The following is a 57,374-nucleotide window of genomic DNA, read 5'->3' as shown; positions in this document are numbered from 1 at the left end:
ACGCGGCCCGGATATGAAATTCGAGCTGTCCGGGTGCATTGCCCATCGCCATCAGCGCAGCAACGGTGAGCATCTCACGGGTGCAGAGATCAATACCGGGACGGGAGAGCACATCGGCAAAGGCAAATCCCAACACCAGTTCGGCAAAATCTGGCGACAGGGCATCCAGGTTCGCCGCAACCTGATCCGGCGCCTGCGGGTCGAGCCGGGCCAGCAGCGCGAAGGCCTGTTCACGCCGCTCGGACGATAAGCCGCTCATGCATTCACCCCCTTCATCCCCTCGGCGGTATAGCGCTCCCCCGCCACCGGCAGGGTCCGGATGGCCTGACCCAGGACCCCGAGCTCCGCAGGGGAGAGGCGCACCGAGAGGGCGCCGAGGTTATCCTCCAGGTGGGTCAGACGCCGGGTGCCGGGGATGGGCACTATCCCCTCCCACTGTGCCAGCAGCCAGGCTAGGGCTATCTGCGCCGCCGAGCATCCCTTCTGCTGCGCCAGGGCCATGACCGCCTGCACCAGGGTGCGGTTGGTGGCGAGGTTCTCCCCCTGAAACCGCGGCAGACTGGCCCGAAAATCCCCCTCCTCGAACACCACCTCCTGCTGATAGCGCCCGGTCAGAAACCCGCGCCCCAGGGGGGAGTAGGCCACCAGACCAATCCCCAGCTCCCGGCAGGCGGGCAGCACCGCCGCCTCCACCTCCCGGGTCCAGAGGGAGTATTCGGTCTGCACCGCCGCCACCGGGTGCACGGCATGGGCGCGCCTCAGGGTGGCCTCGCTCACCTCGCACAGACCGATGCGGGCTATCTTGCCCTCCTGCACCAGCTTCGCCAGGCCGGCCATGGTCTCCTCGACGGGATGGGTCGGATCGAGCCTATGCACATAGTAGAGATCGATCTGCTCGATACCGAGGCGGCGCAGGGAGCCCTCGCAGCTCTGGCGCGCATAGCGGGCGCTGTTGTCGAGGGTGCGCCTGTACTCCCCATGCTGACGCACTATGCCGAACTTGGTGGCCACCTTCACCTGCCCCCGCCGGGTCGCGAGAAAGCGCCCGATCAGCGCCTCGTTGTGGTGCGGCCCATACATGTCGGCGGTGTCGAGCAGATCGATGCCCCGCTCCACCGCCTCCGCCAGCACCCGCAGGGACAGCTCGTCGTCCCGCGGCCCGTAGAATTCGCTCATCCCCATGCAGCCCAGCCCCAGGGCAGAGACCTGCAGGTGGGTGCCCAGTGTTCGTCGTTGCATCGCATTTTCTCCCTGACAAGTTGCAGGGGAGTATGGTCTTCCAAAAATGAATGAGATATAGAGATAACTAGCAACCTATCTTCCGATGATGGAAATACTATGCATGACACCCTGCTCTGGGACGACGCCCGCGTCTTCCTGGCCATCGCCCGCAGCGGCACCCTGAGCGGCGCCGCCCACGCCCTTCGCCTGGGGGTGGCCACCGTCTCCCGGCGGCTGGACAGGCTGGAGGCGGCCCTCGGCCTGCCGCTGTTCAGCCGCCACCAGCAGGGCTATCGCCTGACCGACGACGGGGAGGCCCTGCTGGAGCGGGCCGAAGCGCTGGAACATGCGGGCCTGGCCTTTGGCGAGGCGGGGCAGCGCCAGGGGCTGGTGGCCGGCACCGTGCGCCTCGCCACCGCCGAGAACCTGGCCAACCCCCTTATCATCCCCTCCCTCCCCAGGCTGTTTGCACAGCACCCCGAATTGAGAGTGGAGCTGGTCACCGGGGTGCAGACGGTGAACCTGCACCGGCGCGATGCCGATCTGGCGGTGCGCATGGTCAAGCCCGATGCCGGCAACCTCACCATCAAGCGGCTGGGCACCCTGGGCTTCGGTCTGTATGGGGCCCGCGCCTATGTCGATACCCGCCAGCCGGGGACAGATGCCGCCAGCTTCGATCGGGATGACTTCATCGGCTGGAACGAAACCCAGAGCCAGCTGCCCGCCGCCAGATGGATGACCCGCATGCTGCGCGGCCGCCCCTGCCGGGTGGAGACCGGCACCCTGGCGGCCCAGCTCGCCGCCGCCCGGGCCGGTCTGGGGCTGGCGGTGCTGCCCCACTACCTGGCCAAAGAGACGGATCTGGTCTGCCTGCTGCCGGAGCTCGGAGTGGATCAGCCCATCTGGCTGGTGCTCCACAGCGATCTCGCCCACTCCCGGCGGGTGCGGGCCGTGGCGGATCACCTGATCCAGCTGTTTGAGGAGGCCGAGTCAGCCCTCTACCCTTTCCCTCTGGGCGTACTGTGAACCAGGCTGATTAGGAAGGGCGGCAAAGCATATGGCAACAGGCAGACAGCAAGAAGGGAGCCGAGGCTCCCTTCTTGCTGTCCATGCTTTGCTCAAGCCACCTCAGCTGCCCCGGCGCCAGTGGTAACGGCGCTCGGGGCGGCCACGCTGGCCGTAGTTGAGGTCCACATCGACCCTGTCTTCGGACTCCAGATACTCCAGATAACGGCGCGCCGTGGTACGGCTGAGCGACAGCCGCAGCGCCACCGTATCGGTGGAAAACGCCGTGTCCGGCTCGCCGGCCAGCAGCTCCAGCACCTGACGCAGGGTGATGGCGTCTATCCCCTTGGGGGTGTCACGCACCTCCCTCGGCTGGATGCGCCCCTTGCCCATCAGCTTGTCCAGATCGCTCTGCGCCAGGGAGCCCCTCTCGCAGATGCGTCTGTGCAGGGTGAGGATCTCCTCCAGGCTCTGCTGAACCCGAAACAGCCGCAGCGGCTTGATGATGTAATCCTGCACTCCCAGGTTCAGGGCCTGCTGTATGGTCTCAACATCGCAGGAGGCGGTCACCATGATGACGTAGGCCTCCCGGTTGTGGCTGCGTAGCCGGTTCACCCACTCCAGGCCCGAGCCGTCGGGCAGTGAGATGTCCACCAGCAGCAGCTGGGGCTCGACCGCACGCATCATGAGATCGGCCTGGGTCAGGCTCTCGGCCCGACCCAGCAGGGAAAATCCGGGGGTGGAGGAGACCAGCTCGGCCAGGATGGCACCGATCCGTTCGTCATCCTCGATCACCAGGGTGAAAATGGGCGCCATGACTCACACCAATTGGTTTTTATTCAAGTAGATACCGAACAGAGTGGTCTGTTCGGCGGTGCGGCGCCATTCTATCACACCCCCTCGTCTGGCCACCGTCTCCTTGACCAAGAAGAGGCCCACACCGTGATCGCCGGTCTGACGGCTCACCCCGTAGTCGAACAGGTGATCCGCCAGCGCCTCGTCCACCCCCTCGCCGCTGTCCTCCACCTCGATCACCAGGCGGCGGCCGAAGTCGTTGATAGAGATCAGCACCCGGGGCGGACAGCTTTTGCGCCGCGCCCAGGCGGCGCGGATGCCGTTGTCCAGCAGGTTGCCGATGAGGGTGATGAGATCCGCCGACACCGCCGCCGGATACTCCGCCAACGCAGAGTCGGGATCCAGCACCAGGGTCACCCCCAGCTCCCGCGCCCGGCTGAACTTGCCGAGGATGAGGCCAGCCACCGGTTTGTCCTCGATGGCCCGCAGCAGCCCCTGCAACATGGTCTGGCACGCCTCGCTCTCCTGCTGGATCAGCTCCACCGCCTGATCCACGTGGCCGAGCTGCAACAAGCCGGAGAGGCTGCTCAGCTTGTTGGCAAACTCGTGGGTCTGGATGCGCAGCATCTCGGCATACTGGCGCAGATGGGTCACCTGCATGCCGAGACTGCCGGTCAGCTCGGGGCGGCTGAAGATGATCAGGCGGCCGGGCACCTTGCCCTCCACCGCCTGCCAGCACCCAACGAACGCCTCCCCGTGCACGGTGAAGCCGAGCTCGGTCTCCACCTGGGTCAGGGCGGGCGCCAGGGGCGGTGAAACCTGTGCCAGGGGCTGACCCAGCAGGGCGTGGCGCCCCGTGCCCGGCAGGCGCAGCTGATAGAAGGCGGCGCTGTTGAGCATGCGGATGCGGCCCTGGCTGTCCAGGGCTATCACCCCTTCCGGGATGTGCTCCAGCACCAGATCCTGCAACATGAAGCGATGGACGATGGCCTCGGGTTCGAGATCCAGCAGGGTGCGACGCAGCAGATGCTGCACCCAGAGCGCCAGCAGCAAACCGCACCCCAGCACGGCAAGGATGGCGCAGGCCAGCAGGGCGACCCGCTCCAGGTAGATGCCCTCCACGGTGCGCATCAGGTAGCCCACCACCACGGCGCCCATGGCGCGGCCATCGGGGCCGAGCACGGGGGCGAAGCAGCGGATGGCGGGCCCCAGGGTCCCCGCATCCTTGGAGCAGTAGCTGATCCGCTGGTTGAGGGCGGGCCAGATGTCGTCGCCGCGAAATCGGCCGCCGACCCGCGCCGGGGAGGGGTGGCTCAGGCGCACCCCATGCTCGTCGGTCACCACCATGTAGGCGGCATCGGTGCGGCTGCGGATCCCCTCCACATAGTCCCGCAGGCCCGGATCCCGCCCCTGCTTGAGGGCCTGTACCACCCGGCTGTCCGCCGCCAGAACCCGGGCCAGATCGCCGCCGCTCTCCTGCAGGTTGCTCTCCAGCAGGTGGCGGATAAAGAGGGCGAGCAAGCTGCCCAGGATCAGGATCAGCAGCAGTGACAGCCCGAGGGAGAGGGTGACCACTTGGTGACGCAGTTTCATCGATTAGCCTTGCAACATCAGGACGCGGACCAATAGTGCGGACGCCACCAGGTCTGGTCAATGAGGGGCGCAGGATCACCGTCAAAATCCGCCAATCCCTCCTCGCGGGCGGTGAGGGCCACGGCGCGGGCGACCGCGCGGGCCACCTCCCCCACCTGCTCGATGGGAGGCAGCAGGCGCCCCTCTGCCAGCGGATAGGCCCCCACCGCCCGCACCGCCGCCTGCAACATGCCGTCACTGATGCGCCTCGCCTTGACCGCGCAGGCGCCGAGACCAATGCCGGGGAAGACATAGACGTTGTTGCACTGGGAGACCACACGCGCCTCCCCCGCCACGGTGACTGGGGCGAAGGGGCTGCCGGTGGCGAGCAGGGCGCGACCATCTGTAGCCTGCCACACCTGCTCCGGCGTCGCCTCGGCGCTGCGGGTCGGGTTGGAGAGCGGCAGTATCACCGGCCGCTCGCACGCCTCCCCCATGGCCCTGAGCACGGCCTCGGTAAAGAGCCCGCCCTGGCCGCTCACCCCGATCAGCACCCCTGGGCGCAGCCGGGCGATGAGCTCGGCCAAGTTATCGCAGGCCTCCGCCGCCGGGCGGGCGAAGGGCTGCTGGGTCTGGGTCAGGTTGGCCCTGCCTTGGCAGACCAGGCCATCCTGATCGAACAGCAGCACCCGCTCTGGACTGCCCGCCAGTTGCGCCAGCATGGCGGCGATGCCGCAACCGGCAGATCCCGCCCCGACGATGAGCACAGGGGTGTCGGCCAGAGTAGTGCCCGCCTGCTGCAAGCCCGCCAGCACGCAGGCCGACGCCACCGCCGCCGTGCCCTGAATGTCATCGTTGAACATGCACAGCTCATCCCGGTAGCGGGCCAGCAGATTGGCGGCATGCTTGCCGGCGAAGTCTTCAAACTGCAACACCACCTGGGGCCAGCGGGTGCGGATGGCCGCCACCACCTTGTCCATAAAGTGGTAGTAGCTCTCTCCGTCGATGCGCGGCGATTGCCAGCCGAGGTAGGAGTCATCCTCCAGCAGCTCGGGATTGTTGGTGCCCACGTCCACGCACAGGGGCAGGGTGCGGGCCGGGTTGATGCCGCCGGCGGCGCTGTAGAGCGCCAGCTTGCCGATGCAGATCCCCATGCCGCCGATGCCGAGATCCCCCAGACCCAGCACCCGCTCACCGTCGGAGATGACGATGACGTCCACCTCCTGCTCCACCGAGGCGAAGATGGCGTCCAGATCGTCTCTGTCGTGCCAGGAGAGGTAGAGACCGTGGCTGCGCAGATAGAGATCGCTGTGGCGCTGGCAGGCCTCCCCCACCACCGGGGTGTAGATGATGGGCAAGAGCTCCGGCAGGTGGTGGCGCACCAGATCGTAAAACAGCACAGGGTTGTCTTCTTGCAGCTGGCGCAGCAGCAGGTGCTGGTCGAACGGGCTCTGCATGGCGCTGACCAATCGGTAGATGCGGCGCCGCTGCTGGGCCAGGGACTCCTCCTTGTGGGGCATGCGCCCCATCAGCCCCTGACGCTTGCGTTCGGCGTAGGGCAGGCTGGTGCCCATCATGATGTCGTTCATTGTCGATTCCTTATGCCAGCAGCGAGATGAGCAGGGTGGCCAGGATCAACATGACGGCGCCCCCGAGACGGGAAGAGATCTGGGCGAACGGCATCAGCTTCATGCGCTGGGCCGCCGACAGCACGGCCACATCGCCCGTGCCCCCCATGTTGGCCATGCACAGACCGCCGGTGATGGCCGCCTCTATGGGATAGAAACCTATCATGCGCCCCACCAGGGCCGCGCCGAGGGCGCCGCCGACCACGGTCACCAGCACCAGCACGAAGTAACTGACGGAGAAGGCGCTGATGAGCTCCGGGATGCTGGTATAGGCGACCCCTATGCCCACCAGCAGGGAGGGGGTGAGATTGGTGACCACGAACTGGTACCAGTCGGCAGCCGCCTGCTCGTAGCGGCGCGGCAGCAGGCCGCTCACCTTGACGAAGGCCACCGCCAGTATCATGAGGGCGAAGGGGTGCATGGGGATGAAGTTGCCGAGCAAGGAGCCCAGCACGAACATGCTGGAACTGATGAAGAGCCCGAGGCCCAAACTCTCCAGCGTCGGCGCCTGGGCCTGCTCGTCGGCCACCCCGGCACAGCTCTCTTTTACCATCAGCTGGCCGTTGCCGGTCAGGGAGGGGTAGCGGCGCCCGAGCCGGGCCAGCAGGGAGCCCATCAAAATGGCCAGGGTGTTGGCGATCACCACGGCGGGGACCATGCGCGACAGCAAGTCTGCGCTGGACATCTGCAAGGGGCCGGAGAGGATCTCCACCAGGGGCACGGCGCCGGCGCCCATGCCGCCACCCATGATGGGCAGGCCGATGAGCAGCACCGCATTCTTGAAGCCATAACCCATCAGGGAGCCCACCAGACCGACGCTGAGCAGCGCCACGGCGACCCCACCCAGGATCACCGGCAGGTAACGCATGGCGGCGTTTTTCAGCAGGGCACTGCTCATCCCCAGCACAGATCCGGTCACCAGGCTGGCGATGAAGAAGTTCAGAAAGCCCCCCTCCTTCATGAAGCGGGTGATCACCTGACCGGCCTCGACCGGCAGCACCTGGTATTCGAACAGGGCGGCGCCGCCGAAGATGGCGAGTATGGTGCCGCCCCCCAGGTATTCACGGATGGGGTGGATGCGCTCGCCCAGCTCGCTTAGCAGGGTGCCGAGCACGAACATCAGCGCCAGGGCGCCGACCATGCCGAGCGGCAAAGAGCCGTTCCAGCCGGAGAAGAGGACGCAGGTGGCAAGCCCGAGGAAGATCATCATGGGCATGCCGGCGATTTGTTGACTGCCCCAGGGGGCGGCTTTCGGGGTAGAGAGGCTTTTCATTGTTATGCTCCAGGGTGTGAGGTGGCGCTACTCTAGTGCCCCGCCCCTCGCCTGTCGGTTAGCCCGGCTGCAAAGGCATATAAAAACATTAAAACCTTAAACGCCACCTCCCTGCCCGGCCGAGAGCGGACAGGTCTCCCGCCGTGGCCACGGGCCAGCTCGGTCAAACAAGATCTCGATCACACTATTTACTTAGCCTGCTAAATAAATATAATACTTAGCAGGCTAAGTAACAGGAGCGAGATGATGGTCAAGGATCTGGAGATGTTGCGCGAGTTGTCCCTGGCGGAACAGTTGGCCCGGCTCAGCCGGTTGTGGCGCACCGTGGCCGATCACGAACTGGCCCCCCTGGGGCTGACCCATCCCCGCTGGACCGCGCTGTGGAAGCTCTCCCGCCTCGGGGGCTCCCTCAGCCAGAAGACCCTGGCCGATGCCCTGGAAATCGAGCTGCCCTCCCTGATGCGCACCCTGGGTCAGCTGGAGGAGCAGGATCTGATCGCGCGCCACTGCTGCCATCAGGACAAGCGGGCCCGCATCGTGACCCTGACCCCGGCGGGCAAGGCCCTGCTCGACCAGATCGAGGACCGCATCATAGGGGTGCGCCGGGAGCTGCTCGGCGGCATCAGCAATCAGGATCTGATCCAGTTCGAGCAGATCATTGCCCGCATCTCGACCAATGCCATCGACAAGCTGGAACAACAGAGTGAAGAGAGAGAATAAGATGACGCCGGATCAACAATTTGCCCGCTGGATAAAGTTTGCCATGCTCGGCTTCGCGGCGGTGTTTGCCTACTTCCTGCTGGCCGACATCGAGATGCCCCTCACCCCCCAGGCCATGGCAACCCGGACCGTCACCCGCATCACCCCCCAGGTCAGCGGCAAGATAGTCGAGGTGGCGGTGAGCAACAACCAGGCCGTCAAACGGGGGGATCTGCTGTTCGCCCTGGATGGCGAACCCTTTCGCCTGGCGGTGGAGCAGGCCCGGCTCGCCCTGGATCAGGCCATGCAGGACAACCGTCAGCTCGATGCCAGCCTGGACGCCGCCAAGGCGGATCTCAGCGCCAGCCTGACCGATCTCGCACAAAAGGAGCGCGATGCCCGTCGCCTGGAGACGCTGTTCGCCAAGAAGCTGGTCTCCACCCAGCAGCGGGATCAGGCCAACAGCGCCTGGCAGACCGCCCGCGCCAACCTGATGGCAAGCCGGGCGCGCCTGGACCAGATCAGGGTCAACCGCGGTCTGGCAGGCGCCGACAACCTGCGCCTGCGCCAGGCCCGCAACAAGCTGGCCCAGGCCGAGCTCAACCTCGCCTACAGCCAGGTGACGGCGCCCCAGGACGGCATAGTGACCAATATGCAGCTCAAGCAGGGCAGCTTCGCCGCCGCCGGATCGCCCCTGCTGGCCTTGGTCTCGGACAAGGTGGATCTCATCGCCGATTTTCGCGAGAAGAGCCTGCGCAACGTCACGGCGGGGGCCAGGGCCCTGATCGCCTTCGACGGCAAGCCCGGCCAGATCTTCCAGGCCAGGGTCAGCAGCCTGGATGCCGGGGTCAGCGCCGGTCAGTTCGATGCCAACGGCCTGCTGGCCAGCCCGGTGGAGTCGGATCGCTGGGTGCGTGATGCCCAGCGCCTGCGCCTGCACCTGACCCTGGATAAGATGCCCAAGGGCCTGCCCACCGGAGCCCGCGCCACCGTCCAGCTGCTGCCAGACAACGCCCTGACCGCCCTGTTTGCCCGCGGCCAGATCCGGTTGCTGAGCCTGCTGCACTACATCTACTGATGCCGAGCGGATGCACATAATGGCAAGCACCCTGATCAACCCCACCCTCTGGCACAGGCCCCTGGCGGCCAACGAGCTGCGCCAATGCCTGCGCATCGCCTTCGGCAGCACCCTGGGCTTCCTGCTCTGCAAGCTGTTTGGCTGGAACTACGGGGTCTTCTTCACCGTGACCCCCATGCTGCTGCTCGGCATGGTGCCCGTGATGAGCGGCCACGCCGCCCGCCAGCTGATCGCAGCCGCCGTGATGTGCGGACTGGAGGTCGGCCTGCTCGGCGGTCTGTTTGGCGCTCATCCCGCCCTGATGACCCCCGTCGCCTTCCTGCTGTTCGTCTATCGCTTCGCCGCCATGTCCCGGGGCAGCCTGTTTCTGTTTGGCGCCAACGGCGTGCTCAGCCTCAGCATCATGCTGCACTTTGCCAGCTACCCGGACACGGACTTGAACGATCTCATCTTCAGCAACCTCTGGGCCAACGTGCTCTCCGTACTCATCGCCTACCTGATGACGGCCCTGCTGCCGGACGTGGAGCCCAGACCCCGCCCTGTGAGCCAGCCCAAGGCGCCGCACCGGATGCGCCACGAGGCGCTGCTGGGGGCCGGGGTCGCCACCCTCTCCTTCCTGGTATTCCAGATGTTCGACCTGCGCGACTCCATGTCTGCCCAGGCCACCACCCTGCTGGTGCTCTTCCCCATGCACTGGAACGGCGCCCTCGGCTATGCCAGGCGCCGGGCCATGGGGACCCTGCTCGGGGTCAGCTTCGGCATCCTGTGCCAGCTGGTGCTCTATGACTGGTCCGGACAGCTGATCCTGGTCGCTCCCCTGCTCTGGCTCGGCGCCATGCTGTTCAGCCACGCCCACGTCAAGGAGGCGAGCGGTTCGGGAGTCGGGTTTGGCGCCCTCACCACCCTCGGCATCCTGTTCGGCCAGTATCTGACCCCGGGCAACGATCTGGTGTTCAGCGCCCTCTATCGGGTCAGCAGCATACTGTTTGCCATCGTCGCCACCCTGCTGGCCTGCTACCTGCTGCACCACCTGCTTAACCGGTTCGAGGCGACCCGCTTCGGCCACTGACTACTGTGATGAGCCCATGGACGAGCTTGCTTTTTGCCCCGATCATCGGGGCTTTTTTTGGCCACAAGCCAGGCCCGGGGCGAGGGGAAAACGTCACGACTCGACCAGGGGTTTGCCCCTGCCCCTTGCCTGAGCCGCCCGCTCTGTTAGGCTTTACCCCAGGTTATGGGTTCAGTCGAACCTATATCGCACCAATGGAGTCTTCATCGTGATGTTTCTGCGCTTTTCTCTGCCGGGCGCCCTGCTGCTCGGCCTCGCGGGCTGTGCCCCGGCTCCCCACACCCTCACCGTCACAGGCGGCGCCCCAATCGCCTATCAGTGTGCCAACGACCAGAAGGTTCAGGTGAGCTACTACGCCCTCTCCGACGACAGCCTCAACTTCATCAAGCTCGCCCTGCCCGATGGCAAGGATTACACCCTGCCCCAGGTGGTCTCGGCCTCTGGCGCCCGCTATACCGATGAGCATGAGGCCGTCTGGTGGAACAAGGGGAGCGAAGGCTTCGTCGAGATGAGGGGCGAGAGCGGTGAATGGCAGAGCGCCTACACCGACTGCAAGCAGCAGTGAGCCCAAGAGGCCATACCGCCAGACAGCAAAAAGGCCAACCCCTGGGTTGGCCTCTTCTTTGCGTCTGCGCTGTCGTGGCTCAGGCGCGCTTGTCCGTCACCACCAGCCAGAGCGCATGGACCATGCCGGGCAGGCCGCCGAGCAGGGTCAGCACAATGTTGAGGAAAAAGTGCAGGCTCAAGCCCACCTGGATAAAGGCGCAGACCGGGGGCAAAAAGATGGCCAGCAAGATTTTGACTAGGTTATTCATCACATTCTCCCGTGAGTTTGATGCCCTACAGTAAGCCTCACGCACTCAGTTGGCAACTAAGGCGCGAATTGCCCCCTCGCCGACCCGCCCCCTCAGGCCAGGCGCCCCCAGACCGCCATCAGGGCCCGAGGTCACGCCAGCTGCAGACAGGAGATCCGACTCTTGTGTTCCCGCTCCCGCCAGCCGTTGAGGTCGTGAACGATCTGGTTGCTGCTGCCGCGCCAGAGCAGGCCGGGATCGGCCAGGGCCTTCTCGAACTTGCCATCCACCAGCACGTCCAGCAGGGCGACCAGCTCGCGCTGGGCCTCTGACAGTTCGCCGAGCAGATAACCGGTCCAGCACCAGATGTCCTTGCCGGGGCACTCGGCCCGCACCCGCTTCACCAGCGCCAGCACGCTGGCCAGGTTGGCGGGGTGGAGCGGATCGCCGCCGGAGAGCGACAGCCCCCGCCGCTTGATGCGCGTGTCGTTGAGATCGCCAATGATGCGATCGCTCATCCCCTGATCGAACGGCTTGCCCCCATCGAGGCGCCAGGTGCTCTGGTTGTAGCAGCCTGGGCACTGGTGCTCGCAGCCCGACACAAACAGGGTGGCCCGGGTGCCGGGGCCATTGATCACATCGACCGGGTAGTACTGGTGGTAGTGCATCGCTTGTTTCCTGCCTTCTTCAGGGGGCTGCGCCATGGCGGCCACCCACCCATGAAAATGGCCCCTTGAGTCAGGGGCCAGCGCGTCATCGCGTCTGCGCTTACATATGCTTGACCCGGCGTTTGACCTCTTCCTGCTTGCCCGCGTTGAAGGGGCGCGCATCCGGGCTGCCGAGGTAGCCGCACACCCGGCGGGTCACCGACACCTTGGCCGGGTCGTGGTTGCCGCAGCGCGGGCAGGTAAAGCCCTTGGAGGTGCACTCGAACTCGCCGGTGAAGCCGCAGTCGTAGCACTCGTCAATGGGGGTGTTGGTGCCGTAGTAGGGCACCTTGTCATAGCTGTAGTCCCAGACGTTTTCGAGCGCTTCCAGGTTGTGCTGGATATTGGGGTACTCGCCGTAGCAGATGAAGCCACCGCTGGCGATGGGGGGATAGGGCGCCTCGAAGTCCAGCTTGTCGTAGGGGTTCACCTGCTTTTCCACGTCCAGGTGGAAGCTGTTGGTGTAGTAGCCCTTGTCGGTCACCCCGGCCACCACGCCAAACTCCTTGGCGTCGATGCGGCAGAAGCGGGTGCAGAGGTTCTCGCTCGGAGTGGAGTAGAGGCTGAAGCCGTAGCCGGTCTCCTCCTTCCACTGGTCGGTGGCCGCCTTGAGCCGCGCTATGATGGCGATGGCCTTCTGGCGCAGGGTCTCGCTGTCAAACAGGTGTACCGAGTCGCCGAACAGGGCGTTGATGGTCTCGTGCACCCCTATATAGCCGAGGGAAATGGAGGCGCGGCCATGTTTGAAGATCTCGCTGACGTTATCGTCCGCTTTCAACCGCACACCGCAGGCCCCCTCCATATAGAGGATGGGGGCGACCCGGGCTTTCACACCGTCCAGGCGCTCGATGCGGTACATGAGCGCCGTCTTGGCCACCCGCAGGGCGGCATCCAGCTTGTCCCAGAAATCCGCTTCATCACGGGATTTCAGCGCAATGCGCGGCAGGTTGAGGCTCACCACGCCCAAGTTGTTGCGTCCCTCGTGGACCAGCTCACCATTCTCCTCATAGGCACCGAGGAAGGATCGGCAACCCATGGGAGTCTTGAAGGAGCCGGTCACCTTGACCACCTGGTCGTAGTTGAGGATGTCCGGATACATCCGCCTGGAGGCACACTCCAGCGCCAGTTGCTTGATGTCGTAGTTGGGATCCCCCTGTTTGTGGTTGAGGCCATCCTTGATGGCGAACACCAGTTTCGGGAACACGGCGGTCTTCTTGTTCTTGCCAAGGCCTGCGATACGGTTGCCGAGGATGGCGCGCTGGATCATCCGCGACTCCCAGCTATCCCCCAGGCCGAAGCCGAAGGTGACGAAGGGGGTCTGACCGTTGGCGGTGTGCAGGGTATTGACCTCATATTCCAGGGACTGGAAGGCGTCGTGGCACTCCTTCTCGGTGCGGGCCATGGCGTAGGCGTCCACGTCGCTGATGCCCCACTCCTCGGCCACCTCCCGGTGCTTGTGCCAGCTGATGGTCACATAGGGGGCCAGCACCTCGTCGATGCGGTTGATGGTGGTGCCGCCATAGATGTGGCTCGCCACCTGGGCGATGATCTGGGCGGTCACCGCAGTGGCGGTGCTGATGGATTTGGGGGTGTCTATCTCCGCGTTGCCCATCTTGAAGCCGTGGGTCAGCATCCCCTTCAGGTCGATCAGCATGCAGTTGAACATGGGGAAGAAGGGGGAGTAGTCGAGATCGTGGAAGTGCAGATCGCCACTCTCGTGGGCCTGCACCACGTCGCGGGGCAGCATGTGACTGATGGCGTAATGCTTGGCGACGATGCCCGCCAGCAGGTCGCGCTGGGTCGGGATCACCTTGGAGTCCTTGTTGGCGTTCTCGTTGAGCAGGGCCGCGTTGGTCTGCTCCACCAGGCCGCGGATCTCCTGGGCCAGGCGGCCACGGGCCTCCCGGGCCTGATCCCGGTCGTGACGGTATTCGATGTAGGCGCGGGCGATGGCCTTGTCGTCGGACGCCATCAGGTGGTTCTCGACCCGGTTCTGGATCTCGTGGATATCCACCTCGCCCCGCCCTTCCAGCTCCTGGCTGACGGCGCCGGCGATGCGCTCGGCCAGCGCCGGACTGGCCTGATTGACCGCTTCCGCCGCCCGGCTCACCGCCTCGGCAATCAGCTGGCCATTGAATGGCGCACGGCATCCATCACGTTTGATCACAACCGGTTTCATCTCTTATCCCCGCAAAAAATGGTCGTATCGGGTCGACCCGATGAGCGATGCCAGCCCGCCCGGCTCACCAGGGCGAGGCGGGGCCAGCCGGGCCTCTGACCCTGGCTGGCATCTGGCAGAGGCTGACGTTATACACAGCTTACAAACACAATATATAGGTGATTTAATTCTTTAATGCCCTATATGTGGTGGCTATTAGGCCCCAAAGCCGGCACCGCTTTCTTGATCCAGGACAGGTTTTCCGCCAGCTGCTCAGTTAGAAATCAGACCCAAAGGGATAGCATTTCCGTCCAGGCCAGACCCCGATTGGCCCGGGCGCGGATCCCCGGTTTTCACTTTCTTGCTCTTTTCCAGGCCTCCCCTGGTGCGCCGCGGCCGCGCCGTCCTCTCCCCTGTCGCCATCCCTGATCCTGCGGCCAGCAGAAACAACAGACCCGGCCTGGGCCGGGTCTGCTGTCATCGCGAAGAGGGGGGGCTCAGGGCTGAAGCGCCGCCTGCAACTCGGCTTCGGTCCAGATGGTGATGCCGAGCTCCTGGGCCTTGACCAGCTTGGAGCCGGCGGCATCCCCGGCCACCAGCACATCCGTCTTGGCCGACACCGAGCCCGCCACCTTGGCCCCCAGGGCCTGCAAGGCCGCCTTGGCGTCGTTGCGCGAGAGCTGGGTGAGGGTGCCGGTCAGCACGAAGGTCTTGCCGGCGAAGGGCTGGGCGCTTGCCTCTTTCTTCTCGATGGCCGGCCAGTGGATGCCGGCGGCCAGCAACGCATCCAGCACCTCTATGTTGTGGGGCTGGCGCAGGAAGAAGTAGACATGCTTGGCCACCACGTCCCCCACGTCCGGCACGGCGAGCAGCTGCTCCACGCTCGCCTCCCGCAGCGCCTCCAGGGTGAGGAAGTGGTTGGCGAGGTTCAGCGCCGTCGCCTCCCCCACCTCGCGAATGCCGAGGGCAAACAGGAAGCGGGGCAGGGTGGTGCTGCGGGCCTTGTCGATGGCGGCCACCAGGTTGAGGGCGGATTTTTGCCCCATCCGCTCGAGACCGGCCAGCTGGATGGCGTTGAGGCCAAACAGGTCCGCCGGGGTCTTGATCATCCCCTTGTCCACCAGCTGATCCACTATCTTGTCCCCCAGGCCATCCACGTCCATGGCGCGGCGGGCGGCGAAATGCTTGATGGCGGCGGCGCGCTGGGCCTCGCAGAACAGGCCGCCGGCGCAGCGGGCCACCGCCTCCCCTTCCAGCCGCTCCACCGCAGAGCCGCACACCGGGCACTGGGCGGGGAAGAGGATCTCGCGGGCATCCGCCGGGCGCTTCGCCTCCACCACGGCCACTATCTGCGGGATCACATCCCCCGCCCGGCGCACAATCACGGTATCGCCGATCATGACGCCGAGGCGCGCTATCTCGTCGGCATTGTGCAGGGTGGCGTTGGAGACGGTGACGCCGCCGACGAACACGGGCTTGAGCTTGGCCACCGGGGTGATGGCGCCGGTGCGGCCCACCTGGAACTCGACATTCTCCAGCTCCGTCATCTCCTCCTCGGCCGGGAACTTGTGGGCGGTGGCCCAGCGCGGCGCCCGGGCCACGAAGCCCAGCTCCAGCTGCAAGGGGATGGCATCCACCTTGTAGACTACGCCATCAATTTCATAGGCCAGCTCACCGCGACGGGCCAGGATGTCATCGTGGAAAGCCTGGCAGCCGGCCGCCCCTTCCTTGAGCTTCACCTCGGGGCTGAGCGGCAGTCCCCAGGCCTTGAGCTGATTGAGGCGAGCGAAATGGGAATCCCCCAGCTCGTCGCCGCCCACCCCCACGCCATAGGCGTAGAAGCTCAGGGGACGGCTGGCGGTGATGCGGGAATCGAGCTGGCGCAGGCTGCCGGCGGCGGCGTTGCGCGGGTTGACGAACACCTTCTCCCCGGCGGCCAGGGCTTTCTCGTTCATGGCCGCGAAGCCGGCCCTGGGCATGAAGACCTCCCCCCTCACCTCCAGCCGGGCGGGCCAGCCGCTGCCCCGCAGGGAGAGCGGAATGGCCTTGATGGTGCGCACGTTCTCGGTGATCTCCTCCCCCGTGGTGCCATCGCCCCGGGTGGCCGCCTGCACCAGTTGGCCCTCCACATAGAGCAGGCTGACCGCCAGGCCGTCCAGCTTGGGCTCGCAGCAGAAGGTGAAATTCACCTCCCGCTTGAGGCGATCCTTCATGCGCTGCTCGAACGCCTGCAGCTCCTCGCCGCTGAAGACGTTGTCCAGGCTCAGCATGGGGATCTCGTGGCGCACCTGTTTGAAGGCCGAGAGCGGCGCACCGCCGACCCGGGCACTGGGGGACGAGGGGGTCTTCAGCTCGGGATGCTCGGCCTCGAGCGCAATCAGCTCACGCATCAGGCGATCGTATTCGGCGTCCGGCACAGTGGGGTTGTCCAGCACGTAATACTGGTGGCCGTAGTCATTAAGCAGTTCACACAGCTGGCTGTGGCGGGAGAGGGACTCGCTCATGAAAAAGTCTCGAAGTGTGATGAAAAATCCAGGCCGGGGCAGAAACAAAAATGCGGCACCTGGGTACCGCACTCTTTATCTTGCAGACCCCGGGGAGTCTTAGTCGCGACCCGCCTCGAAGGCGGCAAGCTCGCGGCGATAACGGGCTATGGTCTCGTCGCTCAAGGGGCTGCGCTCCATGTCGGTCAGCATGGCATCCAGATCGCTGGCCAGCTGATCGGCGGCCTGCAACATGTGTTCGAACGCGAACGCCACGTTGCTGCGCAGGGGCAGCTGCATGAAGAGGGACACACCCGGGGTGCTGAACTGCTCCATGCGGTAGGGGTTGAAGGTGCCCGGCTTGACCATGTTGATCATGGAGAAGAGCACCTCGCCATGACCATCCAGCCCCTCGTGACGGTGGAAGATGTCCATCTCGCCAAACTTGAACGCCAGGGATTGCAGGGAGGCGAGCAGGGCGGCCCCTTGCAGCTCCTGACCGGGGCGGGCCATCAGGTTGATGACGTAGACATCCTGCCAGATCTTCTCGACCGGGGCGCGTACCGGCTCGGGCTCGTCATAGACGGGGGCCTGAACGGGAGCGGCGCGCTCGCTCCGGGTCTCGACCTGGGGGGCGCGTTCGGCGACGGGTTCGGCGGCCTGACGGGGTTGGGCCCGGGGCGCCTCGCCAAAGCTGAGGCCGCTGGTGTAATCGGGCTCGCTCTGGGGCTCATCATCGAACGGCTGCAAGGCCGGTTCGCGCTGGGGACGGGAGCGGTAGACCGGGGTGCGACGATTGACCTGGGCAGGCTTGCGCTGGGGCTCGGGCGCCACTGTCTCCAGCACCGGCTCCTCCATCTCCTCTTCCTCTTCATAGACGGGAGGGGGCGCGACCGGGCGAGCGACGGGTTTGCGCGGGGCGGGCGGCGGCAGCTCGTCCTCGTCCTCGTCATCGAGATATTGGCTGCGCGGGACGGCTTCGCTCTGCAGCTTGGGTTCGGCACGGCGGCCGGCACTGACCACGCGCACCTGGCCGATGCCGTCGCTGTCGAAGGCATCGCTGTCACGATCCCGTGTTTTGCTGTCCATCCGGTTCAAGGGTTTCTCCTTGATCGGGGACTGACGATTCTTCCTGTTGCTCCACAACCCGTGAATGAGCAATGCCGCAATGGCAATCCCGCCCAAGGCGACCAAGATGTAACGCAATTCCTGCATTAGCTGCTTCTCTTTCTAGTTTTGCTCAGCCAAAGCGACGGCTTCACCGATATCGACCGAGACGATGCGAGAAACCCCGGGCTCTTGCATCGTTACGCCGACCAGTTGTTCGGCCATCTCCATGGAGACCTTGTTATGACTGATATAAATGAACTGTACTGTGCTCGACATCTCTTTGACAAGAGAACAGAAGCGACCGACGTTCACTTCATCGAGCGGTGCATCCACCTCATCCAGCATGCAAAATGGCGCCGGATTGAGTCTGAAGATGGCAAAAACCAGCGCCAGCGCGGTCAAGGCCTTCTCCCCCCCGGAAAGCAGGGCAATGGTAGCATTCTTCTTGCCCGGAGGTCTTGCCATGATGCTCACCCCGGCCTCCAAAAGATCGTCGGAGGTGAGTTCCAGCCAGGCACTCCCGCCCCCAAACACCTTGGGGAACAGGGATTTTAAATCTTCATTGACCTTATCGAAAGTGTCACGGAAGCGTATTTGTGTCTCTTTATCAATTCTTTTAATGGCTTGGCTCAAGGTTTCCAGTGCCTGTTCGAGATCCTGGCACTGATCTTCCAGGTATCCGGCCCGGCTCTTCGCCTCTTCATACTCCCCAAGGGCGGCCAGATTGATGGCCCCCAGCGCCTCCACCTGCCCCTCCAGGGTCTGGATCTCCTGGCGCAGGGCGGTACGGTTGGCGGCGATGAGCGCCGCCTGATCGAGGTCAATCAGGCGAACCCCCAGCTCCTCGAGCTGCTCGTGCAGCCCCTGCCTGCGGGTGAGATTGCGCTCGCGCTCCAGACGCAGCTGGGCCAGCTGCTCTTGCAGGGTCACCATCTGCGCCCGATCCCGGCTGCGGGCCTGCTCCAGCTCGGCCAGCGCCTGATCGAGGCGAGCGATGCGCTGATGACAGGCAAGCTGGGCCTCTTCGAGGGCGCGCTGCTCGCCGAGCAGGGGCGACAGTTCCTGACTCTCCTGCGGCTGCGGCGCCTTGAGCTGCGCCAATTCCAGCCCGAGCCGGGCCAGTTCCTGCTCGCCCAGGGCGATGAGCTGACTCAGATTCTGTTTTTCCAGCAGCAGGCGCTGGCACTGCCCCTGCTGCTGCTCACGGCGACCCCGCGCCGCCTCCAGATCCTGCTCGGCCCGCTGCGCCTGCTCCTCGAGCAGACGCCGCTGTGCCTGCTCCGACTCCCCCTGGGCCAGGTGCTCCTGCCACTGGGCATCGGCCAGCTCGAGGGCCTGGGTGAGGGCCTCGCCGCGGCTGGCCTCGGCGGCCTGCTCGGCGTCGAGGCGGCTCAGCTCTTCGCCCAGCTGGCCCAGGCGCAGCAGACGCTCCTGACGCTGGCCCTGCTGCTGGCTCCAGGCTTCCCGCAGTTGCTGCCACTGCTGCTCCTGCTCGCGCAGGGCGCGCTGGCTCGCCTCAAGAGCGCCGTGCAGCTGGGCGCGTTCGCCATCGGCTCCACTCAACCGGGCATCCAGCCGGGCCAGCGCCTGCTCCCCTGCGGCCAGCTCGGTGTGCAACCGCTCACGTTCCCCCAGCAGCGCCAGGGTGCCAAGGGCGCCGCCCTGACCGAGATCGGCCCAGTTGGGGCCAAACCAGTCTCCCGCCGGGGTCAGTACCGACTCACCGGCCAGGAGCGATGGCTGGCGGGCCAGCGCCGCCGCCCTGTCATCGGCCAGCCAGATGACGTTGAGGAAGGCGGGGATGTGCTCCCCCTCCAGCCGGGCCGCCAGGGTGCCGGGTACCGCAGGCTGAGCCGGGCCTATCCAGAGCCCGTCTTGCGCCAGGTTGCACTCATCCCCCGGCTGGGCGGTGAGCCAGCGCCCGAGCACCTTGTCCAGGGCCTGGGCCCACTCGGGGGCGATCTGCAGCCGGTCCGCCAGGGTGGCCCCCGCCATCTGTTCCCCCAGCATCTGATCAAGAGTGGCGAGGCGGGCACCGAATTCGCGCAGCAGACCCCCCTGGCGATCCCGCTCTCCCTTGAGCGTCTCGTGGCGGGCCACGGCGGCCTGCCACTGCGCCTCCAGCTCGTCATGTCGGGCCCGGGAGAGCGCCAGCTCATCCGACAGGGCATCCAGTCGGGGTTGCAGATCCGGCTGCTGGCCGAGGGCGCCCCCCTGCGCCTCCTCGAGCTTGAGCCGGGCGAGCCGGGTCCTGGCCTGCAACTCCTGCAGGCCCTGTTGCTGGGTGCGGATCTGATTGAGCTGGGTTTGCAGCTGCCCCTGGCGCTGCTGCCACTGCTGTTGCCGTCCCCTGGCTCCTTCGAGGGCCTCGCTCACCGCCAGCCGTCGTGCCTGCTGCTCGGTGAGCAACTGCTCACACTGCTCGAGGCGGGCCTCTTCCTGCTCGGTGGCCAGGACAAGATTTGTCTGGGCCTCATGCTGCTCGGCCAGCTGGCCCTTGAGCCCCTCGACTCGCTCACTCAGGGCGCCGTGGCGAGCCTGCCAGTCGCGCCCCAGCTCGTCTCGGTGCAGTTGCTGCTGCTCTAGCCGGGCGATGGCCTGACCGCCAAGGAAGAGCTGCTGCTGGCGCGCCGTCTGCTCGGCCTGGGCCTCCTGGCGGGCCACCGACAGGCTGATGTGGCGGCTGTCATCCTGGCTGCGTCTGGCGTCGAGGGCGGCGATGGCGAGCTCCACCTTGCCCAGCTCCTCCTTGGCCTGAGCCAGTCGGGTCTCCAGCGCCCACAGCTCGGAGCCGATGAGCTCGGCCCGGGCGGCGCGCGAGCGGTGCTTGAGCTGGGTGTAGCGTTCGGCTGTCTCGGCCTGGGACTTGAGGTGTTCGAGGCGCGAGCCCAGCTCGCCGCGAATGTCGCCGAGCCGCTCTAGGTTCTCCTGGGTGTGGCGGATGCGCAGCTCGGTCTCCCGGCGCCGCTCCTTGTAGCGGGAGACCCCGGCGGCCTCCTCCATGAACAGCTTGAGATCGGCGGGGCGCGACTCCACCAGCCGGCTGACGGTGCCCTGCTCTATGATGGCGTAGCTGCGCGGCCCCAGGCCCGTGCCGAGGAAGAGGTCGGTGACATCCTTGCGGCGGCATTTCTGGCCGTTGATCTCGTAGTGGTTGGAGCCGTCGCGCAGCACCTCACGGCGCACCGAGATCTCGCCGAAGCGGCCAAATTCACCGGGCACCCGGTTGTGGGGATTGTCGAACACCAGTTCGACCGAGGCGCGGCCATGGGCGCTGCGGTTGAGGGAGCCGTTGAAGATGACGTCCGTCATGTTCTCGCCGCGCAGATGGCGGGCCGAACTCTCCCCCAGCACCCAGCGTACCGCGTCGATGACGTTGGATTTGCCGCAACCATTTGGCCCCACTACGGCGGTCATGTCGGCACTGAGCACTATCTTGGTCGGCTCGACGAACGACTTGAAACCGGCGAGCTTGATCAATTTCAGACGCATGGAGGCCTATATCCGGGCTAAATAGTGGGGAGGCGAGCTGGCGACTTTAGCAAATCCAGACCCGGCTTTGTTTGTAATATGCAGGCATTATCCCCATCCCTACCCGATTTTCAGTCGCCACGGCACGAAATAAGGAATGGTCGGCGACTTTACCAAATCAATGGCTTGTTTGTAATATGCAGGCTGTTTCCTGTCACGGATGGAGCTCATATGAGCCAATCACGCCCCCTAGTCAACGACTCTATCAGCGGTGCAGACTACTTCCTGCGCGGTTTCTCACTCATCCGCCAACCCGGGATCCGCACCTTCGTGCTGATCCCCCTGCTGGTCAACTTCGTGCTGTTTGCCGGTGCCTTCTACGCCCTCTTGCTGCAACTGGACGGCCTGTTCGCCTGGCTGCACCAGCAGATCCCGAGCTGGCTCTCCTGGCTCGACTACCTGCTCTGGCCCATCGCCCTCATCACCATACTGGTGGTCTTTTCCTTCCTGTTCAGCTCGGTGGCAAACTGGGTGGCCGCCCCCTTCAACGGCCTGCTGGCCGAGAAGGTGGAGCAGCAACTCACCGGGCAGGCGAGCGCCGAGACGGGCATGCTCGACATCGTCAAGGATGTGCCGCGCACCTTCGGCCGCGAATGGAAGAAGCTCAAATACTATCTGCCCAAGGCGATCGGCTGCCTGATCCTGTTCCTGATCCCCGTGGTCGGCCAGACCCTGGCCCCCCTGCTCTGGTTCCTGTTCAGCGCCTGGATGATGGCGATCCAGTATGTGGATTATCCGTTCGACAACCACAAGATCGACTTCATCACCATGCGCGATGCCTTGAAGCAGCGGCGCGGCAAGTGCCTGAGCTTCGGCGCCCTGGTGACTCTCTTCTCCGCCATTCCCGTGGTGAACCTGTTCGTGATGCCGGTGGCCATCTGCGGCGCCACCGCCATGTGGGTGGATCAGTACCGGGATGAACAGCTCGGACGCTGAAGCGATGACGGCATGAGAAAAAGAGGGGGCAATGACTAATGCCAGTCAGTTAAGCCTGACTGGCATTGTTTTTATTGGCTTTTTTCACACTGTACTTCTGTGGCCTTGGCTTCACGCAGCGGGGGTAACTTCGCTCTCTTCGTGCCGGCAGCACAAACTGCCCCGCCTGCTTCTCCAGCCCCGCCACCCGCCCCGGGATATTCCCCGGTGACACATACGGCATGCAACTCAGTTCATGGATGAGGTACACCGACGCCATGTGAAAACTCAGCTGGCTCGCCGTGTATCCCTTCAGGCTCGCCGCCATCTTCACCATCTGGCTACGCAGCAGGTTATAGGCCAGCAGCACACCCCACAGCTCTTGCCGTATCCCCGCCGCCTTCTTGCTGCGCAGGGTCAGTCGGTGCTGCTGCAGGCTGTGTTTCATCTCCCGATACCCCAGCTCGATTTCCCAGCGATGGCCATACAGCTCCACGATGTCAGCCCCCGGGAAGCGCATCGGGTCGACCATCGAGGTCAGCACCTGCCGCTCCTTGCCGTTGATAGTGCGCGTCAGCAAGCGGGCTTCTATTGCCTCTGGCAACTGCGGCCACTTCTTCCTCGCCTGCGGACTGGTCTTGAGCTGCACCAGCGCATCCTGGCGCCCCAGCTTGCGTACCACCTCGTATTGGGTGCCCTTCTTGAGCGGCAGCAGCCAGTGCCGCTCACTGCCGGTGGTGTGCCAGGCGTGGAGCAGGCCAAGGGAGTAGAAGCCTTTGTCGAACAGGGTCAGCGAGTGGTCCGGTGTGCGCTCGATGAGCTGCTCGGCCAGCGCCATCTCGTTGACGGCGCAACTCTCCATCACGGCCTGAACCAGCAGATGGCTGGTCAGCTCCATCTGACAGAGCATGCGCACCTGGGGATAGGCGGTCTCGCCATGCTGGGTGCCGGGCTTGGCAAAGGCGGCGGCATTGTCCGGGGTATCGGGGGTGCGCCACATCACGCCATCGACGGCGAGCAGTTGCAGTCCGGCCCAGCCGGGGTGGTTGGCCTGTTGATGCCAGCGGGTGGCAGTGTCGTGGAACAGACGCGCAATGCTCTTGTCCCCGAGCTTTTGGCGGGCTTGCAGGAAGGCGCTGGGGGCGACGAAGGGGCGGTCGCCGGGCAGCAGGATATCGAGCTGATTGACCAGTTGGGTCATGGGGACGTTGCGGAAGATGGCCATGCCGATGATGGCCCAGACCAGGCGCTCCATGGGCATGCGGCGACGGCGCAGAGTGGCGACGCCCTCTTCGCCAAGCAGGGAGGTGATGAGCGCGGGGGGAATGAGGTCAGAGAGTGACTCAAACTGGGCCATATTGCTGGCGTGGAGGAAGTCGAGAGCCTGTTCGATACGCATAAAGAATCCGAAACCAAATCAACAGGTTTCGGATTTTTACACATCAGGAGGATCGGTCAATGGATCCTTAACTGATCGGCATTAGGGCAATGACCCCCTTTTCATTACTTAATCTAATGTGAATGTAGTGTCGCTTGTAGGGACTGAGCAGGATTGTTAGGATGCGGGCCTTTCTTTAATCCCGGGTATTTCTCATGTTACATGCACTCTTCCTGCTCGGTCTGGTGGCCGAGGGAATGACGGGGGCCCTGGCGGCGGGTCGCAGGCGGATGGACCTGTTTGGCGTTGTCATCATCGCCTCGGCCACGGCCATCGGCGGGGGCACCATACGGGATGTGCTGCTCGGCCACTACCCCCTGCTCTGGGTCGAGCATCCCCACTATGTGCTGCTGGTGGCGGGGGCTGCCCTGCTCAGCGTCATCTGTGCGCCCCTGATGCGCTACCTCGGCAAGCTGTTCATGGCCCTCGACGCCCTGGGATTGGTGGTCTTCTCCATCTTCGGGGCGGCCCGCGCCCTGGAGATGGGGCACGGCGCCGGCATCGCCTGCATCATGGCGGTAGTGACCGGGGTGTTTGGCGGCGTGCTGCGAGACCTGCTCTGCCAGCGCATTCCCCTGGTGTTCAGACGCGAGCTCTATGCCGGCGTCTCCCTCATCACCGCCGGCCTCTATTGCCTGGCCCTCGAGCAGGGCCTGCCCAACGACTGGGCGGCGTTCGGTGCCATCGGCATCGGCTTCGTGCTGCGGCTGCTGGCGGTACGCTTCAAGTGGGGACTGCCTACCTTCAACTACCAGTACGCCTCCCACTGAGTAGCGTCTGCCCTCTGGATTGCGAGCAACAAAAAAGCGCCTGACGGCGCTTTTTTGTTGCTCGGGGTTACTTGATACCCTCCGAGCTGAAGAAGGTCGCCTTGTCGGCGATGAACCGGATCTTGATGTTGTGCTGGGCATCGCCCCAGACACAGCTGGTGGTACCGAGCACGTCGTCACAACTGTCCGCCTTGCCGAGGATGGTGCTCGCCTGGTTGTAGCTGATCCCCATCTTGAGCTTGTCATAGTTGTCACGATTGACCTTGCTGCAACCCGTCAATACCAGGGCCATCAAGGCGCCTATCAGGATCTGCTTCATCTCGTTCTCCTCTTCTGGTGAGCGCAAAGCCTAGCAGGCCCGCCCCCCCCTGTCAGCAAATAAGGCCGAATGAGTCTACCAACTGCGGGCCGGGCCGGTATCGAGGTGAACGAAATTGTCGCTGGGGTAGTAGCCCACCCCACCCACCTTGAGCTGCAGCGCCGCCTGGTGCAGGTGGGCGAGCTGCACCCCTTGCAGCCGCACATCGACCGCCTGGCCCAGGGTGTGGTAGCTGCGCTTGGCAACCCCCTTGCTGCGCCTGTGCTTGGCGGCATTGGTGGCGGGGGAACGGTAACCCGAGATGAGCTGGATCTCGCCCCTGTGGCCGAGGCGTTGCTGCAACAGGAAGAGCTGATCGAACAGCTTGCGATCCATGTTGAACACCTCGTCCCGGCGATAGTCCCGCAGCAGGTGATTGAGTTCGGCCAGACCATCGGGCAGGTAGCGCCCCTGCTCCCAGTAGCTTGCCTTGACCCGTTCGCCGGTATTGAGGTTGAAGAAGCTCAGCTCGCGGCTGTGGGTGCTGCGGCTCGCCAGGGCCGGAAAGGAGAGCAGGCTGGCGCCCATCGCACAACCGGCCCCCAGCAGCAGGCGGCGTCGGCTTATCTCTGTGTCGAGCATGTCGGCTCCGTCCGTAAGTGAATGAATTTGATACAACCGCTCGAACTTACCCGCCGTCTCACCCCCCTGTCAAACCCAAACCCGCCAACAGAAAGCCCGGCCGGGGCCGGGCTGTCGACTCTGTGTTCGGGATCACAGGTGCTGGGGCTGGAAGCTGACTCGATCAAATCCATAGATGTCGCTGCGCAGCTGCTGGCGCCCCTCCCCGTCGATCCAGCTGCTCCAGTAGACGGTAAACACCGGGGTCGGCGTGCTGAGGGGCAACCACTTGGTCTTCTCCTGCTTCAGCAGGCTGGCCACCTTGTCCGGCTGGTAGCGGGAGTCGGCCAGCAGCAGCTCGGCCAGATCATCGGCATGTTCGACCCGGATGCAGCCCGAGCTGAAGGCCCGCGCCCCCTGCTCGAACAGCCGCTTGCCCGGGGTCGAGTGGAGATAGATGGCGTCATTGTTGGGCAGATAGAACTTGTAACGGCCCAGGGCGTTGTGATCCCCCGGCTTTTGCCGCAACCGGTAGGGGAAGCCCTCGGCCAGGGCCTGGTGCCACTGCTCCTCGGTGAAGTAGAGGGGGTTGCCTGCGCTGTCCGTCACCTCGAACCGCTCCCGGGCGAGGTAACCCGGATCCCGGCTCAGCTTGGGCAGTATGTCCTTGCTCAGGATGGATCTGGGCACATGCCAGGCGGGATTGAGCACCACGGAGCGGATCTCGCTGGCGAGGATGGGGGTCTCCCGCTGCTCCTTGCCGACGATGACCCGGCTGGTGAACACCTCGCTTCCCCCCTGCACCACGCTCAGCCGATAGTCGGGAATATTGACCAGCACGTAGCGGTTGCCCACCAGATGATCCACCAGATCCCGGCGCCAGAGATTGCGCAGCAGCAGGCTGGCGCGCACCAGGGGACCCGTGTTGAGCCAGGCCAGGGTACGGCGACCTATGATGCCGTCGGCGGTCAGGCCGTGACGGCCCTGAAACAGCCTGATCGCCTGCTCGGTCTCGGGATCATAGATCTCGTCTTCGTGGGCGGGGGCGACATCGCCGAGCTCGTTGAGCATGGCGCGGATCTGCCCGAGTGCGGGGGAAGGCTCACCCAGTCGCAGGGTCGGCATGGCGAGGGTCGGCCAGTCGCTGGCCATGGGCAGGGTCAGCAGGCGCGCCACCTGGGCCCGCACCGCATCGTATTCCGCCACCTGGGGCCGCAGGCTCCTGATCTGGTCGAGCAGATCGCCCCCCTCGGGCGGCTGGACCGGGGGCAGGGAGAGATCCAGCTTGCGGGTCTTGAGCTGCTCGCGCGCGACCAGGTCCATGGCGCGCCACCCTTGCTGGAAGCGGGTCAGCTTGCCAAACGCCTCGTCATAAAGGGGACCACGCGCCTGCTCGGGCGTGGCCTTGAGCCGCTGCCACAGGGGCTTGAACTCGGGGTGCAGCTGGGCCAGCACCGCCTCCTGCAGCTGCTGCTCCAGCTCGTGCCTGGCCAGCTCGGCCCTGGCATCCTGGTACCACTCATGGGTTCCGCTCGCCGCACTCACCACCACGGCGGTCTCGGTGGCCTGTGCCAGTCCCAGCGGCCAGCATCCCAGCCACATCAGGTTTGCCAATGCCAGCCAATACTTCTTTGCCATGTGAACCTCAATTCATCCGAACATTGCTTGCAATCGAAACGCCCCGGCTGCCTGCCCATGATGCGACAATCGGCGCGGGCTGGCCAGCATACCGGCAGCGAGCGGCTAGCGCACCCGGGTGTAGCGCCGCCAGACTCGCTCATATTCACCCGTTGCCTTGAAGTCAGCCAGCGTCTGGTTGAACTGCGCCAGGAAGTGGGCAGAGACCGTCAACCGACTCAGCATGAAATAGCTCGGCGACTCGTACACCACCATGGGATGAGATGAGAACTGGCCACTCATCCCCGCCTGGCTGAGCCCGCTGGAGGTCGCCAGCATATCCCCGAGAAACCCGTCGATGCGTCCCCGGAGCAGCTTGTTGTAATTCTGTTTATCGCTCACCGCGCTCACTTGCCCGGGATAACGATCGAGCAAGGCCATCACCTCATCACCATAAAAGTAATCCTTGGTGATCCCCAACCTGTAGCCCTTGGCCAACCAGTTCGCCAGATCCTGCTCGTCATACTGCTTTCCCTGACGCACCCACAACAGGGTGCGCCCCGGATTGTAGGGATCGGAAAAATAGGCATAACGGGCACGCTCGTCGTTGATGTTGGCTTCCATCGCCACATCGATCTCGCCATGCTCCATCTCATGGAGCACCCGCTTCCACGGCAACTCCAGATAGGTGACCTTGCAGCCCATTCTAGCCAGCACGGCGGACAATACCTCGACGGCATATCCACGCATCTGCGAGGGCGAATCCGCTTCATAGTAATGATAGGGAGGCCAATTATCGAAACCGACCCGCAGCGGAGAGGGGCACAGGGCCGACGCCCACAACGCAGGGGACAGCAACAGGGCGAACAGAGGGAGGAGTAGGCGAGTCATGGGGCATCCTTGCGCAGAGTGACTCCATCATAAAGGGAGAAAGATGACATGGCGACTGCTCCCGCCGAAAAACAGATGTCAAGGCATGACGCACCCTTCTTCCCGACCCCGACCCGCCATCTGCCCCCGAGGCCCGTCATTCGCCGCCCTCGGGGATTGCTACCCATTCGACGCCAAACCATCCTGAATCCGCGAGGTGGTGAGGGGGCTGTAGCGGGCATAAGCTGGGGTTAATATCTGACCAAATATTTTTTTGTGATCCACTATGCTTTTTTTGCAATTGGATTAGCATATGCGCGGTTAGCCCCACCACAGGCCGTAGAGAGCAACATGACTTACAAAAAGTTCGGATTCATCACAGCCATCCTCGCCTTGAGCGGCTTTTATCTCTACACCCTCTATCTGGCCGCCCACCCCGATGTGAGCCTGGCCTACCGCCTCTATTACCTGGAAGGCAAGACCCGCTTCTGGGAACACAACTCCAGCATGACCTATCGGGTGGGCAATGAGCTCAACCTGACCAAGCCGAGCCGCTTCCTCTCCAGCGAAGGCTGGGCCAAGAAACCGAGCGAACAAGGCACCCAGCTGAGCGGCCAGGGCGGCCTCTATTTCCTGCTGCCCCAGCGCGGCGCGGCCAACACCCTGACGGTACGGGCCCGCATCAACAGCCCGGAGGCGGGCGCCCTGCTCAAGGTCGCCATGGGCAATGACTTCGTCACCACGGTCAAGCTGGCCAAGGCGGGGCTGAACGAGATCAACTTCCGCCTGCCCGGTGAGGCCCTGAACCAGGATCCCAAACAGCTCAACTTCCTGGCTCTGTCGACCGTCACCCCGCTCAATGTCGAATCCCTGCGCCTGACCGCAGAGCCGAGTCGCCCCCTTCTCCACTGAAGTCCCCGTTCTCCCATAAGGACAGCCCCATGTCGCAAGCCGATTTCCGACTCTCTCTGGTCGTGCCCGTTTATAACGAGGAAGAGAGCATAGATGCCTTCATTGCCGCGATAGACACAGAACTTGCCTCCATCAGGGAGCACCTGGAGATCGTCTTCGTCAACGACGGCAGCCGTGACAGCACCCGCGAGGCGATCGAGCGGGCCATCGCCCGGGATCCGCGCGTCACCCTGGTCAACCTGGCCCGCAACTTCGGCAAGGAGGCGGCCATGACCGCCGGCCTGAACCAGGCACGCGGCGATGCCATGGTGCCCATGGATGTGGACTTGCAAGATCCCCCCTCCCTCATCCTGGAGTTCGTCAAGCTGTGGCAGAGCGGTGACTACGACACCGTCTATGGCATCCGGGTCGATCGCAGCGCCGACACCTCGATGAAGCGGATCACCGCAGGCGGCTTCTATCGCTTCTTCAACATGCTCTCCAGCACCACCAAGCTGCCGGAGAATGCCGGTGATTTTCGCCTGATCGATCGCCGGGTGGTGGAGGCGCTCAAGCAGCTGCCCGAACGCAACCGCTTCATGAAGGGCCTGTTCGCCTGGGCCGGTTTTCGCGCGGTCGGCGTGCCTTACGAGCGCCCCGCCCGTCACGCCGGCGAGACCAAGTTCAACTACTGGAAGCTGTGGAACTTCGCCCTCGACGGCCTGATGAGCTTCTCCAGCTGGCCGCTGCGGGTGTGGAGCTATGTGGGGATCGGGGTCTCCTTCATCGCCTTCCTCTACATCCTCAAGATAGTGACCCAGGTGCTCTTCTTTGGCATCGACGTGCCCGGCTACGCCTCCCTGATGTCGGTGGTGCTCTTCCTCGGCGGCATCCAGCTGTTGTCGCTCGGCATCATAGGCGAGTACATAGGCCGCATGTTCGTGGAAGTGAAGCAGCGCCCCGTCTACCTCATCGAAGGGGTCTACGGCCAATATGCCGCCGATGAGGCGGGCAAGCCCGCTGCGCGCAAGGGCCGGGCCAAGGCGACCAAGCCGGTGCCAGCCGCGAAGGGAAGTGACGACCAGGAGCAGCAGACCCCATGATCTCCCGGGATGAATGCTGGCGTCTGGTGCGCTTCGGTTTCGTCGGGGGAGGCGCCACCCTGGTGGATCTGGGCACCTCCTTCGCCCTGTTTCATGGCTGGCCGGGCATCAATGAGCACCTGGTCACCACCCTCGCCTTCCTGATCGCCTTCTGGTTTTCCTTCTTCGGGCACAGGTACATCACCTTCCAGAAGCAGGGAGCTGCCGGCAAGTTCCTGCTGGTGGCCCTCTTCTCCCTGGCGGTGCGCAACCTGATCCTGAGCGGCCTGCTGTTTGCCGGGCTCTCCGGCCTGCTGCCCGTGGTCATCGCCACCCTGACGGTGACCGTGCTGACCTATGTTCTCTCCCGTATCTGGGTATTTGCCTGATGAGTGACCTGACCCTGTCCCAGGGGGCGAGCGCCCCCTATCGCCCCTCCCTGCGCCTCGATGGCCGGGACTGGCTGCTGATCCTCGCCGCCTTCTTCCTGAGCCGGCTCGCCCTGTATGGCATGGGCTACTTCGGTACCCAGCTCTACGGCCCCGACGTCGGCCCCTTCCAGGCCTATTGCCAGTTCGACTGCGTCTGGTTCCAGCGCATCATAGAGAACGGCTATGATCTCTACCCGCGCTGGCTCAGCAAGGGCAATGCGGCCAACTGGGCCTTCATGCCCCTCTACCCCATACTGGCCGGCAGCATCTCCAACCTGCTCGAGGTCGAGAGCCTGTTCGGGCTGATGCTGGTGGCCAACCTCGCCTTCTTCATCAGCCTGCCGCTGATGCTGCTGGTGTTGCGCCAGCTCAAGCTGGGGGAAGAGACCGCCCGCTTCGGGGTCTGGCTGCTCGCCTTCTCCCCCTTCTCGGCCTACTTCGTCTCGGGCTACACCGAGCCCATGTTCATGGCGCTCATGCTGGGCATGTTCCTGTTCGCCTATCGGGAGCAGTGGCTCATGGTCGCCTTGCTCGGCATCTTCATCTCCGGGACCCGCAATCTGGGGGTGATGATGGTGTTCCCCGTGCTGATCCTGGCGCTGCAGGCCTACGGCTGGCGGGAGTTCTTCCGCTTCAGCGAGCGCACCCTCAAGGTGGTGTTCACCCTCTGGCTGATCCCCTTTGGTCTGTTCGCCTACATGGTCTATCTGCACAACCTGGTGGGAGATGCCTTCGCCTTCAAGCACATCCAGGTCGCCTGGGGCCGCGAAATGGACAGCCCGCTGGACTGGTGGCTGAGCGGCTTCGAGCTGGGGGGACGCAAGGCCTATCTCTCCATCATGGTGATGTTTGGCTGGGCCCTGAACCTCTATCTGTTCAGCCAGAAACGCTGGGCCGAGGCGACCCTGATGTTCATCTGCTGCACCATTCCGCTGATGACGGGGCTCAACGCCATGCCCCGTTACATGTTCGGCCTCTACCCGACCCTGCTGGCCATCATACTGCTGACCCACCGCTGGCCCGCCCTGCGCCCGGCCGTGCTCTGCATCAGCGGCATGGTGGCCTCCTTCATCGCGGTCGCCTTCGTCAACCACCTCTTCTTCACCGTCTGATCCCGGGACGAGGCAGACAACCATGCCAGCATGCCGGTCGAGGGACCGGCATTTTTCTGGCGACTCGGCTCCCCCGCTTTGCCCCCGTCACACTTTCCCATCCTTGAAAACGTAACCAGGGTCACCGAGCTCACAGATCGGCATTTTGCCGATCCAAGGAGGCGAAGCCGCCTCCTAGAATGGGCGCTTATCCGAACTGCTCTGCTCAAGGAATGGCATATGCGCCCCTCTCCCCGCTTCTCCCCCCTGTGGCTCGCCCTGCTGGCCGGTCCGCTGCTCCCCCATCAGGCATTGGCCGCCCCCGAGGTCCGTCTCCATGTGGACGACAAGCCGGTCGGCGACGCCGTGGCGCTGGACAAGGGCATGGTCACCCTGACCCATCCATTGGCCAAGGGCAGCCACCAGATCCGCATCAGCGATGCGGGCAACAGCTGCGGCACCAGCTTCGGTCCGAGCCAGATCAAGCCGCTCCCCTTCGGTACCGCCCAGCCCATGGACAAGTGCGCCAAGGGGACAAGTTTCACCCTGCGAGTCGTCCTGGCCGGGGACTACGAGTTCAGCTTCAACCCAGATACCCCCAGCCTCAAGGTGCTGCGGGCGACCAAAAGGAGCGAGTTCAAGCGCCAGCCGCCGGCGGAGCCCTGCATCAGCTGGGATGGCGGCCCGGTCACGGTGTCGCTCAAGGGCGTCTGGCCCGACGGCACCCGGCTGCGGGATGCCTACTCGGGGCAGGAGGCCTTGGTCAAGGGGGGCAAGCTCACCCTGACGCCGAACAAGGAGAGCGGCGGCCTGCTGCTGCTCGAGCCGGTCAAGGCAGCCCAACCGGCGCCCTTCAGCTGGGATCAGGCGAGCGTCTATTTTCTGCTGACCGACCGCTTCCACAACGGCGATCCCAGCAACGATCACAGCTTCGGCCGCCAGAAGGATGGCGAGGACGAAGTGGCCACCTGGCACGGCGGCGACTTCAAGGGGCTGACCGAGAAGCTCGACTACATCAAGAGCCTCGGCATCAACGCCATCTGGATCACCCCCATGGTGGAGCAGGTTCACGGCTTCATCGGCGGCGGCGAGCAGGGCAACTTCCCCTTCTACGCCTATCACGGCTACTGGGCGTTGGACTTCACCAAAATCGACCCCAACTACGGCGACGAGGAGAGCCTGAAAACCCTGGTGGACGAGGCCCACCAGCGCGGCATGCGCATCATCCTCGACGTGGTGATGAACCACGCCGGCTACGCCACCCTGGCCGACTTGCAGGATCTGGGGCTCACCGAGCTGACCCAGCACAGCGGCAAACTGCCGAGCCGCTGGAACGAGTGGCGCCCGAGCGGCGGCCTCAACTGGCATGGCTACAACCAGTTCATCGACTATCAATCGAGCGATTGGAGCGGCAAATGGTGGGGCCCCGACTGGGTGCGGGCCGGCCTGCCCGGCTACCCGCAGCCCGGCACCGACGATGTCAGCGGCTCGGTGGCGGGGCTGCCGGACTTCCTGACCGAGTCCAGCAAACCGGTGGGCCTGCCGCCGCTGCTGGCGGCAAAAAAAGACACCCGGGCCAAGGCGCTGCCCAATGCAAGCGTCAGCGACTACCTCATCGCCTGGCACACCGACTGGGTACGGCGCTTTGGCATCGACGGTTTTCGGGCCGACACAGTCAAACACCTGGAGCCAGAAGTCTGGGCCAGGCTCAAGCAGGCGGGCACGGCGGCGCTCAAGGAGTGGAAGGCCGCCAACCCGGACAAGGCCCTCGACGATCTGCCCTTCTACCTGGTGGGCGAGGTGTGGGATCACGGGGTGAGCAAGGATTTCTGGTACCAGCACGGCTTCGATTCCCTGATCAACTTCGACTATCAGCGCGAGTTCGCCCTGCCCCAGGCCCAGTGCATGGCGGGAAGCGATGCCACCTATGCCGGCTACGCCAGCCGCATCAACCAGGATCCCGAGTTCAACGTGCTGAGCTACATCAGCTCCCACGACACCAAGCTGTTCTTCGGCGACTATCAGGATGTGGCGCTGCAACGGCGGGTGGCGAGCAGCTTCATGCTGCTGCCGGGGGGCATACAGATCTACTACGGCGACGAGTCAGGCCGGGGGCTGGCCAAGGATGGCGGCGTGTTCGATCAGAGCGTGCGATCCGACATGAACTGGCAGGAGCTGGCGAGCGGCGAGAAAGCCGAGCTGGTCAAACACTGGCAACGACTCGGCCAGTTCCGCGCCGCCCACCCGGCCATCGCCGCGGGCAGCCACAAGAAGATTGAAGATGCCCCCTACGCCTTCGTGCGGGAGAAGGGGGATGACAAGGTGGTGGTGGTCTTCGCCGGCCGCCAGCAGTAGCGGCCAAGCCAGCAAGAAAGAGGGGAGCCCATGGCTCCCCTCTCGCGTTTCCCCCTGATCAGGATCAGCCCTGGGGCTGGGCGGCCAACCCGGGCCACTGCTCGGTGGCGCGGGTCAGGGTCTCCTGCCACAGGGGCCAGGCCAGCAGGTGGCGCTGATAGGCGCCCGCCGCCCCCGGCAACCAGATGCCGTAATTGAACAGCCGCTGCGCCATGACGGCATAGAAAGCATCCACTATGCCGGGGGCGCCGAAGTAGAACCCCGCCCCCGCCTGGGACCAGAGCACCTGCAGCCTGGCGAGCTCCGGCAGCGCCGCCAGGGGCGGCTCCTGCACCCTGGGGGCACCGAGGAAGAAGGGCAGCAGGGCGCGCATCTGGCCAAACCCGGCATGCAGCTCGGCGCACAGGCTGCGGGCCAGGGCGCGCTCGGCCCGATCAGGCGGATACAAGTGGCGCTCGGGGCAGCGCTCATGCAGGTATTCGGCGATGGCCAGGGAGTCATGCACCCGCACGGCCCCATGGTCCAGCCAGGGCACCAGCCCGGCCGGGGCCTGTTGCTTGAGGCGGTGCATGTCGGCGGCGTCCGCCAGATCGAAGGCCCGCTCGCGCCACGCCACTCCGCTGAGCCCCAGCACCAGGGCGGCTCGCATCGCCCAGGTCGAGCCGGTGCCCACCGTCAATACCATCTCGTCCATCTGCTTCTCCTCTATCCCTGTGCCATCGGCGGCCGGCAGCGGCTATTGACAAGGTTGCAATCTATCCCGGCCAGCCATCACAATTGTCGCGCCACGGGTTTGACCCTCATGGGCGGCGGTGCTAGTTTGGTGTTCCAAAACAAATAGTTAACATCGAGCTATGGACAGCCAATTTACCATCGTCATCGCAGATGACCACCCCCTGTTTCGGGGCGCCCTCTATCAGGCCGTGCACATGGCCATTAGCGATGCCCAGCTGCTGGAAGCGGACTCCATCGACAGCCTGGCCCAACTGCTGGGGGCCCATGCCGAAGTCGATCTGCTGCTGCTCGATCTCAAGATGCCGGGCGCCAACGGCTTCGAGGGGCTGGTTCACCTGCGCGGCCAGTATCCTGACCTGCCCATCGTCGTGGTCTCGGCCTCGGAGGATCCCGCCATCATTGCCCAGGTGCTGCGGCTCGGCGCCCTCGGCTTCATCCCCAAGTCCTCCCCCCTCCAGCAGCTGGTGACGGCCCTCAACGCCGTCATCGCCGGGGATACCTGGCTGCCCGAGGGGATCTCGCTCCAGTCCGAGTACGAGGACGGCCCCGACTTGGCCAGCAAGCTCGCCAGCCTCACCCCCCAGCAGTACAAGGTGCTGGTGATGCTGCGGGACGGCAGCCTCAACAAGCAGATCGCCTGGGAGCTCAATGTCTCCGAGGCCACCATCAAGGCCCATATCACGGCTATCTTTCGCAAGCTCGGGGTCAAGAATCGTACCCAGGCGGTCATTGCGCTCCAGCAGATGGATATCAAGGACGACTGAGCCGTCACGCCAACCCGACGCAAAGCATCGCTCCCAGGCGGTCATTGCGCGCCAGAAGATAGATAGCAAGGACGCCTGAGCCGTCACGCCAACCCGACGCAAAGCATCGCTCCCAGGCGGTCATTGCGCGCCAGCAGATGGATAGCAAGGATGACGGCTCCCGGGAACCCGCACCAGCCAAAAGACATCAAGGACGACGAGACTCGTCGCCACCGCGCCGGGACCCCGCGCCAACTCGCCATCATTGATCCCGGCCGCGCCATGGGGTTTCTTGCTCGACAAATAGCACGATCGTCCTCTATGCTGGCCAGCCGGACCAGAGAGGGGATGTGATGAGCAAGGGCCAGTTGACCCGGGAGTACATTCTGAACCAGGGCTTCGAGCAGGCGAGCATCCAGGGGCTGGAGAGCCTGACCATAGGCTCCCTGGCCAGTGCCTGCGACATGTCCAAGAGCGGCCTGTTCGCCCACTTCCACTCCCGCGACAACCTGCAGATCGCCGTGCTCGAGCATGCCGCCGAGGTGTTCCGGGATCGGGTGATCCAGCCGGTGCGCCGGCAGCAGTATCCCAGCCAGGGCGAGAAGCTGACGGCCCTGCTGCAGGCCTGGCTCGCCTGGAACCAGAGTTTCGCCGGGCGCTGCATGTTCCTCGATGTCTGGACCTCGGCCCAGGAGGGGGCGGTGCAGCAGGCGGCCCGCCAGCTGGTACGCTTCTGGCTCGACTACCTGGCCCGCCAGGTGGTGCAGGGCCAGGAGCAGGGGGAGTGGCGCGGGGATCTGGATCCCTGGCGCGCCGTCTACCGCCTCTATGGCCTCTATCTGGGGGATCAGGTGTTCGGTGCCCTGGGGCTCTGCCAGGATCCCGGGCAGCATTTCTGGCCCGAGGTGGCGGCACTGCTGGCCAGCTGGCGCGCGCACTCGGCCTGAGGCCGAAAAAAGCGCCAGGAAGAGGGCGCCGCGACCCGATCTCCCAGGCAAGGCTGGCCGGGCCGCTTTTCACCGCCGACCAGGCTGTTTTTTTAAAACCAACAGAAAAGCACGACCGTTCGCAAGGTTGATGACCCGCGTCGCCCCGTGCCGCCACAGGATTGACCCATGAGCAGCAAGATCTACTTCAACACCCGCCGATTCAGCCCGAGCAAGTGGCTGCTGGGCATAGGCACCCGACTGCACCACGGCCTGGCCCCGCGCCATGCCAGGCGCACCGCCAGCCGGCTGCTGCTGACCCCCCAGCGCAATCAGCGGGATGAGGCCACGCCCGAGGGGCTCGTCCGCCAGGCCGTCCATACCGGCGAGGGTCAGCTGATGAGCTACCGGCTCGGCCAGGGCCCGGTCTGGCTGCTGATGCACGGCTGGTCCGGCAGCGCCAGCCAGCTGTTCCCGCTGATGGAGCAGGTCGCGGCCCGGGGCTTCACCGCCATCGCCTACGACCATCCCGCCCATGGCAACAGCGAGGGCAGCACGGGCCACCTGCCCCGCTTCGTGCGGGCACTGGATGAGCTGATCGAGCGGGTCGGCCCCATCCATGGGGTCATGGCCCACAGCATGGGGGGCGCCGTCGCCCTCTCCAGCCGTCATCCCAGCCTGGAGTCCTGCCCCCTGCTGCTGGTCGCCCCCGTCATCGATTATGTGCCCCAGCTCTACGCCATGGTGGCGCGCTCCGGTTACTCGATGCGGCTGTTCGATGCCGTGGTCAAGGAGATAGAGCAGGAGTACCAGCACCCCCTGAGCGAGGTGGATCCCCTGGCCGCCCTGGCCAGGCGCAGCGGACCGGCCCTCATCGTCCATGACGAGGCGGACAGGTTCGCCCCCTACCAAGACTCATTGCGTGCCAGCCAGAACGGCCGCACCCGCCTCATCTCCACCCAGGGGCTGGGACATGGCCGCATTCTGGCGAGCCCGGCCCTGTTTGCCGCCTTCGCGCAGCTGAGCCAGTCTGCCCCCTCGGCCTGAGTCGCCAACGGGCCGTGAAAAATGAGATCGCGGCCCATTTTTATCCGGGATACAAGCTCTTATAGTTAAGTGGCGCGGTGGCAACCGCCCTTGCACTCACCATAAGGCGCATCCCTATGGCCAGACCCAATACAGCACTGCTGTTAACCGGCGGCGGCGCACGCGCCGCCTACCAGGTTGGCGCCCTCAAGGCCATTGCCGAACTCTATCCCCGCAATCAGGGGATCCCCTTCCCCATACTGTGCGGCACCTCGGCCGGCGCCCTCAACGCCACCTCCCTCGCCTGCCACGCCTCCTGCTTTCAGCTCGGGGTGCGCAAGCTGGAGTGGGTCTGGCGCCGCTTCGAGACGCACCACATCTTCGATTTTCACCCGGGGCGCCTGCTCTGGCGCCTGCTCTACGAGGGCTCGGCCGGCCTGATCCACCCGGACCCGAACCGCGCCTTCAACCTGTTCGACAACGGCCCCCTGCGCAAGCTGCTCGAGCAGCTCATCGACTATCACCGCATCGATGACAACATCCTCTACGGCAGCCTGGAGGCCCTGGCCATCACGGCATCGGACTACGGGGACGGGCTCAGCACCACCTTCTTCCAGGGGCGCTCCCAGCACCAGCCCTGGCAGCGGGAGCGCAGGCGCGGCATCCGCACCCTGATCACCTCGGATCACCTGCTCGCCTCCAGCGCCCTCCCCTTCGTGTTTCCCGCCACCCGCATCGGCGACAAATTCTACGGGGATGGCTCCATCCACCAGCTCAGCCCCCTCAGCCCGGCCATCCACCTGGGGGCGGAGCGGATCCTCGCCATCGCCCTGGCCTCGCCCCCCGAGCCCGGCCAGGGCCAGTTCCGGGAGCGGCTGACCAGCTCCCACATCGCCAGCCACCTGCTGGAGACTGTGTTCACCGATACCCTCAACTCGGATCTGGAGCGGCTCGGGCGCATCAACCTCACCCTGTCGCTCATCCCGGAGCGGGACAGGGCCAGGCTCAAGCTCAAGGAGGTGGAGGCCTGCCTGCTGCAGCCGAGCCAGGATCTCGATCTGCTGGCGCTGCCCTTCCTGTCGCAGTTGCCGACCAAGATGCGGCGCCTGCTGCGGATCCTCGGGGTCAAGGGGGATGAGGCCAGCAGCCTGGCCAGCTTTCTGATGTTCGTGCCCGGTTACTGCCAGCAGCTGATCGCCCTCGGTTATCAGGACACCCTGGACGACAGGGAGAGGGTGGCCCGCTTCCTCGACATCCAGGGCCCGCTGACCCAGCCCCAGCCGCGCCAAGCCAGCCCCAGCCGCTAGCCTCCTAGAGGTCCCGGCAGCCGCCTGCCAGCAGGCGCTGCTCGGCCTGTTCGATGGCGGCATTGGTGCCAAAGAGCACCAGCGTATCCTCCGCCTCCAGCTGTAGATCCCCCCTGGCCTCCAGCACCTCCCCCGCCCGGTGCAGCTCCTTGATGTGCACCGATCCCAGGGCCAGTTCGTGGACCCGGCGCCCGATGGCCCAGGCCTGGTCGCTGAGTCGCACCGGATGCAGCCGCTCCAGGCCATGGTCCCGCTCCAGTCCCTGGGCGCTCTGCTCGCCCCAGTAGAAACCGTGCAGGAAGGGGTACTGGCTGGAGCGCTCCTGCTCCATTCGCCGGATCACCCGGCCTATGGGCACCTCGCAGTGGCGCAGCAGGTGGGAGACCAGCATCAGGGTCCCCTCCTGGGATTCGGGCACCACCTCATGGGCCCCCGCCTGCTTGTACTGCTCGAGCAGGCGGTCGTCCCGGGTACGCACCAGCACCTTGACCCCCTCGGCCAGCTGGGGGATGAGGGCGAGCATGGCATCGATCCGCTTGGCATCGTCGAAGGTGATGATCACCAGCCTGGCCCGGGTCAGACCGGCCGCCAGTAGAATGTCGCGCCGGCTGGCGTCGCCGAAGGCCACCTGCTCCCCCGCCAGCTTGGCCTCGCCCACCCGCTCGGGATCCAGATCCAGGGCCAGGAAGGGGATCCCCTCCAGCTTGAGGAAACGGGCGCAGGTCTGGCCGGCCCGGCCGAAGCCGGCGATGATGACGTGGCCACTCTTGCCAAGGCCGGATTGGGCCAGTTCCGATTCCCCGAGCAAGGGGGAGCGACTCAGCCAGCGCGCCAGCTCCCGGGATCGCCCCACCAGCCAGGGGGTGAGGGCGATGGAGATGACCCCGACCCCGATCAGCAGGGAGACGAGACGCTGGCCCAGCATGCCGTATTGGTGGGCCAGGGCCAGCAGCACGAAGCCAAACTCCCCGACCTGGCTGAGCATGATGCCCGCCGCCAGGGCGTCACGCTTGCGCTCCCCCATCAGGCGCCCCGCCAGCAGCACCAGCAGGGACTTGAGCAGCATCAGCAGCAGGACGAAGCCCATCAGCTGCCCCCCATGGCGCACCACCAGCAGCCAGTCCATGGCCATGCCGATGGTGACGAAGAAGAGCCCCATCAGCACGTCGCGAAACGGCTTGATGTCCACCTCCAGCTGGTGGCGGTAGTGGGACTCCCCCAGCATCATGCCCGCCAGGAAGGCCCCCAGGGCCATGGAGAGCCCCATCCACTGGGTCAGGGAGGCGGCGAGCAGGGCCACCAGCAGGGCGCTGAGGACGAACAACTCATCGGAGCGGGCCCGGGCCACCTCGTGAAACAGGGAGGGCAGCAGCCACTTGCCCACCGCCAGCAGGCCGAGCAGGGCCAGGATCCCCTTGAAGGAGGCCCAGGAGAGGGCCGCCAGCAGGGCTTCTCCCTGGGCCTCGGGTTCGGCCAGTATGGGGATCATCACCAGCAGGGGCACCACGGCGAGATCCTGAAACAGCAGGACGCTGACCCCCAGCTGGGCCCGCCGGGTATGGAGCTGCTTCTGCTCCCCCAGCTGCTTGATCACCACGGCGGTCGAGGAGAGGCTGAGGGTGCCGGCCACCACCAGGGCCTGGGGCAGGGTCAGCCCCCACAGCCAGCCCAGCCAGCAGAACAGCGCCGTGGTCAGCACCACCTGCAGGCCCCCCACCCCGACCACCAGGCTGCGCATGGCGATGAGCTTGGAGAGGGAGAACTCGAGGCCGAGGGAGAACATCAGGAAGACCACCCCCAGCTCCCCCAGGGTGTGCATCATGGCCTGCTCCTTCACCAGCACCAGGCCGTGGGGGCCCAGCAACACGCCGGCGATCAGGTAGGCGAGGATCACCGGCAGTCCCAGGCGCCGGAAAACCGCCACCAGCACGACGGCGGCACAGAGCAGGATCAAGAATTCCGTATACAATTTTTCCTCCATTTTTATCGACTTAAGTCTAGCCAGCCTGAGTTGGCCCCATAGAACATATTTTGGGCACAGCTTTTGCATTTCGACTGCGAAGGGTGGGCCAGAGGGCCGCTAGGTGAGGAAAGAGAGTGGATAATTCAACATCTTGGAGAGGGGCAAACGCCGCGGTCGGCTTCGATGCAACCCAGTGGATCCGCCAGCTGGATCACCAGGCGCCCGCCCTCAAGCAGCCGGGCAACGCCCTGCTCGAGCGCCTGCTCGGCCAGCAGACCCTGGGCGAGCTGCTGGCAATCTTTGCCCGCACGGCGGCAAGGGTTGTCCGCATTCACAGCCTCTGCCTCGAGGGGCCGGTTCACCACAGCCTGATCCAGTGCCTGCCCCAGGAACAGATCAGCCTCCACAGCCACCAGTTCCCCCTCAAGGACAGTCACGGTCTCTGCCTTGGCCAGCTCCACTACCAGCTGACCCAGGCCCCGAGCGAGGGGCAGATCGCCGAGTTGCAGAGCTGCCATCGCCAGCTGCAGTTGGCCCTGCCCCTCTACCTGCGCCTGGCCAATCTGGAACAGCAGGTGCGCCTCGATCACCTGACTGGCCTCGGCAACCGCGCCTACTTCGACGAGGCCCTCGGCCGCGCCGTGGAGCAGCACAGCCGGGACCCCCATGGCCTGGTGCTGGTGCTGCTGGATCTCGACAGATTCAAGCAGATCAACGACACCTGGGGTCACCCGGTGGGCGATCTGGTGCTCAGCCGCTTCGCCCAGCTGCTGGGACAGAGCATTCGCGCCACGGATCAAGCGTTTCGCCTCGGCGGCGACGAATTTGCCCTGCTGCTGCAACCCGCCGAACCCGAGGCCTGGCGCCCGGTCTGGCTGCGGCTGCAACAGATGCTGCGCAGCCATCAGGAGCTGGCGAGCTTCTCGGTCGGTTGCACCCTGGGGGCCGCCTGCTGGCAACCCGGCATGGATGTCTACACCCTGTACGAGACGGCCGACAGCCACCTCTACGCCCGCAAGAAGGCGGATGGCACGGCCTGACCCTCCCAGTCACTCGCATGGCGGCATGAACACAGCAAAACAGCGAGGCGGCCAATGGCCGCCTCGCTGTTTTCATGGCAAGGGGCCGTCCCCCTCCTCCGGGCTGGCGGGGCTGGCCTGCCGCAGCCAGGCCAGCCCCTGCGGGCCCGTGCGGGCGAATCCCTCGCAGATGAACAGACCCGGCACCGCGGCCGGCTGCTCCCCATAGAAGAGGATGGGCACGCGGCCCCGCTGCCAGGAGGGGATGCCGTACTCCTGCCACAGCTTCTTGAGGCGGCGGCTCCCGCCCCGCCCCAGGGGCCTCAAGGTCTGGCCCGGCGCCACGGCGAAGCGCAGGGAGAGGGGCTCATCGGCCCGGGGCAGCCGCAGGGGCCCCTCGTCGCTTAGGATCAGGCCCAGGGTGCCCAGATCCTCCGGCAGGGTCGCGCTCACCCCCGGGGTGAGGGGGATCTGAACGCTCAGGGGGGCGAGATCCTGGCGCACCAGATGGAGCAACCCCTGATGGCGGCGGCAGCTCACCCGCCCCCAGTTGAGCTGGGGGTTGGCATCGGGGCGGGCCAGCACCAGCTCGTCCCAGAGCCGGGCCAGCTGATCCCGGGCCGGCATCTCCCCCCCCTGGCGCCGGATCCAGTGGCGCAGCAGGTTGTTGCGCCTGGCCGGACTCAGCTCATGGAGCGGGGCGATGCGCAGCGCCTCCCCGGCCCCCGCCCGTTGCCAATCCCCCTCGGCCAGCTCGGCGAGGAGCGCCTCCTGCTCGGCGCACAGGGCCATGCTGCGGGCCGCCGTCTCGGCGATGGCGGGCCAGCGTGCCTTGAGCCCAGGGATCACTCGCTGGCGCAGGAAGTTGCGATCGTAACTCACATCCTGGTTGCTCTCATCCTCGACCCAGCTCACCCCGGCCTCCCCCACCGCCTCGGCCAGCACCTGACGGGGCTCGGCCAGCAGGGGGCGCAGCAGCAGCCCGTCGGCGAAGGGCTGGCTCGGCAGTATCCCGGCCAGCCCCCGGGGGCCGGCGCCACGCTTGAGGGCCAGCAACAGGGTCTCCAGCTGATCGTCCTGATGGTGGGCGGTGAGCAGCCAGCCGCCGGGGGGCAGGGCCGCCCCCAGCCTGGCGTAGCGCGCGCTGCGGGCCTGGGCCTCGAGACTCTCGCCATTGCCTCGCGCCAGCGCCACCCGCTCCACCTGCAACGCCACCCCCAGCTCCCGACAGAAGGCGGCGCAGCGCTCGGCCCACTCGTCGGCGTGAGGACTCAGACCATGGTGCACATGCAGGGCGCCCAGGGGCAGCCGATGCTCCCGGGCGTAACGCTCGGCCAGCAGCAGCAGCAGGGTGGAATCCAGGCCGCCGCTGTACGCCACCAGCAGGGCGCTGGAACTTGTTGGCGTCGGCAGGGTCTGACAGAAACGTGAATAGAGTCGAGAAATCATAGGCTTCCCCAGGATGGACGAACCATCTTAGCAGATGCGGGCTTATCAAGCTGTACCCCGGCTGTTAGAGTGAAATCGCCTGCTCGCCCCTTGAGCAAGGAAGCAAATGACCCGAATTGGAACCATAAGAATGCACAACAAGAAAAGCATACTGGCCGGGCTCATCACCCTGGCACTGCTGGCTGGTTGCAGCCAGGGAGACCACCAGCGCCAGCCCCGTTCAGGGCTGACGCTGGCCAACATGGATACCGGCGTCAAGCCGGGCGACGATTTCTTCCGTTATGCCAATGGCCGCTGGCTCGCCAGCGCCCGGATCCCCGATGACAGGCCCGCCGACGGCGCCTTCTACACCCTGCGCGACAAGTCCCTGGCGGACGTGCGCACCCTGATAGAAGCCCTGCCCAAGGGCGCGCCCCAGGGCTCGGAAGATCAGCAGATCCGCGATTTTTACGCCAGCTATCTGGATCAGGCTACCCGGGATGCCAGGGGCATGAGCCCGCTGCGTCCCCTGCTCGCCGAGCTGGATGGGGTGAGCGACAGCCAGAGCCTGGCCCGCGCCCTGGCCCGCGCCGGCAAGGTCGGCGGCAATGCCCCCTTCGGCTTCTGGATAGGGCCGGATGCCAAGGCGCCGAGCCAGTACATCGTCCATCTCGGCCAGTCCGGCCTCGGCCTGCCGGACAGGGACTACTACCTCAAGACAGATGCGGCCAGCGTGAACCTGCGCCGGCAGTACCAGCAGCACATCGTCACCATGCTGGGCCGGGCCGGCGAGGACGATGCCAAGGCCAAGGCCGCGCAGATTGTGGCGCTGGAGACCGCCATCGCCCGCATCCAGTGGGACAAGGTGGCGCTGCGGGACAGGGAGAAGAGCTACAACAAGCTGGCCATGGACGAGCTCGGCCGCCTCGCCCCCCATATCGACTGGCAGAGCTATCTCGCCGAGGCGGGGATCGCCCATCAGCGCCAGCTGATCCTGGGGCAGCCCGGCTACCTCCAGGCCCTGGACCAGCTGATGGCCCAGACCCCGGCCACCCAGTGGCGCAGCTACCTCAAGTGGCAGCTCATCAGCGACTATGCCCCCTACCTCGATGGCGAGACCGACAGGGCCAACTTCGCCTTCTTCGGCACCACCCTGAGCGGTACCCCCAAGCAGCGCGCCCCCTGGGAGCGGGCCCTGGCGGTGCTCGATGCCCACCTGGGGGAGGCGGTCGGCAAGCGCTACGTGGCGCAATACTTCCCCCCCGAGGCCAAGGCCCGCATGGAGCAGCTGGTGGAGAACCTGCGCACCGCCTATGGCCAGAGCATCGATCAGCTGGACTGGATGTCGCCGGACACCAAGCGTCAGGCCAGGGAGAAGCTCGCCAAGTTCAGGCCCAAGATAGGCTACCCGGACAGGTGGCGGGACTACGGCGGCATCCGGGTCGAGCCCGATGATCTGGTGGGCAACCTGATGCGGGCCCGCGCCTTCGAATACCAGGAGAGCCTGGCTCGCCTCGGCACCCCGGTCGACAAGGATCTCTGGTACATGTCGCCCCAGACGGTGAACGCCTACTACAACCCGAGCAACAACGAGATCGTCTTCCCGGCCGCCATACTGCAACCCCCCTTCTTCGACATGAGCGCGGACGACGCTGTGAACTACGGCGCCATCGGCGGGGTAATAGGCCACGAGATGGGCCACGGTTTCGACGATCAGGGGGCCAAATCCGACGGCGACGGCGTGCTGCGCGACTGGTGGACGCCCCAGGATCTCAAGGAGTTCCGCTTCCGTACCAGCCGGCTGGTGGCCCAGTACAACCGCTTCGAGCCCATCGACGGCCAGTTCGTCAACGGCCAGTTCACCCTGGGGGAGAACATAGGCGATCTCGGTGGCCTCACCATAGCCCACAAGGCTTATCTGCTGTCGCTGGATGGCAAGGAAGCCCCAGTGCTGGACGGCTTCACCGGGGAGCAGCGCTTCTTCCTCGGCTGGGCCCAAGTATGGAAGGGCATGTATCGCCCCGAGCTGATGCAGATGCTGCTCGTCTCGGATCCCCACTCCCCGCCCGAATACAGGGTCAATGGGGTGGTGCCGAACATCCCCGCCTTCTACGAGGCGTTCAACATCGATCCCCAGGACAAGCTCTATCTGGCCCCGGCCAAGCGGGTCAAGATCTGGTGATGACAACCCGGGCAGGGGGGGCCGACCAGCGGCCCCCTACCCGTCACAGACACACAAGCAGCAACAAGGGTCCTCTCCATGAAAGCCTTACTCATTGCACTCGGCCTGCTCGCCCTGCCCCTGACGACCCAGGCGGCGGACGGTTTCTTCCAGCAACTGACCCTGCCCACGGGCCAGGTGGTGACCGTCGGCGAGGGGCGCGGCGAGCCCGCCTCCACCGGCAGCTATGACGTGCGCCTCTACACGGGGGCCAACCCCGAGTTTCCCCTGGATCAGTTCATCGACGGCAAGGTGCTGCCGCGAGACGGCAGCATCAAGGCCCTCAAGCTGCAGGATCTCGATGGCGACAGGCAGCCCGAGCTCATCGTCATCGTCGAGAGCGCCGGCAGCGGCAGCTACCAGAGCGCCGACGCCTTCACCATCTTGCCCCAGAAGGGGCTGGAGAGCGTCAACCACGTGGAGGGGCTGGCCCCCGGCGAGGACGTGATAGAGGCACTGCGTACCCCGGCAGACTGACCGGAGCTGCCATGAAGAGACGCCCCCTTCAACCCGGCCTCGGCTGGGGGGAAGGGGGTGAGGCCCCCTACTTTGACACCTCGATCGCGGGACCCCGAGACGCCCCCCGTCGGCCACGGCGCCGCCACCAGACGAAGAGGCCATAGCCCAGGGTCAACAGCAGGGCATAGATCCCCTCGGCCGCCAGGGCCACCATGATCCCCAGACAGAGCAGGGTACTCACCCCCGCCAGCCACTTGCCACCCCCCGTCAGCAGGCGCCAGCCCGCCGCCATGCAGAGCAGATAGACCAGCACGAAGTTGCCGTTGGCGTAGCGGATCAGGGTATCCAGGGGCAGGGTCCAGTAGAGGATCAGGGTGATGGAGAGGACGCAGACGGCGATGACCCAGCCGAGGGCCCGCACCGGCGCCCCCCGGGCCGACAGAGTGGCCAGGGAGGCGGGCAGCTTGCCCTCGCGAGCCATGCTCCAGATGAGCCGCGCAAAGCCTTGCAGATAGATGTTGATGCTGGCGAAGCAGGAGAGGTAACCCAGGATGGCCACCAGCCACTTGGCGGTGGGGCCGAACAACAGGGAGAGCAGGGTCGGGATGGCGGTGGCATTGGTCGCCTCGTCCCCGTAGAGACCGTATTTCAGCACCACCAGGGAGTGAACCCAGTAGATGAGCCCGGCCAGCAAGACGCCGCCGAGCAGGGCCAGGGGGTAGTCCCGCTCCGGGTTTTTGAACTCCTCCCCCATGTGGGCGAAGGCCTCAAGGCCGACGAAGCACCAGAACATCACCGCCAGGGCCGTGGCCATGGCGGGCCACTCTCCCGGGGTGGGCAGGGGCATCGCCGCATCCTGCCAGCGGATCTCCCCCTTGATGGCGATGAGCAGGGTCAGCCCCACTATGGCCAGGGCGATCAGCAGTTGCAGGTTGCCCGAGGAGCGCGCCCCCCGCAGCCCCAGCAGGAAGACACCGAGCAGGGTCAGCAGCTGGATGGCCCACAGGGTCAGCTCGCCGAGCTCGAACAGGGCGTGCCAGAATCCCGCCGCTATGGTGAGGGCGGCGGGCAGTCCCACCGGCAGCACCGCCAGGAAGAGGAACGCCGAGTAGCGCTCGGCCCCTGCCCCGAACGCCTTGCCGATGAGATGAGGCGCCCCCCCCGCGTGAGGATAACGGCGCCCCAGCCTGGCGAAGGTGAAGGCGATGGGCAGCACCAGCACGATAAGCAGCCCCCAGGCCCAGAGGGAGGCGTCCCCTGCCAGGGAGGCGGCGGCGGCCGGCACCACGAATATTCCGGTGCCCAAGAGGGAGGTCGCCAGCAACCCCATCCCCTGCCACAGGCCCAAATCTTTCTTTAAACTCGACATAATCCCTTGTCCGATGTGAGAATCGCCCACCATGTTAGGCCAAATCGGCGCGGCTGATAAGCCATCAAGCCGCCCCTTGGCGACGGCGAAGTGACGGTTGTCGCCGCCATTTCGTCGGCAGCGGATAGGGCGCACCCAACAGAGGCAACAAAGAGGCAAGGTGGACAGATACGACGAGAAGATGGTGGCTCTGCTGCAGCAGGATGGCCGCCTCAGCATCAGCAAGCTGGCCGAGGCAGTGGCCCTGTCCCGCTCGGCGGTGAGCGAGCGGCTCAAACGCCTGGAAGAGCGGGGCATCATCCTGGGTTATCGCGCCGTGCTGGCCGAGCCAGAGGGACAGATCAGCGCCTTCTTCGAGCTCTGCTTTCGCACGCCCCGCTGCGAGCAGTACGGCGCCCTCATCGGCCAGATCCCCGAGGTGCGCCTGTGCTACAGCATCAGCGGCGATACCGACATGCTGGTGCAGGTGAGGGTGGCCGGCATGGCGCGGCTCGAAGCCATCCGCCAGCAGCTGGAGGCCCTGCCCCAGCTCACCATGATCAAGACCCACACCATCCTCAGTGAACTGGTGGACCGTACCCGCTAAGCCCGGCTCGCCATGGTCAATACCCACTCCCTCTTGTGAGCGAACGAGTGGATCGTACCCGCTAAGCCCGGCTCGCCATGGTCAATACCCACTCCCTTGTGAGCGAACGGGTGGACCGTACCCGCTAAGCCAACCCCCCGTCGCCTAAGCGAGCGGGTGGAGCGTACCCACCAACCCCGGCTCCCACAGCCAGGCGCCCAATCAGCACAAAGCCGCCCGAAGGCGGCGTTGTGCTATCCGAGCCGACGCTCAGAACAGCAGGGAGTAGAGGATCCCAGTCATGGCCAACCCCCCTATCAGGGTGACGAACAGGTTGCTCGGCTGACCGGCAAACCTGGCCATGGCGGGCACCTTGCGGATGGCGTACATGGGCATCAGGAACAGCAGCATGGCAATGATGGGGCCGCCCAAGGATTCAATCATGCCCAGAATGCTGGGGTTGAGGGTGGCCACGGCCCAGGTGGTCAGGATCATGAACAGGGCGGTGATGCGGTCGAGCTGGGCCACGTCCAGTCGCTTGCCGCGCTCGCGCAGGGTCTTGACCATCAGGCCGTTGAACCCCTCCTTCGCCCCCAGATAGTGACCGAGGAAGGACTTGCTGATGGCGACCATGGCAATCAGCGGCGCCAGGGTGGCGATCACCGGGTTGTCGAAGTGGTTCGCCAGGTAGGAGAGGATGGAGAGGTTCTGCGCCTTGGCCGCCAGCAAGTCGGCGGGGGAGAGAGCCAGCACGCAGCTGAACACGAAGAAGAGCACGCTGACCACCATCATGATGTGGCTGCCGAGCAGGATGCGGTTGCACTTGCCATCCGCCCGCTCCCCGTAGCGCCGCTTGTTGTCCACCGCGAAGGAGGAGATGATGGGGGAGTGGTTGAAGGAGAACACCATCACCGGGATCGCCAGCCAGAGCGTCTTGATGAAGTCACCGCCAAAGGCCTCGGCCAGGGGCGGCGCCTCGCTGATGATGGCGCCGTTCCAGTGGGGCACCAGATAGAGGGCCAGCCCCATCAGGGCGATGACGAAGGGGAAGACCAGCACGCTCATCGCCTTGACGATGAAGTGGCCACCCAGGCGCACCACGGCCATCAGGGCGAGGATCAGCCCCAGGGCCAGCAGGGCCCGCGGCGGCGGTGTCATGTCCAACTGGTGCACCATCAGGCTCTCCACCGTGTTGGTGATGGCCACCGCATACATCAGCAAAATAGGGTAGATGGCGAAGAAGTAGAGCAGGGTGATGAGCTTGCCCGCCGCCTTGCCGAAGTGCTCCTCGACCACCTCTGTGATGTCCCCCTCCCGGGTCGAGCCGGAGAGGACGAAGCGGTTGAGGCCACGGTGGGCGAAGAAGGTGAGCGGCAGGGCCAGCACTGTCATGGCCAGCAGTGGCCAGAGACCGCCCACACCGGCATTGATGGGCAGAAACAGGGTGCCGGCACCGATGGCGGTGCCATAGAGTCCCAGCATCCACACCAGATCGGCCCTGCTCATGCTGCTGGCGCGCGCCCCCTGACGTGGCAGGCCGGCCTCTACTGCAATATTCATCTCGGACATGGGTCTTTCCTGTAGTTTGACAATCGAAATCTGGCACATGGCATACGCCACCTCGTTCCGACTCCCTGGAACCCTGTCTCCCTCCTGGATCCTGCCCGCATCCCGGGCCTGTCGCGGCAACATGCTGGCAACGGCGGGGGCAGGCAGAAGGGTCAGCGCTCATCGGCCGCCCGGGTCATTCACATCCCGTTAACCCCTGCCATGTCTATGGGGTCACTGTAAATTAAACGCCCGGCCAAACAATAGGTAAATTTTAAAGATTCAACAAAAGTTTGACCCAAATCGTATTTCCGGCGCCCTGGTTCACACTCTTGCCCCAAGGTTGTAAACCCGGGGTAAACCGAAGGCCGCTCCGGCGGCCATGGCCGCCGGACGTTAACAAGGTGTTTGCATCCTCGGCTTGGTGCGCCCGATTGTGCGCCGCCCTGCCCTGGCGTACCCTGTTCTTCCCATTTTTCGCTGGATCAACATGGCCATCACCCGCACCGATCTCGCCGAGCTGGCGGTGTTTGCCGCCGTCGCCCGCCACCAGAGTTTCAGCAAGGCCGCCCTCGAACTCGGGGTCTCGGCCTCTGCCCTCAGCCACAGCCTCAAGGGGCTGGAGACCCGGCTGGGGATACGCCTGCTCAACCGCAGCACCCGGGCCGTGGTGCCCACCGAGGCGGGTCAACGACTGCTCGAGGGGTTGCTGCCCACCCTCACCACCCTGGAGGAGGCCCTGGCGGAGCTGACCCGCCACGGCGACGAACCTGTGGGGCGCCTCAAGATCAGTGCCCCCCGCAGCGCCATCGACGAGCTGCTGACCCCTGTGCTCATCGACTATCTGGCGCGCTATCCGCGCATGCAGGTGGAGGTGGTGGAGCAGGAGCAGATGCCGCGCCTCATCGAGGATGGTTATGACGCCGCCATCTTCTATGGCGACCTGCTGCCCAAGGAGATGATCGCCGTGCCCATAGGGCCGCCCCAGCGCTACCTGGTGGTGGGCTCCCCCGCCTATCTGGCCGAGCACGGCACGCCGCAACACCCCAGGGATCTGACGCGCCATGCCTGCATCGGCTACCGGCTGACCCCCTCCCACCACTACCGCTGGGCCTTTGCCGGGGAGGAGGGAAGCCTGCTGGAGATAGAGGTGAGCGGGCCGCTGACCACCAGCACTCCCGCCCTCTATCTGGGGGCGGCCGAGGCGGGCCTGGGGCTGGCCTACTGCTATGAGGAGGAGGTGAGCGAGGCCCTGGCGGCGGGTCGGCTGGTGACTGTGCTGGCCGACTGGAGCCCCACCTTTGCCGGCTTCAATCTCTTCTATCCCAGCCGCCACCAGCTGGGCCACGGCCTGCGGGCCCTGATAGACATGTTGAAGGCCCACCATAGCCCGCGAAACTGATGAGCAATATTCATTAATCCATCAAATAAACACCGGATTATCAATGGAAAGCTAAGAATCTACACTGTGGCTTCGATCCCCGACCCGGCAGAAGCACAGATATGTCAGCCTATTTCATTCGCCGTCAGCGGGCCATGACCCGCCGTTTCTGGGGCTATGCCCTCCCCTCCATCATGGCCATGCTGGTCTCCGGCGCCTATTACCTGGTGGATGGCATCTTCGTCGGCCACTATGTGGGGGCCGCCGGTCTCGCCGGGATCAACCTGGTCTACCCGGTCATCATGGTGCTGATCGGCCTCGCCGCCATGGTTGCCATGGGGGCGGCGACCGCCATCTCCCTCCAGCAGGGGGCCAGAAACCTCGCCCTGGCCCGTCAGGCCCTGGTCAATGCGTTCTGGCTGCTGGGGCTGCTGGGGGCCCTGGCTCCGCTGCTGCTGCACCATTGGCACACCGACATCCTGCTGGCCCTGGGCATAGCACCGGATACCGAGACCTGGCAACAGGCCAGCGACTACCTCGGCTGGATAGGAGGCGGCACCCTGCTGCTGGCCAGCAACCTGGCGGTGCCCTATCTGCTGCGCAACGACGGTCGCCCCCGCCTCGCCATGGTACTGGTGAGCTGCGGCGCCCTGCTCAACATACTGCTCAACTACATCATGGTCGGCCGCCTGGGGCTGGGGCTGGTGGGCACGGCCCAGGCCACCCTCATCTCGGAAGGGGTGGTCAGCCTGCTTGGCCTTGGCTATTTCTTTAGCTCCCACGCCAGGCTGCGCCTCTCATGGCGCCAGCTGGTGCCCAGCTTCCCGGCCATGCCCAAGCTGTTGTTCACAGGGCTGCCGAGCCTGATCGCCCAGTTCAACCTGGGGCTGCTGCTGCTGCTGCACAACAGCCAGCTGATGGTGTACGGCTCGGTCAAGGATCTGGCGGGCTTTACCGTGGCCGGTTACACCGAGGCGGTGTTCATCGTGATCCTGCAGGGGCTGGCGTTTGGCATCCAGCCCCTCATCAGCCAGGCGGCGGGGGCCGGGCGCCATCGGGATCTCAGCTTCCTGATGGCCATGGGGCTCAACGTGGCGCTGCTCTACGGGGTGGCGGTCTGGCTGCTGGTCCAGCTGCTGCCGCAACCTGTGGCCATGCTCTACACCGGCAGCCAGGATGACGAGCTGCTCGCCGCCGCCGTTCGCAGCCTGACCCTGAATCTGGCGGCCATTCCCCTGGAAGGGGTCATCATGTTCGGCATAGTGCTGCTGCAATCCATGGCGCGCACCCGTCAGGCCCTGGTCATCTCGGCCGCCAAGACGGCGCTGCTGCTGCCCCTCATCTTCCTGCTGCCGCTCTGGTGGGGCCGCGACGGCGTGCTGCTGGCCCAGCCCGCGACCGTGCTGCTGCTGACCCCGCCGCTCTGCTGGCTGTTGTGGCGGGAGTGGCGTCGCCTCGCGCAGGCCAAGCCCCTCCGCCGCCAGCACAGCCACGCCCTGGCCAGGGGGGAGCGGTTCGCCTCGACCGATCTCGGCTGACGGCTGAGGCTGCGTGGTGAACTGCCCCTCCCCTTATGTACGTTAACGAACAGACAGCCCCCTTCCCCTCCCCCATAGTCTCAGTGTTGCCAGCCCCCTTCCCCTGCGTTTGTCAGGCCGGGGGCGCGGCGACCCATCGCGGTTGCCGGCCCGGGAGCCCATAGCCCCGGCACAACGGCAGCCCCCCCTTGCCCGTGACCAGGGCGGGGTTTTCACTTCATCCGGCATGCCGATGACAGCAGCCCCGTCACCCCTTGCCTGCGAGGATTGCCCATGTCCCAACGGCCATGCAGTGGCGGCTCTGCCCCCGCCCTGAACGAGCAGGAGAGGGCCCATGAATGAGTGGTTAGCCGGACGGCTTGGCGTGCATAGCCCCACCGGCCCCTGGCAGAGCAAGGAGCCCATTCGTGAAGAGCTGTTCGGCATAGAGCGGCTGGAACTCCATGCCACTACCCTGGCCGAGGCGCAGCCGGTGACGGCGACCCCCATCTCTGTGCCCTCCCTGCATCTGCGGCTCAAGGCCAACGAGGCAGTGCTCTCTCGCGCCTACCGGAGCAGCGCCGCCGAGCTCGAGCTGGGTCATGATCTGACCCACGCGGCCGAGTGGTTCCTCGACAACTATCACCTGGTGGAGGCCCAGCTCTACGAGATCCGCAGCAGCCTGCCCGGCGGTTACTACCGTCAGTTGCCCAAGCTCGCCGCCGGCCCCTTCGCGGGCTACCCCAGGGTCTTTGGCATCGCCTGGGCCTTCATCGCCCACAACGACAGCCACTTCGACGCCGAAATCCTGAGCCGCTTCATCCTCGCCTATCAGCGCGTGCAGCCCCTGACCATAGGGGAGCTCTGGGCCGTGCCCATCACCCTCAGGATCGTGCTCATTGAAAACCTGCGCCGCCTGGTGGAGCAGATCACCCTGGCCCAGCAGATCAGAGCCGATGCCGATGCCCTCTGCACCCGGCTGCTCGTGGAGGGCTGCGCCGATTCGGCGCTGAGCGAGGACATCGCCTCCCGGGCGAGCGGCCCCCTCTCCGAGCTGTTTGCCGCCCAGCTGGTCAAGCAGCTGCGGGATCAGGATCCCAACACCACCCCGGCCCTCGGCTGGCTGGAGGCGCGCCTCACCCGGCAAGGGGTGTCGGTGGAGGAGGTGGTGCTCCATGCCCAGCAGCGCCAGGGCGCCTCCAACGTCACCATTCGCAACGTCATCACCAGCATGCGCCTCATCTCCGGCATGGACTGGAACGAGCTCGTCGAGGGGATGAGCCTGGTGGATCATCGACTGCGCGCCGAGAGCCGCTTTGCCGAGATGGACTTCCCCACCCGCAATCTCTATCGCCAGGCCATAGAGCAGCTGGCCCGCTACTCCGACCAGGATGAACTGGCGGTCACGGCCCGCGTCTTGACCGCGACCCGGCTCCCTTCCGGGCAGGAGCAGGACGAGATCCGGCGAAGGGCAGAGGATCCCGGCTATCACCTGATCGCCGAGGGGCGGCCCGCCCTCGAGGCCGCGCTCGGCTTTCGCCCCCCGCTGCGCCTTCGCCTGCACCGTTTTTATGCCCGGCTCGGCATCCAGGGGTACATCGGCATCATCGCCCTGCTGACCCTATTGCTGCTGGCCCTGAGCCACGCCCTGCTGGTCTCCCCAGACGAACCCGGCCCACTCTGGCTCTTTCTGCTGTTTGCCATCCTGCCGGCCAATGCCGTGGCTCTGGCCCTGGTCAACTACCTCATCAGCTGCCGCCTGGTCCCCAGACCGCTGCCCGCCATGGATCTCAGCCACGGCATCCCGTCCTCGCTACGCACCCTGGTGGTCATGCCGACCCTGCTGGTGTCGCCATCCGAGCTGCTGGCCCAGATCGAGCAGCTGGAGGTGCATCATCTGTCCGGGGTGGGTGGCGATCTCAGCTTTGCCCTGCTCAGCGACGGTGTGGATGCGCAGCAAGAGCGGCAGCCGGGAGATGAAGCCCTGCTGGCGGTGGCGCGCCAGGCCATCGCCCGGCTCAACGAAAAATATGGCCCTGGCCCCTCGGGGGATCGCTTCTGGCTGCTCCATCGCCACCGCAGGTTCAACCCGGGCGAGGGGTGCTGGATGGGATGGGAGCGCAAGCGGGGCAAGCTCTGCGAGCTGAATCGCTTGCTGCGCGGCGCCACGGATACCAGCTTCATGGCGATGGACGGCGAGCCCCCCGCCATCCCCCAGGGAGTACGCTATGTCATCACCCTGGACGCGGATACCCGCCTGCCGCGCGATGCCGCCAGTCGGCTGATTGGCAAGATGGCCCATCCCCTCAATCACGCCCACCTCGATGCGGGGCGCCAGCGCGTCACCCATGGCTACGGCATACTGCAGCCCCGGGTCACCCCCTCGCTGCCCCTGGGTCAGGACGGCTCCTACTATCAGCGGCTCTATTCGGGACCCGGTGGCATGGATCCCTATGCCGCCACCGTCTCCGACATCTATCAGGATCTGTTCGGGGAGGGATCCTTCACCGGCAAGGGCATCTATGACGTGGATGCCTTCAGCGCCGCCCTGGCCGGACGGGTGCCGGACAACCGCCACCTGAGCCATGACCTGTTCGAGGGGATCTTTGCCCGGGCGGGTCTGGCCTCGGACATCGAAGTCGTCGAGGAGTTTCCCTCCCGCTATGATGTCAGCGCCAAGCGCCAGCATCGCTGGACCCGAGGTGACTGGCAGCTGCTCGCCTGGATCTGCCAGCGCCAGCGCGGGCAGGAGGCCCTGCCCCTCATCGGACGCTGGAAGATGTTTGACAACCTCTGCCGCTCCCTGCTGGCGCCGAGCACCTTGCTGGCCCTGCTGGTCGGCTGGCAACTGCCCCTCGCCGCCGCGGCACTGGCGAGCCTCTTGCTGCTCGCCACCCTGGCACTGCCCATTTTCCTGCCCCTTGTCGTTACCCTGCTCCCCCGCAAGCGCGAGATCTTGTGGCGCCACTACCTCGGCATGGTCGGCCAGCACCTGCAACGGGCCTTCATGCAGGCCCTGCTCAGCCTGGTGTTTCTGACCGATCAGGCCTGGCGCATGACGGATGCCATAGTGCGTACCCTGTTTCGCCTCTCCCTCTCCCACCGCCATCTGCTGGAGTGGACCACCTCGGCCCAGAGCTCGGGGTCGCCGCGCCTGAGCTGCGCCGGGTTTTATCGACTGATGGCGGCCGGGGTGGCGCTCGGGCTGGGGGTCTGCACCCTCACCCTGCTGAGCGTCCCCGCCGTCTGGCCTCTGGTGCTGCCCGTCGGCCTGCTCTGGCTGCTGGCCCCCCTGGCGGCGTACTGGACCAGCCGCCCCCGCTACCTCACCAGGCAGAGGCGCTGCCCCCCCGCGGATGCCACAGCGCTGCGTCTGGTCGCCCGCCAGACCTGGCGCTATTTCGAAACCTTCGTCACCGATCTCGACAACCAGCTGCCGCCGGACAACTTTCAGGAGAGCCCCCTCGAGGTCATCGCCCATCGCACCTCCCCCACCAACATGGGGCTCTACCTGCTCTCCATCCTGGCGGCCAATGATTTTGGCTGGGCAGGGCGCGGAGCCACCCTCAAGCGGCTGGAAGACACCCTGGCCGTGATGCAGCGTCTGCCCCGCTTCAGGGGTCACTTCTTCAACTGGTACGATACCCGCAGTCTGCTCACCCTGGAGCCGGCCTATGTCTCCTCGGTGGACAGCGGCAACCTGGCCGGTCACCTGCTGGTGGTGGCCACCGGCTGCGAGCGCTGGCAGCGAGAAGGAAATGACGGCGCCATATGCAGCGGCATCCTGGATACCTGTCGCCTGGCGCAAGAGGCATTGCAGGCCTACGCCACGGGAGAGGGCGCCCCGGCGCAGGGGCTCGCCGCCTGCCTCAAGGAGATCCGTGGCCAGCTCGCCCGCCCGGTATCGGCGACGCACCTGCTCCCGGTGCTCGCCCGGCTGACGGCGCAGGCCTGCGCCACGGCACACCATATGGGTCTGAATGAGGATCCCATGGCGGGGGGCGATCTCCTCTTCTGGCTCGAGGCCCTCAAACGGGTGGTGGCCGAGCACCTGCAGGATCAGGCCGCCGCCCCCGACATGCGCCAGCGGCGGCTGCAGGCCCTGGCACTGCAGGCCCGCAGTCTCGCCATGGGGATGGATTTCGCCTTCCTGCTCAATGGTGAGCGCAAGCTGCTCTCCATCGGTTACTCCCTCTCCGACAACCGGCTCGACGGCAGCTGTTATGATCTGCTCGCCTCGGAGGCGAGGCTCGCCAGCCTGTTTGCCATCGCCAAGGGAGATGTTGTCACCAATCACTGGTTTCGGCTGGGACGGGCGGCAACCCCCCTGGGCGCCGGTGCCGCCCTCATCTCCTGGTCGGGATCCATGTTCGAGTATCTGATGCCCTCCCTGGTGATGCGGGCCCCCATCGGCTCTCAGCTCGAGCAGACCAACCGCCTCATCGTCGACGCCCAGATCCACTACGGCCGTGCCCTCGGCATCCCATGGGGCATCTCCGAGTCCGCTTACAACGCCAGGGACATGGAGTTCACCTACCAGTACTCCAACGTCGGTCTCCCCCAGCTCGCCCTCAAGCGCGGCCTGGCCGAGGACAGGGTGGTCGCCCCCTACGCCACCGGGCTGGCCGCCATGGTCAACCCGGGGGCGGCCCTGGCAAACTTCCAGCGCCTGGCCGCCATGGGGGGATGCGGTCGCTACGGCTTCTACGAGGCCCTCGACTTCACCCCCTCACGCCTGCCCGACAACCAGCAGGTGGCCGTCGTGCAAAACTACATGGCCCACCACCAGGGGATGACCATAGTCGCCCTCGCCAATGCCCTGCTCGGGGGGCAGATGCGCGCCCGCTTTCATGAAGACCCCATCATCCAGGCTTGCGAGCTGCTGCTGCAGGAGCGGATCCCCCAGGACATGGCCATCGTCCGGCCCCACGCCGCCGAGATAAAGGCCTCCCTCACCCAGAGCGGGTTCGAGGTGAGTTCGGTGCGCCGCCTGCCGGCGTCCAGACAGGGGGCACCGGTCACCCACCTGCTCTCCAATGGCCGCTACAGCGTCATGGTCACCGGGGCGGGGGCGGGTTACAGCCGCTGGGGCAACATCGCCATCACCCGCTGGCAGGAGGACGCCACCCGGGATCACTGGGGCTCCTTCCTCTTCCTCCATGATCTCCAGAGCGGCGAGACCTGGTCCCCCAGCGCTCACCCGCTGGGCAGCTCGGATCCGAAGGGGGAGGTGATTTTCGCCGAGGATCGCGCCCAGTTCATTCATCATCAGGATCGCCTGACCACCACCCTGGAGGTGCTGGTCTCCGGTGAGACGGACGGGGAAGTGCGGCGCATCTCCCTGAGCAACCGTGGCCGCAGCCTGCGCCGCATCGAGCTCACCTCCTATGCCGAGGTGGTGCTGACCACGCCGGAAGCGGATCGGGCCCACCCGGCCTTCAGCAAACTCTTTGTGGTCACCGAATACCTGGCCGAGTTGGGGGCCCTGATCGCCACCCGGCGGCCCAGAGCCCCCGAGGAGGAGGCGATCTGGGCCGCCCACTTCATCATGGTCGAGGAGCAGGCGGACGGTCCCCTGCAATATGAATCCGACAGGGCGCGATTCATCGGTCAGGGCCGCACCCTGGCCAGTGCCCACGCCTTGCAGCCCAAGGTGCCCCTCTCC

At 65.5% G+C, this 57,374-nt stretch carries 45 protein-coding genes (2 of these 45 only partly in view); 23 read left to right on the top strand and 22 right to left on the bottom strand.

The features are described from left to right. On the bottom strand, positions 1-259 hold the 5' portion of the coding sequence (locus ACLHZ1_RS01945) for a carboxymuconolactone decarboxylase family protein (protein WP_427260744.1). It extends 146 nt beyond the left edge of the window; 259 of the gene's 405 nt are visible here — the first part of the coding sequence; the start codon lies at positions 257-259; its stop codon lies beyond the left edge, outside the window. Further along, the gene (locus tag ACLHZ1_RS01940; RefSeq protein ID WP_427260743.1) at positions 256-1,239 is read right to left on the bottom strand and encodes an aldo/keto reductase; all 984 of its coding nucleotides are present in this window, start codon (positions 1,237-1,239) and stop codon (positions 256-258) included. The genes ACLHZ1_RS01945 and ACLHZ1_RS01940 overlap by 4 nt, the downstream gene beginning before the upstream one ends. Positions 1,240-1,338: 99 nt before the next feature. Here ACLHZ1_RS01940 and ACLHZ1_RS01935 point away from each other — a divergent pair, with 99 nt between their 5' ends. Next, positions 1,339-2,247, top strand: coding sequence for a LysR family transcriptional regulator (locus tag ACLHZ1_RS01935; protein WP_427260742.1), 909 nt, complete (start codon positions 1,339-1,341; stop codon positions 2,245-2,247). A gap of 102 nt (positions 2,248-2,349) precedes the next feature. Here the strand turns inward: ACLHZ1_RS01935 and ACLHZ1_RS01930 are convergent, their stop codons facing one another. Genes ACLHZ1_RS01930 through ACLHZ1_RS01915 form a run of 4 tightly spaced genes read right to left on the bottom strand, consistent with a single transcriptional unit; the run spans position 2,350 to position 7,494 of the window. After that, positions 2,350-3,042, bottom strand: a complete 693-nt coding sequence (locus ACLHZ1_RS01930) for a response regulator (RefSeq protein ID WP_427260741.1) — start codon at positions 3,040-3,042, stop codon at positions 2,350-2,352. Between the two features lie 3 nt (positions 3,043-3,045). Beyond that, on the bottom strand, positions 3,046-4,614 hold the full coding sequence (locus tag ACLHZ1_RS01925; protein WP_427260740.1) for an ATP-binding protein: 1,569 nt from the start codon (positions 4,612-4,614) through the stop codon (positions 3,046-3,048). Positions 4,615-4,631: 17 nt separating this feature from the next. After that, the gene (locus ACLHZ1_RS01920) at positions 4,632-6,182 is read right to left on the bottom strand and encodes an NAD-dependent malic enzyme (RefSeq protein WP_427260739.1); all 1,551 of its coding nucleotides are present in this window, start codon (positions 6,180-6,182) and stop codon (positions 4,632-4,634) included. A gap of 10 nt (positions 6,183-6,192) precedes the next feature. After that, positions 6,193-7,494 (bottom strand): 2-hydroxycarboxylate transporter family protein, encoded by a 1,302-nt coding sequence (locus ACLHZ1_RS01915; protein WP_427260738.1) that lies wholly within the window; start codon positions 7,492-7,494, stop codon positions 6,193-6,195. A 246-nt stretch (positions 7,495-7,740) separates the two neighbouring features. Here ACLHZ1_RS01915 and slyA point away from each other — a divergent pair, with 246 nt between their 5' ends. From slyA to ACLHZ1_RS01895, 4 genes are all read left to right on the top strand, one after another. Further along, positions 7,741-8,214 carry a transcriptional regulator SlyA gene (gene slyA / locus ACLHZ1_RS01910; protein WP_408792874.1) on the top strand — a complete coding sequence of 158 codons (474 nt, stop codon included), beginning with the start codon at positions 7,741-7,743 and terminating at the stop codon, positions 8,212-8,214. 1 nt (position 8,215) lies between these two features. Next, positions 8,216-9,271, top strand: coding sequence for an HlyD family secretion protein (locus ACLHZ1_RS01905; RefSeq protein WP_427260784.1), 1,056 nt, complete (start codon positions 8,216-8,218; stop codon positions 9,269-9,271). A gap of 19 nt (positions 9,272-9,290) precedes the next feature. Then, on the top strand, positions 9,291-10,340 hold the full coding sequence (locus ACLHZ1_RS01900) for a DUF2955 domain-containing protein (RefSeq protein ID WP_427260737.1): 1,050 nt from the start codon (positions 9,291-9,293) through the stop codon (positions 10,338-10,340). 211 nt (positions 10,341-10,551) lie between these two features. Further along, the gene (locus tag ACLHZ1_RS01895) at positions 10,552-10,905 is read left to right on the top strand and encodes an MliC family protein (protein WP_427260783.1); all 354 of its coding nucleotides are present in this window, start codon (positions 10,552-10,554) and stop codon (positions 10,903-10,905) included. 79 nt (positions 10,906-10,984) lie between these two features. Here ACLHZ1_RS01895 and ACLHZ1_RS01890 read toward each other — a convergent pair whose 3' ends face one another. The 6 genes from ACLHZ1_RS01890 to ACLHZ1_RS01865 form a co-directional block, all read right to left on the bottom strand. Further along, positions 10,985-11,155, bottom strand: coding sequence for a YqaE/Pmp3 family membrane protein (locus tag ACLHZ1_RS01890; protein ID WP_408792446.1), 171 nt, complete (start codon positions 11,153-11,155; stop codon positions 10,985-10,987). Between the two features lie 131 nt (positions 11,156-11,286). Next, positions 11,287-11,802 (bottom strand): anaerobic ribonucleoside-triphosphate reductase-activating protein, encoded by a 516-nt coding sequence (gene nrdG / locus ACLHZ1_RS01885; protein ID WP_427260736.1) that lies wholly within the window; start codon positions 11,800-11,802, stop codon positions 11,287-11,289. 100 nt (positions 11,803-11,902) lie between these two features. Further along, positions 11,903-14,020: an anaerobic ribonucleoside-triphosphate reductase gene (gene nrdD / locus ACLHZ1_RS01880; RefSeq protein ID WP_427260735.1), complete on the bottom strand. Its 2,118-nt coding sequence runs from the start codon at positions 14,018-14,020 to the stop codon at positions 11,903-11,905. A gap of 476 nt (positions 14,021-14,496) precedes the next feature. Continuing rightward, positions 14,497-16,503: an NAD-dependent DNA ligase LigA gene (gene ligA / locus ACLHZ1_RS01875; protein WP_427260734.1), complete on the bottom strand. Its 2,007-nt coding sequence runs from the start codon at positions 16,501-16,503 to the stop codon at positions 14,497-14,499. A gap of 99 nt (positions 16,504-16,602) precedes the next feature. Further along, the gene (zipA, locus tag ACLHZ1_RS01870) at positions 16,603-17,697 is read right to left on the bottom strand and encodes a cell division protein ZipA (RefSeq protein ID WP_427260733.1); all 1,095 of its coding nucleotides are present in this window, start codon (positions 17,695-17,697) and stop codon (positions 16,603-16,605) included. Positions 17,698-17,712: 15 nt separating this feature from the next. After that, on the bottom strand, positions 17,713-21,084 hold the full coding sequence (locus tag ACLHZ1_RS01865; RefSeq protein WP_427260732.1) for an AAA family ATPase: 3,372 nt from the start codon (positions 21,082-21,084) through the stop codon (positions 17,713-17,715). 210 nt (positions 21,085-21,294) lie between these two features. Here ACLHZ1_RS01865 and cysZ point away from each other — a divergent pair, with 210 nt between their 5' ends. Next, entirely contained in the window at positions 21,295-22,059 is a 765-nt protein-coding gene (cysZ, locus tag ACLHZ1_RS01860) for a sulfate transporter CysZ (protein ID WP_408792458.1), read from the top strand. 49 nt (positions 22,060-22,108) lie between these two features. Here cysZ and ACLHZ1_RS01855 read toward each other — a convergent pair whose 3' ends face one another. Next, complete coding sequence (locus tag ACLHZ1_RS01855; protein ID WP_427260731.1) at positions 22,109-23,437, bottom strand: IS4-like element ISAeme12 family transposase; 1,329 nt, start codon at positions 23,435-23,437, stop codon at positions 22,109-22,111. A 194-nt stretch (positions 23,438-23,631) separates the two neighbouring features. On the opposite strand from ACLHZ1_RS01855, the gene ACLHZ1_RS01850 reads away from it, so the two are divergent. Then, the gene (locus ACLHZ1_RS01850) at positions 23,632-24,246 is read left to right on the top strand and encodes a trimeric intracellular cation channel family protein (RefSeq protein ID WP_427260730.1); all 615 of its coding nucleotides are present in this window, start codon (positions 23,632-23,634) and stop codon (positions 24,244-24,246) included. A gap of 67 nt (positions 24,247-24,313) precedes the next feature. On the opposite strand, the gene ACLHZ1_RS01845 is transcribed toward ACLHZ1_RS01850, so the two are convergent. The 4 genes from ACLHZ1_RS01845 to ACLHZ1_RS01830 all read right to left on the bottom strand — a co-directional run bounded on the left by ACLHZ1_RS01845 (position 24,314) and on the right by ACLHZ1_RS01830 (position 27,673). Next, on the bottom strand, positions 24,314-24,565 hold the full coding sequence (locus ACLHZ1_RS01845) for a DUF3862 domain-containing protein (protein WP_427260729.1): 252 nt from the start codon (positions 24,563-24,565) through the stop codon (positions 24,314-24,316). A 75-nt stretch (positions 24,566-24,640) separates the two neighbouring features. Beyond that, entirely contained in the window at positions 24,641-25,186 is a 546-nt protein-coding gene (locus ACLHZ1_RS01840; RefSeq protein ID WP_427260728.1) for a DUF882 domain-containing protein, read from the bottom strand. A 132-nt stretch (positions 25,187-25,318) separates the two neighbouring features. Then, positions 25,319-26,803: a L,D-transpeptidase family protein gene (locus ACLHZ1_RS01835; protein ID WP_427260727.1), complete on the bottom strand. Its 1,485-nt coding sequence runs from the start codon at positions 26,801-26,803 to the stop codon at positions 25,319-25,321. Between the two features lie 105 nt (positions 26,804-26,908). Next, positions 26,909-27,673 carry a substrate-binding periplasmic protein gene (locus ACLHZ1_RS01830; RefSeq protein ID WP_427260726.1) on the bottom strand — a complete coding sequence of 255 codons (765 nt, stop codon included), beginning with the start codon at positions 27,671-27,673 and terminating at the stop codon, positions 26,909-26,911. 330 nt (positions 27,674-28,003) lie between these two features. Between ACLHZ1_RS01830 and ACLHZ1_RS01825 the strand changes: the two genes are divergently transcribed. The 5 genes from ACLHZ1_RS01825 to ACLHZ1_RS01805 all read left to right on the top strand — a co-directional run bounded on the left by ACLHZ1_RS01825 (position 28,004) and on the right by ACLHZ1_RS01805 (position 33,502). After that, positions 28,004-28,564 (top strand): hypothetical protein, encoded by a 561-nt coding sequence (locus tag ACLHZ1_RS01825; protein ID WP_427260725.1) that lies wholly within the window; start codon positions 28,004-28,006, stop codon positions 28,562-28,564. Between the two features lie 29 nt (positions 28,565-28,593). After that, positions 28,594-29,646 (top strand): glycosyltransferase family 2 protein, encoded by a 1,053-nt coding sequence (locus tag ACLHZ1_RS01820; RefSeq protein ID WP_427260723.1) that lies wholly within the window; start codon positions 28,594-28,596, stop codon positions 29,644-29,646. After that, complete coding sequence (locus ACLHZ1_RS01815; RefSeq protein ID WP_041993472.1) at positions 29,643-30,014, top strand: GtrA family protein; 372 nt, start codon at positions 29,643-29,645, stop codon at positions 30,012-30,014. The genes ACLHZ1_RS01820 and ACLHZ1_RS01815 overlap by 4 nt, the downstream gene beginning before the upstream one ends. Further along, positions 30,014-31,168, top strand: a complete 1,155-nt coding sequence (locus ACLHZ1_RS01810) for a hypothetical protein (RefSeq protein ID WP_427260722.1) — start codon at positions 30,014-30,016, stop codon at positions 31,166-31,168. The genes ACLHZ1_RS01815 and ACLHZ1_RS01810 overlap by 1 nt, the downstream gene beginning before the upstream one ends. Before the next feature lie 219 nt (positions 31,169-31,387). Next, positions 31,388-33,502: an alpha-amylase gene (locus tag ACLHZ1_RS01805; RefSeq protein ID WP_427260720.1), complete on the top strand. Its 2,115-nt coding sequence runs from the start codon at positions 31,388-31,390 to the stop codon at positions 33,500-33,502. A gap of 64 nt (positions 33,503-33,566) precedes the next feature. On the opposite strand, the gene ACLHZ1_RS01800 is transcribed toward ACLHZ1_RS01805, so the two are convergent. Next, the gene (locus ACLHZ1_RS01800) at positions 33,567-34,196 is read right to left on the bottom strand and encodes a glutathione S-transferase N-terminal domain-containing protein (RefSeq protein WP_427260719.1); all 630 of its coding nucleotides are present in this window, start codon (positions 34,194-34,196) and stop codon (positions 33,567-33,569) included. 160 nt (positions 34,197-34,356) lie between these two features. On the opposite strand from ACLHZ1_RS01800, the gene ACLHZ1_RS01795 reads away from it, so the two are divergent. From ACLHZ1_RS01795 to ACLHZ1_RS01780, 4 genes are all read left to right on the top strand, one after another. Further along, complete coding sequence (locus ACLHZ1_RS01795; protein ID WP_427260718.1) at positions 34,357-35,001, top strand: response regulator; 645 nt, start codon at positions 34,357-34,359, stop codon at positions 34,999-35,001. A gap of 332 nt (positions 35,002-35,333) precedes the next feature. Next, the gene (locus ACLHZ1_RS01790) at positions 35,334-35,927 is read left to right on the top strand and encodes a TetR/AcrR family transcriptional regulator (RefSeq protein WP_427260782.1); all 594 of its coding nucleotides are present in this window, start codon (positions 35,334-35,336) and stop codon (positions 35,925-35,927) included. A 168-nt stretch (positions 35,928-36,095) separates the two neighbouring features. After that, complete coding sequence (locus ACLHZ1_RS01785; protein WP_427260717.1) at positions 36,096-36,953, top strand: alpha/beta fold hydrolase; 858 nt, start codon at positions 36,096-36,098, stop codon at positions 36,951-36,953. Positions 36,954-37,069: 116 nt separating this feature from the next. Further along, a complete protein-coding gene (locus ACLHZ1_RS01780) occupies positions 37,070-38,239 on the top strand; it encodes a patatin-like phospholipase family protein (protein ID WP_427260716.1) in 1,170 nt (389 codons plus the stop codon). 4 nt (positions 38,240-38,243) lie between these two features. On the opposite strand, the gene ACLHZ1_RS01775 is transcribed toward ACLHZ1_RS01780, so the two are convergent. Next, the gene (locus ACLHZ1_RS01775) at positions 38,244-40,208 is read right to left on the bottom strand and encodes a monovalent cation:proton antiporter-2 (CPA2) family protein (RefSeq protein WP_427260715.1); all 1,965 of its coding nucleotides are present in this window, start codon (positions 40,206-40,208) and stop codon (positions 38,244-38,246) included. A 128-nt stretch (positions 40,209-40,336) separates the two neighbouring features. On the opposite strand from ACLHZ1_RS01775, the gene ACLHZ1_RS01770 reads away from it, so the two are divergent. After that, positions 40,337-41,242 carry a GGDEF domain-containing protein gene (locus ACLHZ1_RS01770; protein ID WP_427260714.1) on the top strand — a complete coding sequence of 302 codons (906 nt, stop codon included), beginning with the start codon at positions 40,337-40,339 and terminating at the stop codon, positions 41,240-41,242. A 72-nt stretch (positions 41,243-41,314) separates the two neighbouring features. On the opposite strand, the gene tilS is transcribed toward ACLHZ1_RS01770, so the two are convergent. Continuing rightward, a complete protein-coding gene (gene tilS / locus ACLHZ1_RS01765) occupies positions 41,315-42,670 on the bottom strand; it encodes a tRNA lysidine(34) synthetase TilS (RefSeq protein WP_427260713.1) in 1,356 nt (451 codons plus the stop codon). A gap of 130 nt (positions 42,671-42,800) precedes the next feature. Between tilS and ACLHZ1_RS01760 the strand changes: the two genes are divergently transcribed. Together ACLHZ1_RS01760 and ACLHZ1_RS01755 are read left to right on the top strand one after the other, a co-directional pair. After that, on the top strand, positions 42,801-44,831 hold the full coding sequence (locus ACLHZ1_RS01760; RefSeq protein WP_427260712.1) for a M13 family metallopeptidase: 2,031 nt from the start codon (positions 42,801-42,803) through the stop codon (positions 44,829-44,831). Positions 44,832-44,909: 78 nt separating this feature from the next. Beyond that, positions 44,910-45,347 carry a PliI family lysozyme inhibitor of I-type lysozyme gene (locus tag ACLHZ1_RS01755; protein ID WP_427260711.1) on the top strand — a complete coding sequence of 146 codons (438 nt, stop codon included), beginning with the start codon at positions 44,910-44,912 and terminating at the stop codon, positions 45,345-45,347. A 67-nt stretch (positions 45,348-45,414) separates the two neighbouring features. Here ACLHZ1_RS01755 and yjeH read toward each other — a convergent pair whose 3' ends face one another. After that, positions 45,415-46,698 carry an L-methionine/branched-chain amino acid transporter gene (gene yjeH / locus ACLHZ1_RS01750; RefSeq protein ID WP_427260710.1) on the bottom strand — a complete coding sequence of 428 codons (1,284 nt, stop codon included), beginning with the start codon at positions 46,696-46,698 and terminating at the stop codon, positions 45,415-45,417. Between the two features lie 160 nt (positions 46,699-46,858). Between yjeH and ACLHZ1_RS01745 the strand changes: the two genes are divergently transcribed. Continuing rightward, a complete protein-coding gene (locus tag ACLHZ1_RS01745) occupies positions 46,859-47,284 on the top strand; it encodes an Lrp/AsnC family transcriptional regulator (RefSeq protein ID WP_041993430.1) in 426 nt (141 codons plus the stop codon). A 249-nt stretch (positions 47,285-47,533) separates the two neighbouring features. Here the strand turns inward: ACLHZ1_RS01745 and ACLHZ1_RS01740 are convergent, their stop codons facing one another. Beyond that, positions 47,534-48,832 carry an HAAAP family serine/threonine permease gene (locus ACLHZ1_RS01740; RefSeq protein WP_427260708.1) on the bottom strand — a complete coding sequence of 433 codons (1,299 nt, stop codon included), beginning with the start codon at positions 48,830-48,832 and terminating at the stop codon, positions 47,534-47,536. A 469-nt stretch (positions 48,833-49,301) separates the two neighbouring features. Between ACLHZ1_RS01740 and ACLHZ1_RS01735 the strand changes: the two genes are divergently transcribed. From ACLHZ1_RS01735 to ACLHZ1_RS01725, 3 genes are all read left to right on the top strand, one after another. After that, complete coding sequence (locus tag ACLHZ1_RS01735; protein WP_427260707.1) at positions 49,302-50,213, top strand: LysR substrate-binding domain-containing protein; 912 nt, start codon at positions 49,302-49,304, stop codon at positions 50,211-50,213. A 101-nt stretch (positions 50,214-50,314) separates the two neighbouring features. Further along, positions 50,315-51,730 (top strand): MATE family efflux transporter, encoded by a 1,416-nt coding sequence (locus tag ACLHZ1_RS01730; protein WP_427260706.1) that lies wholly within the window; start codon positions 50,315-50,317, stop codon positions 51,728-51,730. Positions 51,731-52,064: 334 nt separating this feature from the next. After that, a protein-coding gene (locus ACLHZ1_RS01725) for a GH36-type glycosyl hydrolase domain-containing protein (RefSeq protein ID WP_427260705.1) crosses the window boundary here: on the top strand, positions 52,065-57,374 show its 5' portion. It continues 3,189 nt past the right edge of the window; 5,310 of the gene's 8,499 nt are visible here — the first part of the coding sequence; its start codon is at positions 52,065-52,067; its stop codon lies off the right edge, out of view.

Origin of the sequence: Aeromonas sobria (genome assembly GCF_050266975.1) — a bacterium.
In the GTDB taxonomy this organism is placed as follows: Bacteria; Pseudomonadota; Gammaproteobacteria; order Enterobacterales; family Aeromonadaceae; genus Aeromonas; species Aeromonas sobria_B.
This window is presented reverse-complemented; position numbering and strand designations above follow the sequence as displayed.

Coding starts and splice junctions, on each gene's coding strand:
- ACLHZ1_RS01855 (WP_427260731.1), bottom strand. CDS start 23,437: ATGCGTATCGAACAGGCTCTCGACTTCCTCCACGCCAGCAATATGGCC.
- slyA (WP_408792874.1), top strand. CDS start 7,741: ATGGTCAAGGATCTGGAGATGTTGCGCGAGTTGTCCCTGGCGGAACAG.
- zipA (WP_427260733.1), bottom strand. CDS start 17,697: ATGCAGGAATTGCGTTACATCTTGGTCGCCTTGGGCGGGATTGCCATT.
- ACLHZ1_RS01755 (WP_427260711.1), top strand. CDS start 44,910: ATGAAAGCCTTACTCATTGCACTCGGCCTGCTCGCCCTGCCCCTGACG.
- ACLHZ1_RS01940 (WP_427260743.1), bottom strand. CDS start 1,239: ATGCAACGACGAACACTGGGCACCCACCTGCAGGTCTCTGCCCTGGGG.
- ACLHZ1_RS01845 (WP_427260729.1), bottom strand. CDS start 24,565: ATGAAGCAGATCCTGATAGGCGCCTTGATGGCCCTGGTATTGACGGGT.
- ACLHZ1_RS01895 (WP_427260783.1), top strand. CDS start 10,552: ATGTTTCTGCGCTTTTCTCTGCCGGGCGCCCTGCTGCTCGGCCTCGCG.
- nrdG (WP_427260736.1), bottom strand. CDS start 11,802: ATGCACTACCACCAGTACTACCCGGTCGATGTGATCAATGGCCCCGGC.
- ACLHZ1_RS01795 (WP_427260718.1), top strand. CDS start 34,357: ATGGACAGCCAATTTACCATCGTCATCGCAGATGACCACCCCCTGTTT.
- yjeH (WP_427260710.1), bottom strand. CDS start 46,698: ATGTCGAGTTTAAAGAAAGATTTGGGCCTGTGGCAGGGGATGGGGTTG.
- ACLHZ1_RS01825 (WP_427260725.1), top strand. CDS start 28,004: ATGACTTACAAAAAGTTCGGATTCATCACAGCCATCCTCGCCTTGAGC.
- ACLHZ1_RS01735 (WP_427260707.1), top strand. CDS start 49,302: ATGGCCATCACCCGCACCGATCTCGCCGAGCTGGCGGTGTTTGCCGCC.
- ACLHZ1_RS01835 (WP_427260727.1), bottom strand. CDS start 26,803: ATGGCAAAGAAGTATTGGCTGGCATTGGCAAACCTGATGTGGCTGGGA.
- ACLHZ1_RS01935 (WP_427260742.1), top strand. CDS start 1,339: ATGCATGACACCCTGCTCTGGGACGACGCCCGCGTCTTCCTGGCCATC.
- ACLHZ1_RS01920 (WP_427260739.1), bottom strand. CDS start 6,182: ATGAACGACATCATGATGGGCACCAGCCTGCCCTACGCCGAACGCAAG.
- ACLHZ1_RS01815 (WP_041993472.1), top strand. CDS start 29,643: ATGATCTCCCGGGATGAATGCTGGCGTCTGGTGCGCTTCGGTTTCGTC.
- ACLHZ1_RS01905 (WP_427260784.1), top strand. CDS start 8,216: ATGACGCCGGATCAACAATTTGCCCGCTGGATAAAGTTTGCCATGCTC.
- ACLHZ1_RS01830 (WP_427260726.1), bottom strand. CDS start 27,673: ATGACTCGCCTACTCCTCCCTCTGTTCGCCCTGTTGCTGTCCCCTGCG.
- ACLHZ1_RS01730 (WP_427260706.1), top strand. CDS start 50,315: ATGTCAGCCTATTTCATTCGCCGTCAGCGGGCCATGACCCGCCGTTTC.
- ACLHZ1_RS01780 (WP_427260716.1), top strand. CDS start 37,070: ATGGCCAGACCCAATACAGCACTGCTGTTAACCGGCGGCGGCGCACGC.
- ACLHZ1_RS01800 (WP_427260719.1), bottom strand. CDS start 34,196: ATGGACGAGATGGTATTGACGGTGGGCACCGGCTCGACCTGGGCGATG.
- ACLHZ1_RS01785 (WP_427260717.1), top strand. CDS start 36,096: ATGAGCAGCAAGATCTACTTCAACACCCGCCGATTCAGCCCGAGCAAG.
- ACLHZ1_RS01840 (WP_427260728.1), bottom strand. CDS start 25,186: ATGCTCGACACAGAGATAAGCCGACGCCGCCTGCTGCTGGGGGCCGGT.
- ACLHZ1_RS01900 (WP_427260737.1), top strand. CDS start 9,291: ATGGCAAGCACCCTGATCAACCCCACCCTCTGGCACAGGCCCCTGGCG.
- ligA (WP_427260734.1), bottom strand. CDS start 16,503: ATGAGCGAGTCCCTCTCCCGCCACAGCCAGCTGTGTGAACTGCTTAAT.
- ACLHZ1_RS01850 (WP_427260730.1), top strand. CDS start 23,632: ATGTTACATGCACTCTTCCTGCTCGGTCTGGTGGCCGAGGGAATGACG.
- ACLHZ1_RS01820 (WP_427260723.1), top strand. CDS start 28,594: ATGTCGCAAGCCGATTTCCGACTCTCTCTGGTCGTGCCCGTTTATAAC.
- ACLHZ1_RS01930 (WP_427260741.1), bottom strand. CDS start 3,042: ATGGCGCCCATTTTCACCCTGGTGATCGAGGATGACGAACGGATCGGT.
- ACLHZ1_RS01810 (WP_427260722.1), top strand. CDS start 30,014: ATGAGTGACCTGACCCTGTCCCAGGGGGCGAGCGCCCCCTATCGCCCC.
- ACLHZ1_RS01790 (WP_427260782.1), top strand. CDS start 35,334: ATGAGCAAGGGCCAGTTGACCCGGGAGTACATTCTGAACCAGGGCTTC.
- ACLHZ1_RS01740 (WP_427260708.1), bottom strand. CDS start 48,832: ATGTCCGAGATGAATATTGCAGTAGAGGCCGGCCTGCCACGTCAGGGG.
- tilS (WP_427260713.1), bottom strand. CDS start 42,670: ATGATTTCTCGACTCTATTCACGTTTCTGTCAGACCCTGCCGACGCCA.
- ACLHZ1_RS01805 (WP_427260720.1), top strand. CDS start 31,388: ATGCGCCCCTCTCCCCGCTTCTCCCCCCTGTGGCTCGCCCTGCTGGCC.
- cysZ (WP_408792458.1), top strand. CDS start 21,295: ATGAGCCAATCACGCCCCCTAGTCAACGACTCTATCAGCGGTGCAGAC.
- ACLHZ1_RS01925 (WP_427260740.1), bottom strand. CDS start 4,614: ATGAAACTGCGTCACCAAGTGGTCACCCTCTCCCTCGGGCTGTCACTG.
- nrdD (WP_427260735.1), bottom strand. CDS start 14,020: ATGAAACCGGTTGTGATCAAACGTGATGGATGCCGTGCGCCATTCAAT.
- ACLHZ1_RS01760 (WP_427260712.1), top strand. CDS start 42,801: ATGCACAACAAGAAAAGCATACTGGCCGGGCTCATCACCCTGGCACTG.
- ACLHZ1_RS01890 (WP_408792446.1), bottom strand. CDS start 11,155: ATGAATAACCTAGTCAAAATCTTGCTGGCCATCTTTTTGCCCCCGGTC.
- ACLHZ1_RS01915 (WP_427260738.1), bottom strand. CDS start 7,494: ATGAAAAGCCTCTCTACCCCGAAAGCCGCCCCCTGGGGCAGTCAACAA.
- ACLHZ1_RS01865 (WP_427260732.1), bottom strand. CDS start 21,084: ATGCGTCTGAAATTGATCAAGCTCGCCGGTTTCAAGTCGTTCGTCGAG.